The 56,727-nt window shown below is 71.6% G+C and carries 47 protein-coding genes and 3 rRNA genes (2 of these 50 running past the window's edge); 34 read left to right on the forward strand and 16 right to left on the reverse strand.

Going from position 1 to position 56,727, the window contains the following annotated elements; translation table 11 throughout:
• Together ACE1OA_RS19225 and ACE1OA_RS19230 are read left to right on the forward strand one after the other, a co-directional pair.
• Nucleotides 1-428, forward strand: the final stretch of a protein-coding gene (locus ACE1OA_RS19225) for a sensor histidine kinase (RefSeq protein WP_356603776.1). 778 nt of this gene lie to the left of the window's left edge; only the last 428 of its 1,206 coding nucleotides appear in the window; its start codon lies off the left edge, out of view; it ends in the stop codon at nt 426-428.
• 78 nt (nt 429-506) lie between these two features.
• Nucleotides 507-1,184, forward strand: a complete 678-nt coding sequence (locus tag ACE1OA_RS19230) for a response regulator transcription factor (protein WP_356603778.1) — start codon at nt 507-509, stop codon at nt 1,182-1,184.
• A 69-nt stretch (nt 1,185-1,253) separates the two neighbouring features.
• Here the strand turns inward: ACE1OA_RS19230 and ACE1OA_RS19235 are convergent, their stop codons facing one another.
• Nucleotides 1,254-2,435 carry a threonine aldolase family protein gene (locus ACE1OA_RS19235; protein WP_432753123.1) on the reverse strand — a complete coding sequence of 394 codons (1,182 nt, stop codon included), beginning with the start codon at nt 2,433-2,435 and terminating at the stop codon, nt 1,254-1,256.
• 125 nt (nt 2,436-2,560) lie between these two features.
• Between ACE1OA_RS19235 and ACE1OA_RS19240 the strand changes: the two genes are divergently transcribed.
• From ACE1OA_RS19240 to ACE1OA_RS19285, 10 genes are all read left to right on the forward strand, one after another.
• Entirely contained in the window at nt 2,561-3,472 is a 912-nt protein-coding gene (locus ACE1OA_RS19240) for a Rossmann-like and DUF2520 domain-containing protein (protein WP_386539978.1), read from the forward strand.
• A complete protein-coding gene (gene panC, locus ACE1OA_RS19245; protein ID WP_356603784.1) occupies nt 3,469-4,530 on the forward strand; it encodes a pantoate--beta-alanine ligase in 1,062 nt (353 codons plus the stop codon). Before ACE1OA_RS19240 ends, panC begins: the two co-directional genes overlap by 4 nt.
• A complete protein-coding gene (locus ACE1OA_RS19250; RefSeq protein WP_356603786.1) occupies nt 4,527-6,233 on the forward strand; it encodes an L-aspartate oxidase in 1,707 nt (568 codons plus the stop codon). Before panC ends, ACE1OA_RS19250 begins: the two co-directional genes overlap by 4 nt.
• A gap of 3 nt (nt 6,234-6,236) precedes the next feature.
• Nucleotides 6,237-7,280, forward strand: a complete 1,044-nt coding sequence (nadC, locus tag ACE1OA_RS19255) for a carboxylating nicotinate-nucleotide diphosphorylase (protein ID WP_356776350.1) — start codon at nt 6,237-6,239, stop codon at nt 7,278-7,280.
• Nucleotides 7,280-8,086 carry a type III pantothenate kinase gene (locus tag ACE1OA_RS19260; RefSeq protein WP_147979053.1) on the forward strand — a complete coding sequence of 269 codons (807 nt, stop codon included), beginning with the start codon at nt 7,280-7,282 and terminating at the stop codon, nt 8,084-8,086. The genes nadC and ACE1OA_RS19260 overlap by 1 nt, the downstream gene beginning before the upstream one ends.
• A gap of 202 nt (nt 8,087-8,288) precedes the next feature.
• A complete protein-coding gene (locus ACE1OA_RS19265; protein WP_356603858.1) occupies nt 8,289-8,870 on the forward strand; it encodes a hypothetical protein in 582 nt (193 codons plus the stop codon).
• Nucleotides 8,871-8,884: 14 nt separating this feature from the next.
• The gene (locus tag ACE1OA_RS19270) at nt 8,885-9,067 is read left to right on the forward strand and encodes a hypothetical protein (protein WP_147979055.1); all 183 of its coding nucleotides are present in this window, start codon (nt 8,885-8,887) and stop codon (nt 9,065-9,067) included.
• A gap of 121 nt (nt 9,068-9,188) precedes the next feature.
• Nucleotides 9,189-9,611, forward strand: coding sequence for a BlaI/MecI/CopY family transcriptional regulator (locus tag ACE1OA_RS19275; protein ID WP_356603791.1), 423 nt, complete (start codon nt 9,189-9,191; stop codon nt 9,609-9,611).
• A gap of 9 nt (nt 9,612-9,620) precedes the next feature.
• Nucleotides 9,621-10,160: an amino-acid N-acetyltransferase gene (locus ACE1OA_RS19280; RefSeq protein ID WP_147979057.1), complete on the forward strand. Its 540-nt coding sequence runs from the start codon at nt 9,621-9,623 to the stop codon at nt 10,158-10,160.
• 144 nt (nt 10,161-10,304) lie between these two features.
• Nucleotides 10,305-10,640 (forward strand): histone-like nucleoid-structuring protein Lsr2, encoded by a 336-nt coding sequence (locus ACE1OA_RS19285; protein WP_147979058.1) that lies wholly within the window; start codon nt 10,305-10,307, stop codon nt 10,638-10,640.
• Here the strand turns inward: ACE1OA_RS19285 and ACE1OA_RS19290 are convergent.
• Nucleotides 10,619-11,215 carry an SCO3374 family protein gene (locus ACE1OA_RS19290; RefSeq protein WP_384868730.1) on the reverse strand — a complete coding sequence of 199 codons (597 nt, stop codon included), beginning with the start codon at nt 11,213-11,215 and terminating at the stop codon, nt 10,619-10,621. The two genes, ACE1OA_RS19285 and ACE1OA_RS19290, sit on opposite strands and share 22 nt — an antisense overlap.
• A 462-nt stretch (nt 11,216-11,677) precedes the next feature.
• Here ACE1OA_RS19290 and ACE1OA_RS19295 point away from each other — a divergent pair, with 462 nt between their 5' ends.
• Nucleotides 11,678-14,203, forward strand: coding sequence for an ATP-dependent Clp protease ATP-binding subunit (locus tag ACE1OA_RS19295; protein WP_147979060.1), 2,526 nt, complete (start codon nt 11,678-11,680; stop codon nt 14,201-14,203).
• A gap of 117 nt (nt 14,204-14,320) precedes the next feature.
• On the opposite strand, the gene ACE1OA_RS19300 is transcribed toward ACE1OA_RS19295, so the two are convergent.
• Nucleotides 14,321-17,341: an NACHT domain-containing protein gene (locus tag ACE1OA_RS19300; protein WP_432753124.1), complete on the reverse strand. Its 3,021-nt coding sequence runs from the start codon at nt 17,339-17,341 to the stop codon at nt 14,321-14,323.
• A gap of 482 nt (nt 17,342-17,823) precedes the next feature.
• On the opposite strand from ACE1OA_RS19300, the gene ACE1OA_RS19305 reads away from it, so the two are divergent.
• Nucleotides 17,824-18,525, forward strand: a complete 702-nt coding sequence (locus ACE1OA_RS19305; RefSeq protein WP_356603798.1) for a M23 family metallopeptidase — start codon at nt 17,824-17,826, stop codon at nt 18,523-18,525.
• A gap of 37 nt (nt 18,526-18,562) precedes the next feature.
• Here the strand turns inward: ACE1OA_RS19305 and ACE1OA_RS19310 are convergent, their stop codons facing one another.
• Nucleotides 18,563-19,117, reverse strand: a complete 555-nt coding sequence (locus ACE1OA_RS19310) for a TetR/AcrR family transcriptional regulator (protein ID WP_356603800.1) — start codon at nt 19,115-19,117, stop codon at nt 18,563-18,565.
• Nucleotides 19,118-19,235: 118 nt separating this feature from the next.
• Here ACE1OA_RS19310 and ACE1OA_RS19315 point away from each other — a divergent pair, with 118 nt between their 5' ends.
• Complete coding sequence (locus ACE1OA_RS19315) at nt 19,236-20,813, forward strand: MDR family MFS transporter (RefSeq protein WP_356603802.1); 1,578 nt, start codon at nt 19,236-19,238, stop codon at nt 20,811-20,813.
• Between the two features lie 84 nt (nt 20,814-20,897).
• Here ACE1OA_RS19315 and cseC read toward each other — a convergent pair whose 3' ends face one another.
• The 4 genes from cseC to ACE1OA_RS19335 all read right to left on the reverse strand — a co-directional run bounded on the left by cseC (nt 20,898) and on the right by ACE1OA_RS19335 (nt 24,325).
• Entirely contained in the window at nt 20,898-22,223 is a 1,326-nt protein-coding gene (gene cseC, locus ACE1OA_RS19320; protein ID WP_384868723.1) for a two-component system sensor histidine kinase CseC, read from the reverse strand.
• 16 nt (nt 22,224-22,239) lie between these two features.
• Nucleotides 22,240-22,944 (reverse strand): two-component system response regulator CseB, encoded by a 705-nt coding sequence (gene cseB, locus ACE1OA_RS19325; RefSeq protein ID WP_147979066.1) that lies wholly within the window; start codon nt 22,942-22,944, stop codon nt 22,240-22,242.
• 92 nt (nt 22,945-23,036) lie between these two features.
• Entirely contained in the window at nt 23,037-23,774 is a 738-nt protein-coding gene (locus tag ACE1OA_RS19330; protein WP_384868719.1) for a hypothetical protein, read from the reverse strand.
• Nucleotides 23,762-24,325 (reverse strand): SigE family RNA polymerase sigma factor, encoded by a 564-nt coding sequence (locus tag ACE1OA_RS19335; protein ID WP_356603806.1) that lies wholly within the window; start codon nt 24,323-24,325, stop codon nt 23,762-23,764. The genes ACE1OA_RS19330 and ACE1OA_RS19335 overlap by 13 nt, the downstream gene beginning before the upstream one ends.
• A 222-nt stretch (nt 24,326-24,547) precedes the next feature.
• On the opposite strand from ACE1OA_RS19335, the gene ACE1OA_RS19340 reads away from it, so the two are divergent.
• Nucleotides 24,548-25,492, forward strand: a complete 945-nt coding sequence (locus ACE1OA_RS19340; RefSeq protein WP_432753125.1) for a sigma-70 family RNA polymerase sigma factor — start codon at nt 24,548-24,550, stop codon at nt 25,490-25,492.
• A gap of 141 nt (nt 25,493-25,633) precedes the next feature.
• Here ACE1OA_RS19340 and ACE1OA_RS19345 read toward each other — a convergent pair whose 3' ends face one another.
• Both ACE1OA_RS19345 and ACE1OA_RS19350 read right to left on the reverse strand, forming a co-directional pair.
• The gene (locus ACE1OA_RS19345; protein WP_356603808.1) at nt 25,634-26,584 is read right to left on the reverse strand and encodes an A/G-specific adenine glycosylase; all 951 of its coding nucleotides are present in this window, start codon (nt 26,582-26,584) and stop codon (nt 25,634-25,636) included.
• A gap of 22 nt (nt 26,585-26,606) precedes the next feature.
• Entirely contained in the window at nt 26,607-27,269 is a 663-nt protein-coding gene (locus ACE1OA_RS19350) for a phosphatase PAP2 family protein (protein WP_361317401.1), read from the reverse strand.
• 182 nt (nt 27,270-27,451) lie between these two features.
• Here ACE1OA_RS19350 and ACE1OA_RS19355 point away from each other — a divergent pair, with 182 nt between their 5' ends.
• A complete protein-coding gene (locus ACE1OA_RS19355) occupies nt 27,452-28,255 on the forward strand; it encodes a hypothetical protein (protein ID WP_384868713.1) in 804 nt (267 codons plus the stop codon).
• Between the two features lie 140 nt (nt 28,256-28,395).
• Here the strand turns inward: ACE1OA_RS19355 and disA are convergent, their stop codons facing one another.
• Both disA and radA read right to left on the reverse strand, forming a co-directional pair.
• A complete protein-coding gene (gene disA / locus ACE1OA_RS19360; RefSeq protein WP_147979071.1) occupies nt 28,396-29,520 on the reverse strand; it encodes a DNA integrity scanning diadenylate cyclase DisA in 1,125 nt (374 codons plus the stop codon).
• A gap of 335 nt (nt 29,521-29,855) precedes the next feature.
• Nucleotides 29,856-31,259 (reverse strand): DNA repair protein RadA, encoded by a 1,404-nt coding sequence (gene radA / locus ACE1OA_RS19365; protein WP_432753126.1) that lies wholly within the window; start codon nt 31,257-31,259, stop codon nt 29,856-29,858.
• 174 nt (nt 31,260-31,433) lie between these two features.
• On the opposite strand from radA, the gene ACE1OA_RS19370 reads away from it, so the two are divergent.
• Complete coding sequence (locus ACE1OA_RS19370) at nt 31,434-33,179, forward strand: BACON domain-containing protein (protein WP_432753127.1); 1,746 nt, start codon at nt 31,434-31,436, stop codon at nt 33,177-33,179.
• A 186-nt stretch (nt 33,180-33,365) separates the two neighbouring features.
• Here the strand turns inward: ACE1OA_RS19370 and ACE1OA_RS19375 are convergent, their stop codons facing one another.
• Nucleotides 33,366-34,232 carry a hypothetical protein gene (locus ACE1OA_RS19375; RefSeq protein ID WP_356603819.1) on the reverse strand — a complete coding sequence of 289 codons (867 nt, stop codon included), beginning with the start codon at nt 34,230-34,232 and terminating at the stop codon, nt 33,366-33,368.
• Nucleotides 34,233-34,272: 40 nt separating this feature from the next.
• Between ACE1OA_RS19375 and ACE1OA_RS19380 the strand changes: the two genes are divergently transcribed.
• The 4 genes from ACE1OA_RS19380 (at nt 34,273) to ilvD (ending at nt 38,806) form a co-directional block, all read left to right on the forward strand.
• The gene (locus ACE1OA_RS19380) at nt 34,273-35,205 is read left to right on the forward strand and encodes a Ppx/GppA phosphatase family protein (protein ID WP_356603821.1); all 933 of its coding nucleotides are present in this window, start codon (nt 34,273-34,275) and stop codon (nt 35,203-35,205) included.
• 157 nt (nt 35,206-35,362) lie between these two features.
• Nucleotides 35,363-36,199 (forward strand): sugar phosphate isomerase/epimerase family protein, encoded by an 837-nt coding sequence (locus ACE1OA_RS19385; RefSeq protein ID WP_356603823.1) that lies wholly within the window; start codon nt 35,363-35,365, stop codon nt 36,197-36,199.
• Nucleotides 36,196-36,807, forward strand: a complete 612-nt coding sequence (locus ACE1OA_RS19390) for a TetR family transcriptional regulator (protein ID WP_356603826.1) — start codon at nt 36,196-36,198, stop codon at nt 36,805-36,807. The genes ACE1OA_RS19385 and ACE1OA_RS19390 overlap by 4 nt, the downstream gene beginning before the upstream one ends.
• Nucleotides 36,808-36,952: 145 nt before the next feature.
• On the forward strand, nt 36,953-38,806 hold the full coding sequence (gene ilvD, locus ACE1OA_RS19395; RefSeq protein ID WP_356603828.1) for a dihydroxy-acid dehydratase: 1,854 nt from the start codon (nt 36,953-36,955) through the stop codon (nt 38,804-38,806).
• A gap of 141 nt (nt 38,807-38,947) precedes the next feature.
• Here ilvD and ACE1OA_RS19400 read toward each other — a convergent pair whose 3' ends face one another.
• Entirely contained in the window at nt 38,948-41,119 is a 2,172-nt protein-coding gene (locus ACE1OA_RS19400) for a serine/threonine-protein kinase (protein WP_432753128.1), read from the reverse strand.
• A gap of 157 nt (nt 41,120-41,276) precedes the next feature.
• On the opposite strand from ACE1OA_RS19400, the gene ACE1OA_RS19405 reads away from it, so the two are divergent.
• The 5 genes from ACE1OA_RS19405 (at nt 41,277) to proC (ending at nt 45,219) form a co-directional block, all read left to right on the forward strand.
• Nucleotides 41,277-41,582 carry an SH3 domain-containing protein gene (locus ACE1OA_RS19405; protein ID WP_384868704.1) on the forward strand — a complete coding sequence of 102 codons (306 nt, stop codon included), beginning with the start codon at nt 41,277-41,279 and terminating at the stop codon, nt 41,580-41,582.
• A gap of 114 nt (nt 41,583-41,696) precedes the next feature.
• Nucleotides 41,697-42,230 carry a hypothetical protein gene (locus ACE1OA_RS19410; RefSeq protein ID WP_386545260.1) on the forward strand — a complete coding sequence of 178 codons (534 nt, stop codon included), beginning with the start codon at nt 41,697-41,699 and terminating at the stop codon, nt 42,228-42,230.
• Nucleotides 42,231-42,760: 530 nt separating this feature from the next.
• Nucleotides 42,761-43,591 carry an ABC transporter ATP-binding protein gene (locus ACE1OA_RS19415; RefSeq protein WP_356603832.1) on the forward strand — a complete coding sequence of 277 codons (831 nt, stop codon included), beginning with the start codon at nt 42,761-42,763 and terminating at the stop codon, nt 43,589-43,591.
• Nucleotides 43,588-44,325: an ABC transporter permease gene (locus tag ACE1OA_RS19420; protein ID WP_147979081.1), complete on the forward strand. Its 738-nt coding sequence runs from the start codon at nt 43,588-43,590 to the stop codon at nt 44,323-44,325. Before ACE1OA_RS19415 ends, ACE1OA_RS19420 begins: the two co-directional genes overlap by 4 nt.
• An 84-nt stretch (nt 44,326-44,409) precedes the next feature.
• A complete protein-coding gene (gene proC / locus ACE1OA_RS19425) occupies nt 44,410-45,219 on the forward strand; it encodes a pyrroline-5-carboxylate reductase (RefSeq protein ID WP_356603836.1) in 810 nt (269 codons plus the stop codon).
• Between the two features lie 22 nt (nt 45,220-45,241).
• Here the strand turns inward: proC and ACE1OA_RS19430 are convergent, their stop codons facing one another.
• Complete coding sequence (locus ACE1OA_RS19430) at nt 45,242-45,838, reverse strand: cysteine hydrolase family protein (RefSeq protein ID WP_356603838.1); 597 nt, start codon at nt 45,836-45,838, stop codon at nt 45,242-45,244.
• 74 nt (nt 45,839-45,912) lie between these two features.
• On the opposite strand from ACE1OA_RS19430, the gene ACE1OA_RS19435 reads away from it, so the two are divergent.
• Nucleotides 45,913-46,914, forward strand: coding sequence for a GlxA family transcriptional regulator (locus tag ACE1OA_RS19435; RefSeq protein ID WP_432753129.1), 1,002 nt, complete (start codon nt 45,913-45,915; stop codon nt 46,912-46,914).
• Here ACE1OA_RS19435 and trpS read toward each other — a convergent pair.
• On the reverse strand, nt 46,881-47,879 hold the full coding sequence (gene trpS, locus ACE1OA_RS19440; protein WP_386545248.1) for a tryptophan--tRNA ligase: 999 nt from the start codon (nt 47,877-47,879) through the stop codon (nt 46,881-46,883). The genes ACE1OA_RS19435 and trpS overlap by 34 nt on opposite strands.
• Nucleotides 47,880-48,724: 845 nt before the next feature.
• On the opposite strand from trpS, the gene ACE1OA_RS19445 reads away from it, so the two are divergent.
• From ACE1OA_RS19445 to ACE1OA_RS19470, 6 genes are all read left to right on the forward strand, one after another.
• Nucleotides 48,725-50,250, forward strand: a 16S ribosomal RNA gene (locus tag ACE1OA_RS19445).
• Between the two features lie 286 nt (nt 50,251-50,536).
• Nucleotides 50,537-53,661, forward strand: a 23S ribosomal RNA gene (locus tag ACE1OA_RS19450).
• 79 nt (nt 53,662-53,740) lie between these two features.
• Nucleotides 53,741-53,857 (forward strand): 5S ribosomal RNA (gene rrf, locus ACE1OA_RS19455).
• Together the 16S, 23S and 5S rRNA genes form the textbook arrangement of a ribosomal RNA operon.
• A gap of 77 nt (nt 53,858-53,934) precedes the next feature.
• Nucleotides 53,935-54,579 carry an HAD family hydrolase gene (locus ACE1OA_RS19460; RefSeq protein ID WP_356774950.1) on the forward strand — a complete coding sequence of 215 codons (645 nt, stop codon included), beginning with the start codon at nt 53,935-53,937 and terminating at the stop codon, nt 54,577-54,579.
• Nucleotides 54,580-54,675: 96 nt separating this feature from the next.
• Nucleotides 54,676-55,887, forward strand: a complete 1,212-nt coding sequence (locus ACE1OA_RS19465) for an MFS transporter (protein WP_356602639.1) — start codon at nt 54,676-54,678, stop codon at nt 55,885-55,887.
• On the forward strand, nt 55,856-56,727 hold the 5' portion of the coding sequence (locus tag ACE1OA_RS19470; protein WP_356774946.1) for an acetoin utilization protein AcuC. It continues 307 nt past the right edge of the window; only the first 872 of its 1,179 coding nucleotides appear in the window; the start codon lies at nt 55,856-55,858; its stop codon lies beyond the right edge, outside the window. The genes ACE1OA_RS19465 and ACE1OA_RS19470 overlap by 32 nt, the downstream gene beginning before the upstream one ends.

Consider the following 56,727-nt stretch of genomic DNA (forward strand, 5'->3'; position numbering starts at 1 on the left):
CGGGGGAGTACGTGCCTCAGCCCGACGTCGAGCAGATCGAGGACCTCGTCGAGACGGTCCGCGGCGCGGGCCTCACGGTCGACTTCCGGGTCGAGGGGACCCCGCGCCCGCTGCCCAGCGGCGTGGAGCTCACCGCGTACCGGATCGTCCAGGAGGCGCTGACCAACACCCGGAAGCACGGCGGTCCGGACGCCGGCGCGAGTGTCCGCCTGGTGTACTTCGACGACGGTCTCGGGCTGCTCGTCGAGGACGACGGGCGGGGCGCGACCCACGAGATGTACGAGGACGGGGGCGCCGACGGCCGGGGCCACGGTCTGATCGGCATGCGCGAGCGGGTCGGCATGGTCGGCGGCACCCTGGACGCGGGGCCGCGTCCCGGCGGCGGCTTCCGCATCAGCGCCCTGCTCCCCCTCAAGCCCGCCCACTAAGGGGTGCCTCGACGATCGTGCCGGCCCCGACGCGATCGACGAGGCACCCTCCAGACCCGCCGCTCCTAAGGAACCCACATGTCCATCCGCGTGATGCTCGTCGACGACCAGGTGCTGCTGCGCACCGGCTTCCGCATGGTGCTCGCCGCCCAGCCGGACATGGAGGTCGTGGCCGAGGCCGGCGACGGCGTGGAGGCGCTGGCCGTGCTGCGCTCCACGGCTGTGGACGTGGTGCTGATGGACGTCCGGATGCCGAAGCTCGACGGGGTCGAGACGACGCGGCGGATCTGTGCGCAGCCCGACGCCCCCAAGGTGCTGATCCTGACCACCTTCGACCTGGACGAGTACGCCTTCTCCGGGCTGAAGGCGGGCGCGAGCGGCTTCATGCTGAAGGACGTGCCGCCGGCCGAGCTGCTCGGCGCGATCCGGTCCGTGCACAGCGGGGACGCGGTCGTGGCGCCCTCGACCACCCGCCGGCTGCTCGACCGTTTCTCGCCGATGCTGCCGACGACGGGCAAGGACCCCGAGCACAAGGAGATCGACCGGCTCACCGACCGGGAGCGCGAGGTGATGCTCCTGGTCGCGCAGGGACTGTCGAACGGGGAGATCGCGGCCCGGCTGGTGCTGTCGGAGGCCACGGTGAAGACCCACGTCGGCCGGATCCTCACCAAGCTGGACCTGCGCGACCGGGTTCAGGTCGTGGTCCTGGCGTACGAGACCGGCCTGGTGCGGGCGGGCGGCACCGGCCGGGCCTGAGGTGTGCGCCGGCCGGCGGTCCCGGCGGGTGGCGGCCCCCGGTGGGCGAGGCCCGGCGCCGCGAGCCGGTCAGGCGAGGTGGGAGAGGAAGGCCGCGACCGCCTGGCGGACGTCGGCCCCGGTCCAGTCGAGCGCCGGCCCGGCCACCGTCACCTCGGTCGCCGCCACGCCCGGCGGCCCGCCCGCGCCGGGGGAGAACCAGCGGCGGAACAGGACCGTGCCGGAGGTCTCGGCCAGCGCGACCGAGGCCGCCGTCAGGGTCTCGGGGTCGTAGGGGAGCCAGACCTGGAACTGGTGGGTGTGCGGGGTCCCGGGGTGGATCCGGAACCACGGCACCCCCGCCTCCTCGAAGCCCGCCCGCAGCCCGTCCGCGACCACCCGGGCGTGCGCCACGTACGAGGGGAGCCTCGGCAGCTCCACGGCCAGGCCGTGGAGCGCGGCCAGGGCCGTGGGGAACTGCTGGAAGACCAGGCCGCCGTAGCGGTGGAGCCACACCCGGGCCTCCTCGACCAGGTCCTCGGGGCCGGCGAGGGCGGCTCCCGAGATCCCGCCGAGGGACTTGTAGAAGGACACGTACACGCTGTCCGCGAGCCCCGCGATCTCGGGCAGTATGCGCCCGAAGTGAGGGGCGCACTCCCACAGACGCGCGCCGTCGACGTGCACCACTGCGTCACGTTCGCGGGCCGCGTCCACGACGTCGACCAGCTCGTCCCAGGTCGGCAGCACGAAGCCGGCGTCCCGCAGGGGCAGCTCCAGCATCAGCGTGCCGAACGGCTCCGGGTGGTCGCGGACCTCCTGCGCCGTGGGCAGCCGCGGCTCGCCCGTGGGGTGGACGGTGCGCAGTCCCGTGAGCGCGACCAGCGCCCCGTCCTCGTGGACCTCGGGATGGGCGAGCGGGTGCAGGGCGACCACGTCGCTGCCCGTGCGGCCGGCCCAGCAGCGCAGCGCGACCTGCTGGGCCATGGTGCCGGTCGGGAAGAAGACGGCCGAGGGGAAGCCAAGGAGCTCGGCCACCCGGCGCTCCACCTCGGCGACCGGACCGCCGCCGTAGGTGTCGACCAGTTCGTGCGGATCGGTGAAGGCGTGCCCCCGGCGGGCGAGTTCCGCCAGCTGGTCCAGGCGTTCGCCGACCGTCCGCTCCACCGGTGTGTCCCAGAGCCTGCGGCTCGCGCCGGACCACGCGGCGGCTCTGCGCCGACGCTCGTCCGGCTCCGGCTCGTTCATCTCGTCCGTCTCGCCCACCTCATCCATGAACCGATCATCACACCGTCGCCCACACCCTGTGGACAGGCCACGAGCACGCGCGAAACGCTGGCGTAGCATGACCAGAAATCGTCCGGTACCCACCGCGGACTGGAACGGAAGGCCGTAGCCGCGTGAACCAACCAGCAGAACCCCGAGCCGAGGACCGACCCGCACGACTCACCGTCGGAGTCGTGGGAGCGGGCCGGGTGGGGCCGGCACTGGCCGCCTCCCTCAAGCTGGCCGGGCACCGTCCCGTCGCCGTGTCCGCGGTGTCCGACGCCTCCCTGCGCAGGGCCGCTTCGCTGCTGCCGGACGTCCCGGTCGTCCCGCCCGCCCAGGTGCTCGCCCGCGCCGACCTCGTCCTGCTGACCGTTCCCGACGACGCCCTGCCGGGTCTCGTCGAGGGACTCGCCGAGACCGGGGCCGTCCGGCCAGGACAGCTCCTGGTGCACACCTCCGGGCGGTACGGGGTGCAGGTCCTGGGCCCGGCCCGCCGTGCCGGCGCGCTGCCGCTGGCCCTGCATCCGGCGATGACCTTCACCGGGACCTCCGTCGACATCCAGCGGCTGGCCGGCTGCTCGTTCGGCGTCACCGCGCCCGTGGAGCTGCGGCTGGCCGCCGAGGCCCTGGTCATCGAGATGGGCGGCGAGCCGGAATGGATCGAGGAGGAGGCCCGCCCGCTCTACCACGCGGCCCTCGCCCTGGGCGCGAACCACCTGGTCACGCTGGTCGCCCAGTCCATGGAGCTGCTGCGCACGGCCGGGGTCTCCGCCCCCGACCGGATGCTCGGCCCGCTCCTCGGCGCCGCCCTGGACAACGCCCTGCGGTCGGGTGACGCGGCGCTCACCGGCCCGGTCGCCCGCGGAGACGCCGGCACGGTCGCCGCGCACGTGGCCGAGCTGCGCAAGCACGCCCCCGGGACCGTCTCCGGCTATCTCGCGATGGCCCGCACCACCGCCGACCGGGCGCTCGCGCACGGCCTGCTCAAGCCCGAACTGGCCGAGGAACTGCTGGACGTGCTCGCCGAGGGGGAAGCCCGATGAAGACCACCCCGCCCACGGCGGCCCCGGCGCCGGGCGCCGTCGCGCCGGCCCCCGCGGCCCCGGCGCCGTTCGCTCCCGTGCGTACCACGGAGGCCCTGCACGCGCTGCCGGGCCCCGGCCGGCGTGCCGTCGTCATGACCATGGGCGCCCTCCACGAGGGGCACGCCACCCTCGTCCGGACGGCCCGCGAGCACGTCGGGCCCGACGGGTTCGTCGTCGTCACCGTCTTCGTCAACCCGCTCCAGTTCGGGGCCGGCGAGGACCTCGACCGGTATCCGCGGACCCTCGACGCCGATCTCGAGGTCGCCCGCGCGGCCGGGGCCGACGCCGTCTTCGCCCCCGCCGTCGACGAGGTCTACCCCGGTGGCGAGCCGCAGGTGCGGATCACCGCGGGCCCCATGGGCGAGCGCCTCGAAGGAGCCTCCCGGCCCGGTCACTTCGACGGGATGCTCACCGTCGTCGCCAAGCTGCTCCACCTCACGCGCCCCGACGTGGCCTTCTTCGGCCAGAAGGACGCCCAGCAGCTGGCCCTGATCCGCCGGATGGCCCGCGACCTGAACTTCCCGGTCGACATCGTCGGCGTCCCGACGGTCCGCGAGGCCGACGGCCTGGCCCTGTCCAGCCGCAACCGCTACCTCTCGGCCGCCGAGCGCCGCACGGCCCTGTCCCTCTCCCGCGCCCTGTTCGCCGCCGGCGACCGGCTCGCCGCCCAGCAGGCGCTGTGCGCCCGCGCCGCCTCGCTGCCCGCCTCGGAGACCCGTGCCGAGGCGCTGTCCAAGCTCGGCGAGGCGCGTGCCGCGGCCGACGCGCACGCCGTCGCCCAGGCGACCGAGGGCGGCGGCGCCGACGCCGTACGGGCCGCGGCCCGCGCCGTCCTCGACGACGCGGCCAAGACGGATCCCCCGCTGACCCTCGACTACCTCGCCCTCGTCGACCCGGCCGACTTCACCGACGTCGGCGCGGACCACGACGGCGAGGCGATCCTCGCCGTCGCCGCGCGCGTGGGCGCCACGCGGCTGATCGACAACATCCCGCTGACCTTCGGAGCCCCCAAGTGACCGGAATACGGCTGCACGCGCCCGCCCCGGGCTGGTCCATCGACGCCGACGTCGTCGTGGTCGGCTCCGGCGTCGCGGGCCTGACCGCCGCCCTGCGCTGCACCGCCGCCGGACTGCGCACGGTCGTCGTCACCAAGGCCCGCCTGGACGACGGTTCCACCCGCTGGGCCCAGGGCGGCATCGCCGCGGCGCTCGGCGAGGGCGACACCCCCGAGCAGCACCTCGAGGACACCCTCGTCGCCGGAGCCGGCCTGTGCGACGAGGACGCGGTCAGGCTCCTGGTCACCGAAGGCCCCGACGCCGTCCGCCGGCTGATCGCCACCGGCGCCGACTTCGACAAGACCGCCGACGGCACGATCGCGCTGACCCGCGAGGGCGGGCACCACCGGCGCCGGATCGCGCACGCGGGCGGCGACGCCACCGGCGCCGAGATCTCCCGGGCCCTCGTCGATGCGGTGCGCGCCGACGGCGTGCGCACCATCGAGAACGCCCTCGTCCTGGACCTCCTGACGGACGCCGAGGGCCGCACCGCCGGTGTCACCCTGCACGTCATGGGCGAGGGGCAGCACGACGGCGTCGGCGCCGTCCACGCCCCGGCCGTGGTCCTCGCCACCGGCGGCATGGGCCAGGTCTTCTCGGCGACCACCAACCCGGCCGTCTCCACCGGCGACGGCGTCGCGCTCGCGCTGCGCGCCGGCGCCGAGGTCTCCGACCTGGAGTTCGTCCAGTTCCACCCCACCGTGCTCTTCCTGGGCGCCGACTCCGAGGGCCAGCAGCCGCTGGTCTCCGAGGCGGTACGCGGCGAGGGCGCGCACCTCGTCGACGCCGACGGCGTCCGCTTCATGCTCGGGCAGCACGAGCTGGCCGAGCTCGCCCCCCGCGACATCGTCGCCAAGGCGATCATGCGCCGGATGCAGGAGCAGGGCGCCGAGCACATGTACCTCGACGCCCGCCACTTCGGCGCCGAGATGTGGGAGAACCGCTTCCCCACGATCCTGGCCGCCTGCCGCGCCCACGGCATCGACCCCGTCTCCGAGCCCATCCCGGTCGCCCCAGCGGCCCACTACGCCTCCGGCGGCGTGCGCACCGACCTGCGGGGCCGCACCACCGTCCCGGGCCTGTACGCGTGCGGCGAGGTCGCCTGCACGGGCGTCCACGGGGCCAACCGGCTCGCCTCGAACTCGCTCCTGGAGGGGCTGGTCTTCGCCGAGCGCATCGCCGACGAGGTCACGGCCCTGGCGGCGCGGACCGCGGGCGTCCCGGCGCCGCACCCCTCGCCGGTGACCCTCCCGCTGCCCGACCCGGGCGCCCGCATCAGGATCCAGCGGATCATGACGCACGGCGCCGGGGTGCTGCGGTCCGCCGAGAGCCTGGCGACCGCGGCCGAGGGCCTGGACGCGCTGCACGCCGAGGCGGTCGCCGCGGCCACCGGGGAGCACGACGAGCACAAGGCGTCCGAGCCGGGCGTCGAGTCCTGGGAGACGACCAACCTGCTGTGCGTCGCCCGGGTGCTGGTCGCCGCGGCCCGTCGACGCGAGGAGACCCGTGGCTGCCACTGGCGCGAGGACCACCCGGAGCGGGACGACGCGGCCTGGCGCCGCCACCTGGTCGTGCGCCTCGAACCGGACCGGACGCTGGACCTCCGCACCACCGAGACCCATGACTTTCCCCCCACCGCCGACGACGCCCCCAGGGAGCTGTAAACCGTGAGCACGCCCAGCACGCCCGAAGAAGCCCGCCCGCAGCCCGTGGACGTGCCCCTGATCCAGATCGGTGCCCCGGGCACGGCCTCGGCGGACGCCGGCGGCTGCGGTGACGGCTGCGGCTGCGCCGACGACGAGGTGTACGAGTGCGGCCTCGACCCGGCCCTCGCCCAGCTGCTCGCCGACGCCGGCCTCGACCCCGTGCAGGTCGAGGACATCGCTCACCTGGCGATCGAGGAGGACCTCGACGGCGGGGTGGACGTGACCACCGTCGCGACCGTGCCCGAGGACGCCGTGGCCACCGCCGACTTCACCGCGCGCGAGGCGGGCGTCGTGGCCGGCCTGCGGGTCGCCGAGGCGATCCTGTCCATCGTCTGCACGGAGACCTTCGAGGTCGAGCGGCACGTGGAGGACGGCGAGCGGGTCGAGGCGGGCCAGAAGCTGCTCTCGGTCACCACCCGCACCCGCGACCTGCTCACCGGCGAGCGCAGCGCGCTGAACCTCCTGTGCCGCCTGTCCGGCATCGCCACCGCGACCCGCGCGTGGGCGGACGTCCTGGAGGGCACCAGGGCCCGGGTCCGCGACACCCGCAAGACCACCCCGGGCCTGCGCGCCCTGGAGAAGTACGCCGTGCGCTGCGGCGGCGGCGTCAACCACCGCATGTCGCTCTCCGACGCCGCCCTGGTCAAGGACAACCACGTGGTGGCCGCCGGCGGCGTCGCCGAGGCGTTCAAGGCCGTGCGCGAGCTGTTCCCCGAGCTGCCGATCGAGGTCGAGGTCGACACCCTGCACCAGGTCCGCGAGGTCCTGGACGCCGGCGCCGACCTGATCCTGCTGGACAACTTCACCCCGCTGGAGACCGAGGAGGCCGTCGCGCTGGTCGCGGGTCGTGCCGCCCTGGAGTCCTCCGGCCGCCTCACGCTGGAGAACGCGGCGGCCTATGCGGCGACCGGCGTGGACTACCTCGCGGTGGGCGGGCTCACCCACTCGTCCCCGATCCTCGACATCGGCCTCGACCTGCGGGACGCCTCCGAGGCGGCTGTCTGATGCTCCTCACCATCGACGTCGGCAACACGCACACCGTCCTCGGCCTGTTCGACGGCGAGGAGATCGTCGAGCACTGGCGGATCTCGACGGATCCGAGCCGCACGGCCGACGAGATGGCGGTCCTGCTGCAGGGCCTGATGGGCATGCACCCGCTGCTCGGGATGGAGCTCGGCGACGGCATCGAGGGCATCTCGATCTGCGCGACCGTCCCCTCGGTGCTGCACGAGCTGCGTGAGGTGACGCGTCGCTACTACGGCGACGTGCCCGCCGTCCTGGTGGAGCCGGGCGTGAAGACCGGCGTCCCGATCCTCACGGACAACCCCAAGGAGGTCGGCGCGGACCGGATCATCAACGCCGTCGGCGCCGTCGAGCTCTACGGCGGCCCGGCGATCGTGGTCGACTTCGGCACGGCGACCACCTACGACGCGATCACGGCGCGCGGCGAGTACGCGGGCGGCGCCATCGCGCCGGGCATCGAGATCTCGGTCGAGGCGCTCGGCGTCCGGGGCGCGATGCTCCGCAAGATCGAGCTGGCCCGGCCGCGCAGCGTGATCGGGAAGAACACCGTCGAGGCGATGCAGTCGGGCATCGTCTACGGCTACGCGGGCCAGGTCGACGGCGTGGTGTCCCGGATGAAGCGCGAGCTGGTGGGCCGCGACGGCGACCCCTCGGACGTCACGGTGATCGCGACGGGCGGTCTGGCCCCGATGGTCCTGGCCGACGCCAAGGAGATCGACGAGCACGAGCCGTGGCTGACCCTGATCGGTCTGCGCCTGGTCTACGAGCGGAACGTCTCCCGCATGTAGGAGGCGGGGAGGGGCGGCGGCCGTCGGCCGCCGCCCCTCTCGCGTCCTCCCGGCCGCCGCCCGGTGGCGGGCCACGCGGGGCCGGCCGCCGCGTCCTCCCGGCCAGGCTCCGCGCCGCGCCCGAAGTGATCAATAAGTCAGAAATTGTCCGATTAGCGCGTATCGTCACCCCATGCCCACGCCATACGGATCCCGCGGCGGCATGGTGTTCAGTGCGGACGAGCTGCGTGTGCTCCGACGCGCCCTCGCCACCGCCCTCAACCCTGCCCCCCTCCAGGACGAGGACGTCCGGGACTGCCTGCGTCTCGCCGAATCCGTGGACGAGGCGGTCCGCGAGGCGGATCGGCTGCGCGCCTTCCTCCTCGCCGACCTGGCCCGCTACCGCGATGCCCTGCCCGGCTCCCTCGCCGGCTACCTGGAGCTGCTCCAGGACGCACTCGCGGCCGGTCACGAGCCCGGCGTCGACGACCTCGCCGCCCTGCGCGCCCTGCGCGGCAACCCGCGGGCCGCCGCGCTCCTGGCGCGCTGCCAGGTGATCGCGGAGCGCTCGGTGCGCGCCCGGCTGGCCCGCGTCTCCCAGGTGGGCGCGCGCACGGCCCCCGCGCCCCGCACCCGGCTGCTCGCGCTGCCCGGCGGGCGCGCCGCCGACCAGCCCAAGCCGACCCCGAGCGGCCCCAAGCCGCCGCCGCCCGGCGAGCGTCCGGTGCCCAAGCCCTCCGAGGTGTTCCCGCCGCGCCGACGGCCCGTACCCCCGCCCCCGCCCGAGGAACGCGTCGCCGGATAGCTACTCTGGACGGCATGGACTACGTATCCGCGCTCCTGCCCCCCGTCGTGATGGCCGCGTTCTTCATCGGCCTCGTCGTCACGATCGTCAAGAGCCAGGGCGGCCCCAACAAGGCCAAGGAGGACGCGGCCGTGGACGCCGCCCTCGCCCGTGCCGAGACCGCCCGCCAGGCGGACGGCGGCGCGACCGCCTCGTAGGACCCCGCTCGACCCCGGGACGTACGGCCGATTTCAGGCCGTACGTCCTTTTTGTTGCGTCTGTTGCGTTTCCGGTCGCAATAGGCGACCCATTCCCGGCATCGCGCACTAGGGTGGCCCTGTGCCCCGTCAATTGGGAGAGCTGGAAGACGCCGTCATGACGCGCGTCTGGCAATGGAACCGTCCGGTGACCGTCCGGGAAGTCCTGGAGGATCTCCAGCAGGAACGGTCCATCGCCTACACCACCGTCATGACCGTTATGGACAATCTCCATCAGAAGGGCTGGGTGCGCAGGGAAGTCGACGGGCGCGCCTATCGATATACCGCGGTCTCCACTCGCGCCGCCTACTCGGCCGCGCTGATGAACGAAGCCTGGTCGCAGAGCGACAACCCCGCCGCGGCCCTCGTCGCCTTCTTCGGCATGATGTCGCCCGAACAGCGCGAGGCGCTCGGCGACGCGATCCGCGTGGTCGGGTACAACGCCCCCGAGGCCGCCGCGCCACCGGCGGAGGGTGCCGGTGGGACGGGGTCCGAGGGGCGATAGCGTCCCTTCATGCAGTCCTCCGTGCCCGCTTCCGCGCCCGCCCCGAAAACCGTCACCGTACGCCGGGCCCGCACCGGCGACGTCGCCGCCGTTCGCCGGCTCGTCGACCCGTACGTGGGGCGCGGCATCCTGCTCGACAAAGCGACCGTGACGCTTTACGAGGACATCCAGGAGTTCTGGGTCGCCGAACGCGACGAGGACGGAGTCGTCGTCGGCTGCGGCGCACTCCACGTGATGTGGGAAGACCTTGCCGAAGTGCGTACTCTCGCGGTCGATCCCGAGTTCAAGGGCGCCGGAGTGGGTCATCTCGTGCTCGACAAGTTGCTGCACACCGCCCGATGGCTCGGGGTGCGGCGGGTATTCTGCCTGACCTTCGAAGTCGACTTCTTCGCGAAGCACGGGTTCGTCGAGATCGGGGAGACTCCGGTGGACGGAGATGTCTACAGCGAGCTCCTGCGTTCCTATGACGAGGGTGTCGCCGAGTTCCTGGGTCTCGAACGAGTGAAGCCGAACACCTTGGGTAACAGCCGGATGCTTCTGCACCTGTGACCGTGACGAACCTCCGGAACCCTATGTCCGAATCGCGCATGTTTCCCGCGTTGCCGGGCTTCTGAACCTCTGCCGGGGGTTTGTGTTTTTCCGGGAAAAGCGGTTTCCTTTCCGCGTACTGCATTTTCGATGAAAGGAAATCCGGTGGCACAGAAGGTTCAGGTCCTTCTTGTCGATGACCTCGACGGTGTCGAGGCGGACGAGACCGTGACGTTCGCGCTGGACGGCAAGACCTACGAGATCGACCTCACCACCGCCAACGCGGACAAGCTCCGTGGCCTGCTCGAGCCGTACACCAAGAGCGGTCGGCGCACCGGTGGCCGCAGCGCCGGTACGCGTGGAAAGGGCCGCGTCGCCGCCGGCGGCAGCCCGGACACCGCGAAGATCCGCGCGTGGGCCAAGGAGAACGGCTACAACGTGAACGACCGCGGTCGCGTGCCCGCCGAGATCAAGGCGGCCTACGAGGACGCGAACCGCTGAGGCGCCAGCTGCTGAGCGGCCGGTTCGCCGGTGGCCGCGCTCAGCAGCCGCACCCGATGGCACTCCGCCGCCGCGGCGGCCACGAGGCGCACGAGGCAGGGGGCGCCCGCACCGCCCCGTGCGACGGCCCGCAGGGCCGGCAGGGAGGACTCCACCTCACGCCCGGGCTCCGGGGCCCGCAGCCACACCGCGGCGCCCGGTGCGCCGGGACCGCCCCATCCCGGGGGGACGGGGGCGGTCATCCGGCCGCCCGCGCCCAGCGCGGCGAGATCCAGCGTGATCCCGCCCCACTCCAGCCAGTCGAGCAGCCCCGGCAGCTCCTCCGCGCTCCCCGCGGCCACCAGGAGCCGCATCCGCCGCCCCATGAGGGCCACCGGCCCGATGCCCGCTCCCGCCCTGCGCAGGACGGCACGGCCGGCCGTGGCGGGCAGCTCCAGGACGTCGAAGCGCAGCCCCGTCACGAGCTGCACGGGCTGTCCCGACCCGTATGAGGTGGCCCAGCCGAGCTCGTGCTCGTACCACCGCGCCACACCGCCGTCGCGCGGCGAGCCGGGAGGCGGAACGGTGGAGGCCATACCCGGGGAACGGTCGGGACGGCTTCCTGGTTACGCCCGCGGTGACCCAGCGTCCTTGATCCGGTTCGCAGAGTGTCCATGATGGGGGCGTACGGGTGCATTCGAGAGCGCAAGGATGTTCGCCCGTAGCGGAGGGAACCGGGGTGTGCTGCATGGAGTGTCAGTCCTGACGGGTAAGACATTCCTAGTGGGAAGGGGCAACCCGCGGGCTTGGGCGTCTCACGTTCGCCATCGGCGTACAGATGGCACGGGTAACTGCTTGGCCTGCGGGAACATCGTCTCGCACCATCGGGTTGGAGCATTTGTCGGTTGTTCGGCAGCAGGTCTCCCCGCTTGAGAGGGGGTGATCCGGACGGATGTCGGCAGTTGGAATGAGCGGTCCCCGCTTGCGGGACTAAGCTGCGGAAGGACAGGGAGGGGATCGACCCCTAACTGACTGACCGCTCTGAGGAGCGATTAACGATGTTCGAGAGGTTCACCGACCGCGCGCGGCGGGTTGTCGTCCTGGCTCAGGAAGAAGCCCGGATGCTCAACCACAACTACATCGGCACCGAGCACATCCTCCTGGGCCTTATCCATGAGGGTGAGGGTGTCGCCGCTAAGGCCCTGGAGAGCCTCGGGATTTCGCTCGAGGCGGTCCGACAGCAGGTGGAGGAGATCATCGGTCAGGGCCAGCAGGCCCCGTCCGGGCACATCCCCTTCACCCCTCGTGCCAAGAAGGTCCTGGAGCTGTCGCTCCGCGAGGCCCTCCAGCTCGGCCACAACTACATCGGCACCGAGCACATCCTGCTCGGCCTGATCCGCGAGGGCGAGGGCGTCGCCGCCCAGGTCCTCGTGAAGCTGGGCGCCGATCTCAACCGGGTGCGGCAGCAGGTCATCCAGCTGCTCTCCGGCTACCAGGGCAAGGAAGCCGCCACCGCCGGCGGTCCTGCGGAGGGCACCCCCTCGACGTCCCTGGTCCTCGACCAGTTCGGCCGGAACCTCACCCAGGCGGCTCGTGAGTCCAAGCTCGACCCGGTCATCGGGCGCGAGAAGGAGATCGAGCGGGTCATGCAGGTGCTGTCCCGCCGTACCAAGAACAACCCGGTCCTGATCGGCGAGCCCGGCGTCGGCAAGACCGCCGTCGTCGAGGGCCTGGCGCAGGCCATCGTCAAGGGCGAGGTGCCCGAGACCCTCAAGGACAAGCACCTCTACACCCTGGACCTCGGCGCGCTGGTCGCCGGCTCCCGCTACCGCGGTGACTTCGAGGAGCGCCTGAAGAAGGTCCTCAAGGAGATCCGCACCCGCGGCGACATCATCCTGTTCATCGACGAGCTCCACACCCTGGTGGGTGCGGGTGCCGCCGAGGGCGCGATCGACGCCGCCAGCATCCTCAAGCCGATGCTGGCCCGCGGTGAGCTCCAGACCATCGGTGCCACCACGCTCGACGAGTACCGCAAGTACCTGGAGAAGGACGCGGCCCTCGAGCGCCGCTTCCAGCCCATCCAGGTCGCGGAGCCGTCGCTGCCGCACACGATCGAGATCCTCAAGGGTCTGCGCGACCGCTACGAGGCCCACCACCGGGTCTCCATCACGGACGAGGCCCTCGTCCAGGCCGCGACCCTGGCCGACCGGTACATCTCGGACCGCTTCCTCCCGGACAAGGCGATCGACCTGATCGACGAGGCCGGCTCCCGGATGCGCATCCGCCGGATGACCGCGCCGCCGGACCTCCGCGAGTTCGACGAGAAGATCGCCGGCGTCCGCCGGGACAAGGAGTCCGCGATCGACTCCCAGGACTTCGAGAAGGCGGCGTCTCTCCGCGACAAGGAGAAGCAGCTGCTGGCGGCGAAGGCCAAGCGGGAGAAGGAGTGGAAGGCCGGCGACATGGACGTCGTCGCCGAGGTCGACGGCGAGCTGATCGCCGAGGTCCTCGCGACCGCCACCGGCATCCCGGTCTTCAAGCTGACCGAGGAGGAGTCCTCGCGTCTGCTCCGCATGGAGGACGAGCTCCACAAGCGCGTCATCGGCCAGAAGGACGCCGTCCGCGGTCTGTCGAAGGCGATCCGCCGTACGCGGGCCGGCCTGAAGGACCCGAAGCGCCCCGGTGGCTCGTTCATCTTCGCCGGCCCGTCCGGTGTCGGTAAGACCGAGCTGTCCAAGGCGCTCGCCGAATTCCTCTTCGGCGACGAGGACGCGATGATCTCCCTCGACATGTCGGAGTTCAGCGAGAAGCACACGGTCTCCCGTCTCTTCGGTTCGCCCCCCGGATACGTGGGCTACGAAGAGGGCGGCCAGCTCACCGAGAAGGTGCGCCGCAAGCCGTTCTCCGTCGTCCTCTTCGACGAGGTCGAGAAGGCCCACCCCGATATCTTCAATTCCCTTCTCCAGATCCTGGAGGACGGTCGCCTGACCGACTCCCAGGGCCGGGTCGTGGACTTCAAGAACACGGTCATCATCATGACGACCAACCTCGGGACCCGGGACATCTCGAAGGGCTTCAACCTGGGCTTCGCCGCCCAGGGCGACACGAAGTCCAACTACGAGCGGATGAAGGCCAAGGTCAGCGACGAGCTGAAGCAGCACTTCCGCCCGGAGTTCCTGAACCGTGTGGACGACATCATCGTCTTCCCGCAGCTCACCCAGGACGACATCCTGCAGATCGTCGACCTGATGATCGGCCGGGTCGACGAGCGCCTGAAGGACCGGGACATGGGCATCGAGCTCTCCCAGTCCGCGAAGGACCTGCTCGCCAAGAAGGGCTACGACCCCGTGCTGGGTGCCCGTCCGCTCCGTCGGACCATCCAGCGCGAGATCGAGGACTCGCTGTCGGAGAAGATCCTCTTCGGCGAACTGCGCCCCGGTCACATCGTGGTCGTGGACACCGAGGGCGAGGGTGAGGAGAAGAAGTTCACCTTCCGCGGCGAGGAGAAGTCGGCGCTGCCCGACGTTCCTCCGATCGAGCAGGCGACCGGCGGAGCCGGCCCCAACCTCTCGAAGGACGCGTGACGCCGCACTGAGCGGCTGACGGGGCTGCCCCGGCCCGTACGGAGACGTACGGACCGGGGCAGCCCCTTTTTCGCGTGGGTCGTCCGGCGGGACGGCCCCGGGGGCGGGGCGGGCCCGTCAGGTGGCGATGCGGACGGTGGGGGCGAGCTGCCCGGTGCCGGTGACCTCGGCGCCGGGCAGCTCGACGAGCGCGAGGTCCGGCAGGCCGGCCAGCGGGCTCAGGTCGTACGTCCGTCCCTCGCCGCGACCGGAGAGGACCAGCGCGCCCAGGCCCGGGAAGACCGCGCCGATCCGCTCGAACGGCGGATCGGCGCCGTCTCCCGCCAGCACCAGGTGCTCGACCTGCGGCAGGACGAGCCCGTCGGGGCACCCGTCGAGATGGCGGGGGTCGAGCGCGAGCTCGCGCAGGCCGGGTACGGCGGCGACGGCGTGCCAGTCCGCCGCCGTCGGGGACGCGGACCCGTAGAGGTCGAGATAGGCCAGCCGCGGGACACGGCACGCTCCGGTCCCGGCGTCGCCGGCGCACAGCAGGGCCGCCACGGAGGCTCCTGCCGCGGTCAGCGAGAGATGCAGGTACGTCGTCCGCTCCAGGAGCGGTGCGAGGGCGACGACGCCGCGGCGGGAGAGGCCGGCACGGATGTCGAGGGAACTGGGCCGGATCCCCCGGCGGACCAGCTCGTCGACCTGGTCGTCGGAGCGGAGGGTGAAGTAGAGGGAGCCGGGAGTGAGGTGGGCGAGGACCTCCCGCGCGTAGTCCCGGGTGTCGAAGCGCGACCAGGCCCACATCAGCTGTGACCGGACCTCGATCGACTCGTGGCGGGCGAACCGGGCCAGGTAGGGCAGCGCGGCGTCGTCGGCGACGTGGGTCGCGGTCGTCACCGCCATGAGCGCGTCCCGGGTGCCCAGACCCTCCGGGCCCGGCAGCAGGTGCAGGACCGCCCGTCCCGCGGACGCCAGTTCCCGCGCCTCCTCCGGGTCGCGCGGGGGGATCACCTCCGCCGTCCGCCGCAGGATCCGCTCCCGGATGTCCGGCGCGACCTCCGTCGCCTCCTCCAGGGCCGTCGCGGCCGTCACCAGCACGCGGAGCCGGGTGCGGCGGTCCGGCGCGGCGTCCGCGGCCGCCAGGAGTTCGCCGAGGATCTCCGCGCACTCGCGCGGGCGGGCGTGGCCGACCGCCATGCGGACGACGTCCTGCCACTGGTCGTCGGCCGCGTGGCCGACGAGGACGCCGATGTGCCACTCGTCGACGAGGGCCTTGGCGGCCAGGTGGTCCTGGAAGGTGCGGTGGACGAAGTCGACGGTGTCCGGGGTGGGTTCGCGCAGCAGGCCGCTGCGGTGCAGCAGGTGGGTGAAGACGGCGTCGGCGTCCTCGTGGGCGGCCGCCTCCGGCACGGCCGGGACGACCGCCCGCACCAGTGCCTCGGCCCGCGAACGGTCCATCTGGGTGCGGCCGTTGAGCGTGAGCCAGTGGGCGAGCCGCTGGATGAGCTGGATCTGCGGGGCCTCGCCGAGCGCGATCCCGTAGGGCGCCCCCATGTCCCGCTCACGGTCGCGGCGGGTCAGGAGCATCGACAGGGCCGCCTCGTAGAGCGCCTTCCGGCCGCGCGGCAGGAAGCCCCGGCGGTCGCGGTGCAGGGCGCAGATGAGCCCGCACATCAGGGGGTTGGTGGCGAGCTGGGCGACGTGCGCGGTGGTGCGCAGGGCGTCGAGGAGCGGCTGCTCGTACGGGGCGGCCTCGGGTCCGGCGGCGTCGTGCCAGCGCCGGACGAAGGCGGTGACCTCGGCCCGGGACATGGGGGAGAGGGTCAGCTCGGTGAACCCGTCCGGGGTGAGCCAGTCCTCGCGTACGGCGGTGGGGCGGGAGGTGACCAGCCAGCGGTTGCCCTCGTAGGCGTCGAGGAGGTCGCGGAGCCAGCCGCGGGCGCGCCCGCGTTCGGCCTCGGGGACCTCGTCGATGCCGTCGACGAGGATGAGGCCGCGGCCGGCGGCGAGGACGCGCTCGGCCCAGCCGTCGGGAGGAGTCAGGGGGCAGCCGGCGGCGGCCAGGAAGCGGTCGGGCGAGGGGAGCCGTTCGCCGTGGCGGGTCAGGGTGCGCAGGGGGAGGACGAAGGGGATCCGGTCGCGCAGGTACTCCATCCCCTCGTCGCGGCCTTCGTTCGCGGCGCAGACGGTCAGCCACTGGACGAGCGTCGTCTTGCCGGAGCCGGCCAGGCCGCGCAGGAGGACCTTGTCATGGCGGGCGAGGGCGAGCTCCGCGGGCAGGGAGTCGGCGGGGCGCAGGGGGACCACGGCGTCCCTGTCGTAGACGAGCGGGGTGTCCGGGACGCGCGTGTCCGGGGCGGCGGCGTACGGGGCCGCGGCCGTGGTGCCGTCGTCTTCCCCGGGTGCGGCGGGCGTCGTGAGCCGGCTGCCGTGGGCCGGGCCCGGGCCCGTCGCCTCCAGCGGCAGGTACGCCCGGTCCAGGGACCAGGTGTCCGGGGAGTGGTGGAGGTCGACCCCGTAGATCGTGAGGCGGCCGTGCTTCTTCGCCAGGTGGGCCCGGTAGCGCCGCTCGAACTCGGTGTCGCGGCCGTCGGGCCGCGGGGTGCGGGTGAGCAGCGCGTCGACCTTCGCGGTCAGCTCGCTCTGGCCGCGGGTCTGCTCGACCAGCGTCCGCGCGACGAAGGTGGAGCGCTGGGTGAAGAACTCCAGGATGTGCAGGCAGGCCCATTCGGTCAGGGTCCCCAGGAAGAGGACGGAGTCCGTGGTGAGCCCGTCCGGGGCCGGGGCGGCCGCGCGCAGGCGGCGGGCCAGGGCGGTGTGGCCCAGGGCCACCGCCTGGACGTCGTCCATGTCCAGGTCGCCGAGGGCGAGCAGCGTGGCGGCCAGGGTGTCGGTGACGGCCTCGGTCTCGTCGGCCGGGAAGGGCGGTTCTCCGGGCCCGGCCAGGGCGCGTCCGACGAGGGTGGCGGCCAGGGCGCGGACGTCCCGGTCGGTCAGAGTGCGCCGCTCGCCGCGGAAGGAGACGAGCCGGGAGAGCCGGACGCGGCGGCCCTCGCCGGGGAGACCGGCCCCGGGACCGTCGGTGACCAGCAGTTTCCTGAGCAGCGGGCCGATCGCGCCGGAGACCAGGCGGGTGCCGATGAGCGCTGGATCCACGTACGTCCCCCGAAGCATCCGTGTCCTGTCCGGCCGTGCCGCCGACATAGTCGGGGACGGCTTCCGGGGGCCTCCGGTTGCGTGACCCAGGTCGCAATGGTGGGGGGTGCGCCGTGACAAGGCGCACAGGCGTTTCGAGGGGTACTAGCCGGAATAGTGGTGGCGTTCGGGGTCGATTCGGGACGTTCCGGTCCCTCGCGTCGGGACCTTGGTCCCGGGGGGTCCCGAACCGGGCGAGAGGCCGCCTCTCGGGCCCATCAGGACAGAGGCGACATGCGGATAAACCGATTCGCTTGTGCCGGTTTGTCCGATTTCAAGGACGGGGTCCGGGGGTCGTCAAGAGCTGAACTTTCCAGGAGATCGCTACGACGCAATGTCGTAGATGGGGGGTTTGAGCCGAGATGGGGTGGCGGGTTACCAAGGGATGGCCAGCCCGGCGCAGCACAGCGTCGGTCCCGTACTTCCCGGAGGTTTTCCCCCGTATGTCGAAGCGCGTCATGAACCCCACCCGTACCACCGTCGTCGCTCTCGCCGCCGCCGGCCTGGGAGCGTCGTTGGTGGCCGGAGCGGGCTCCGCCTTCGCCGCCGAGGGCAAGGCCATCGCGTCCGCCCCTGTCGGTGTTTCCGCCGCCGTCGCCGCCCAGGCCGACGCCCAGGCGAAGGTCGCCGCCCAGGTCAAGGCCGCTCAGGTCAAGGCCGCCGCGGCGAAGACCGCCGCCGTGAAGGCAGCGGCGAAGAAGGCCCCGGTCGCCGCCAAGAAGGCTCCGTCCTGGGTCAAGCCGGTCGCCGGCTACTCGCTGAGCGCCAGCTTCAACCAGGGCGGCGCCATGTGGGCCCACAAGCACTCCGGCCAGGACTTCGCCGTCCCGGTCGGCACCCCCGTCAAGGCCGCCGGCGCGGGCACCGTCGTGAAGGCCGGCCCGTACGGCGGCGGCGACGGCCCGGCGTACGGCAACGCCATCGTCGTCAAGCACGCCAACGGCAAGTACTCGCAGTACGCGCACCTGTCGAAGATCAACGTGCACATCGGCCAGAAGGTCGGCGCCGGCCAGAAGATCGCGCTGTCGGGCAACACCGGCAACTCCTCCGGCCCCCACCTGCACTTCGAGATCCGTACGACCCCGAACTACGGCTCCGCGCTCAACCCGGCCGCGTTCCTGCGCTCCGTCGGCGTCACCATCTGACCCGACGCGACCGGACCCGGCCCCGCCGGGAGTGGTCTCAGGCGTGGTGCGCCTGGGTGATCAGATCGAGGGCGACCTCGAGGACGGCTTCGTGCTTCTCCTCGGGGTCGCCCTCGATCGTCTGCATGAAGAACATGCCGGCGTGCATGGTGAACAGCGCGCTGATGCAGCGGACCCGGTCGGCCATCGCGAACTCCGGCTCCTGGATGAGCCCGCTCAGCGTGACCATGCGCTCCTTGAAGGTCAGGCCGATGCTCAGTTCGCGCACGGTGGCCTGGTTCTCCTGCATGAAGCGGAACAGCGGGGCCGCGTCGGCCAGTGCCGCCTGGTAGCGGCGCAGCGTCTCCTGCTTGGTCTCCAGGGTGCGCGGCTGCTCCTGGGCCCAGGCGATCAGCTCGTCGATCGGCCGGGTCAGGTCCTGGAAGATCCCGATGAGGATGTCTTCCTTGGTCTTGAAGTGGTAGTAGAGGGCGGCCTTGGTGACGTCCAGCCGTTCGGCGATCTCGCGCAGTGAGGTCTTCTCGTAGCCCTGCTCGGCGAAGAGTTCCAGGGCCACGTCCTGGATGCGTTGGCGGGTGTTGCCTCTGGCCATGCTCTTCTCCCCACACCCTTTTACTTACTTGACGCCCGGCTAGTTTGCCTTCTACCTTCCTAGTCTAGTAACTAGCCGGGCGGCAAGTAAGCGTCCGAAGGTGTGGGGAGCAGGGGACATGGCGACGACCGAGTCAGTGAAGGCAGCCGAGGAGGGCGGAGCGGAGGTGCGGCAGCGCAGCGTGCGCGTGGTGCTGCTCGCCCTGATGATCGCGATGTTGCTCGCGATGCTGGACAACATGATCATCGGCACGGCCATGCCGACCATCGTCGGCGAGCTGGGCGGCCTGGAGCACCTCTCCTGGGTCGTCACCGCCTACACGCTGGCCACCGCCGCCTCCACTCCCATCTGGGGCAAGCTCGGCGACATGTACGGCCGCAAGGGCGTCTTCCTCACCTCGATCGTGGTCTTCCTGATCGGTTCGGTGCTCAGCGGCATGGCGCAGGACATGGGCCAGCTCATCGGCTTCCGCGCCGTCCAGGGCCTGGGCGCCGGCGGTCTGATGGTCGGCGTCATGGCGATCATCGGCGACCTGATCCCGCCCCGGGAGCGCGGCAAGTACCAGGGCATGATGGCCGGCGTCATGGCGCTCGCCATGATCGGCGGACCCCTCGTCGGCGGCTCCATCACCGACCACTGGGGCTGGCGCTGGTCCTTCTACATCAACCTGCCGCTCGGCGTGGTCGCGCTGGCGATGGTCACCGCCGTGCTGCACCTGCCCCGCAAGGAGCGGACCGCCGGCACCCGGATCGACTTCCTCGGCGCCGCGCTGCTGACCGTCGGCATCACCACGATCGTGCTCGTCACCACCTGGGGCGGCACCGAGTACGCCTGGGGTTCGGCGACCATCGTGGGCCTCGCGGTCACCGGCGTCGTCGCGCTCGCCGCGTTCCTGCTGGTCGAGACCCGCGCGAGCGACCCGATCATGCCGCTGCACATCTTCCGCAGCCGCAACTTCACCCTCATGTCGGTGATCGGCTTCCTCACCGGCTTCGTGATGTTCGGCGCGGTGCTCTTCCTGCCGCTCTTCCAGCAGTCCGTGCAGGGCGCCTCGGCCACCAACTCCGGCCTGCTCCTCCTGCCGATGCTGCTGTCGATGATGGTCGTCTCGCTGATCTCGGGCCGGGTGACCACGAACAGCGGCAAGTACAAGATCTTCCCCATCATCGGCACCGCGCTGATGGTCGTCGGCCTGTTCCTGCTGGCCCAGATGGACACCGGCACCTCCCGGCTCACCTCCGGGATCTACATGGCGGTCCTCGGCGCCGGTATGGGCTTCCTGATGCAGATCACGATGCTCGTGGCCCAGAACAGCGTCGAGCTCAAGGACATGGGCGTCGCCTCCTCGTCGACCACCCTCTTCCGGACCCTCGGTTCGTCCTTCGGCGTCGCGATCATGGGCGCGCTCTTCACCAGCCGCGTCCAGGACGAGATGGCGACCCGCGGCGGCTCCGGGCTGACCCAGCAGTCGGCCCAGCTCGACGCCGCCAGCCTGGCCAAGCTGCCCGCCGCGCTGCGCGAGGCGTACCAGTACGCCGTGGCGTCCGGCACCCACTCCGCCTTCCTGGTGGGCTCCGCGGTCGCGGTGATCGGCTTCGTCCTGGCGTTCTTCGTCAAGGAGGTGGCCCTGCGCGGGACCGGACCGGCCCCGAAGCCGGCCGACGGAGAGACCGTGAAGGTCGCCGAGACGGTCTGACCCCGCCGCCCCCGGGCACCCACGGCCGAAGGCCCCCGGCGCGACAGCTCGCGCCGGGGGCCTTCGGCCGTCTGCGGAGAGCCCTTAGGTCCTGTCCGGGAACCTGATCATCGGGAAGCTGCCCGTGTTCGTGGGCGCGTGGTCGGGGAGCCAGAGCACCGCGATTGCGCCGCCCTGCGTCCCGGCGGGCGCCCCCGAGGGAGCCGCGTTGCGGAACGTCAGCCGGGCGCCCAGGACCCGCGCCTGCCCTGCCGCGATCGTCAGGCCGAGCCCGTGGCCCTGACCGGCCCGGTCGCTCGCCCCGGTACGGAAGCGGCTCGGGCCCTCGCGCAGCAGGGCCTCGGGGAAGCCGGGGCCGTGGTCCCGTACGCGGAGCACCCGGCCCTCGACCGTGACCTCCACCGGCTTGCTGCCGTGCTTGGCCGCGTTCGCCAGGAGGTTGCCCAGGATCCGCTCCAGCCGGCGCGGATCGGTGTTCACCCACGACTCGTGGACCACCCGGACGACCACGTCCGGGTCGAGCGTCCGCACCCGCCGCTCGACGAACTCGCCGAGCGCGATCTCCTGCAGCTCGGCCCGCTCCGAGGCGCTGTCCAGCCGGGCCACCTCCAGCACGTCCTCGACCAGCGTCCGCATGGCCTGCGCCCGGTCCCGTACGAGCTCGGTGGGCCGCCCGGGCGGCAGCAGCTCGGCCGCCGTCAGCAGGCCCGTCACCGGCGTGCGCAGCTCGTGCGCGATGTCCGCGGTGACCCGGCGCTCGGCCTCGATCCGTTCGTTGAGGGCGTCGGTCAGGCCGTCGACCGCGCGGGCCAGCTCGTCGGTCTCGTCGCGGACGACCCCGCCGATCGCGTCCCTGACCCGGACGTCCGTGTTGCCCTGGGCCACCTTCCCGGCGGCCGCGGCGGCCTTCCGCAGTCGCCGGGAGAGCTGGCCGCCGATGAGCACGCCGAGCGCGCAGCCGCCGAAGACCACCGAGACGGAGCCGATGATCAGCGCCCGGTCGAGGTCCTTCATGATGGCCGCGCTGCGGTCGGCGAAGGGGATGTGCAGCGACAGCACGTCGCCGTTGGCCAGCGGCACGGCCGCCCAGACGTCCGGCGGACCGCCGTGGCTGTGCTCCTGGACGTACGTGCCCCGCCGGTTGTCCCGCATCAGCTGGTCGAGCTGGCGCGGCAGCATCGGGTCGTTGATCTTGGTGCCGAAGCGGGGCTCCTTGGGCTTGGAGCCCTCGTACATCCGCTGGGCGAAGAGCAGCCGCTCCATCTGGACCTCGCGCGCGTTGTCCAGCATCGAGACGCGCGCGGAGTTGTGGACGACCAGGCTGAGCGTGACCGCGATGAGCGCGCCGACCGCGGCGATCGCGACGGAGATCTTCCAGCGGACGCCCGTGCGCAGGGGGAGCCGCTTCATCCGTTCATCCCCCGGGTCATCCCTTGAGCTTGTAGCCGAAGCCGCGGACCGTCTCGATCCGGTCCTGTCCGATCTTGGTGCGCAGGCGCTGCACGTGGACGTCCACGACCCGGGTGTCGCCGCCCCAGCCGTAGTCCCAGACCCGTTCCAGCAGCTTGTCGCGCGACAGGACCGTGCCGGGTGCGGAGGAGAACTCCAGCAGCAGACGCATCTCCGTCGGTGTCAGCGCCACCGGCGCCCCGCCCCTGCGGACCTCCATGCCGTCGGTGTCGACCTCCAGCTCGCCGAAGACCAGCACCCCGCCGTCGGGGCCTTCGTCCCGCCCGGCGTCCCCGCCGGCCGCGCCGCCCGCGTGCCCGAAGCGGCGCAGCACCGCCCGGATCCGGGCGACCAGGACGGATCCGTCGAAGGGCTTGGTGACGTAGTCGTCGGCCCCGGCCTCCAGGCCCAGCACGACGTCGATGGAGTCGGCGCGCGCCGACAGCATGATCACCGGCACGGTCGACTCGTCGCGGATCCGGCGGCACAGGCTGACGCCGTCCATGCCCGGCAGCATCACGTCGAGCAGCGCGATGTCCGGGCGGTCGGCCCGGAACGCCTCCAGACCGGAGAGCCCGTCGGGCATCGCGGTCACCGCGAAGCCGTCCCGCTCCAGAGCGAGCTGGGTGGCTTCGCGGATCACGTCGTCGTCCTCGACGAACAGCACATGGGTCTCGGCCATCGGGCGCCCTTTCCGTTTCTCTCCCGCCGGCGTCGCACGCCGGCGTCGGTGTTCGCGCCGGCCCCGTCACCGGAGCCGGCATCGCGCCGCGGTCAGCCGTCGCCGGGTGCCGGCGCGGAGCCGTCGATGCCGCCGTCACCGACCGCGCGGCTGTAGTCGTTGTGCACCCAGTCGTGCTGGGTGAACCTGTTGCCCGACCACCGGTACGTGATCACGTCCTCGCCCGAGGGGTACGCCACCGGGTCGCCCTTGGCGTACACCTGCCGGGTCACGATCAGATCACCGCGGTCGATCGTCGCGTAGACGGCGGCGTCCTCGGTCATGAAGACGTTCTTGTACTCCTTGTTCTCCTCGCGGTACACGTACGTCCCGATGCCGACGGCGTCGCCGCAGGTCATCACGTTGACGACGACGTCCGGCGACGCCCCGCCGGTGAGGTTCCCGTAGGAGGTGTCCACCGGGTACGCGTCCGCGACGCAGGGCTTCAGGTCGCCCTTCAGGCGCTCGCCGATCTTCGGGTCGGACTTCAGCAGCGCGATCGGGTCGACCCGCTTGGCCGACTGCTTGCCCGTGGAGGAGGACGGGGAGGCGGCCGGGGCCGCCGAGGTCACGTCGTCTGCGCGGGCCGCGCCCTCGTCACGGGAACCCGTGCCGCCGGTCGAGCAGCCGGCCATGAGCATGCCGACGGCGACGAGCCCGGCCAGTGCCGTGGTCCTCGCCGCCGCGTGGGTGCCGCACGGGCCGTCCTCCCCGCCGTCGTGTCCGCTCCCCGGGGAGCGTCCAGCCGATCTTGCCGGGTTGATCGACAAGACACCCCCTAGGCCGCGCACCGGTCCCGCCCCCGTTCCTCACGTCGTTCGGTCGACCGCTCCAGAGCTCGGGCGTCGTCGATGCCCCGGCTCTCCAGTTCCTGGCGCAGTCGGGCCAGTGCACGGTGGAGCGTGCTCTTCACCGTACCGGTCGACATGCCGAGCGCCGCCGCGGTCTCCTCGGTGCTCATCTGCTCCCAGTGCCGCAGGACGACGACGCTGCGCTGCTTGGGCGCGAGGACCTTGAGGATGTCCATGAGCAGGGCCCGGTCGGCGTGCTGCTCGGTGGCGTCGTCGACGGACGCGTCGGGCAGCTGCTCGGTGGGCACCTCGTCGAGCTTGCGGGCACGCCACCACTCGGTGCGGGTGTTGATCATCACGCGGCGCAGGTAGGCGTCGGCCAGGGACTTGTCGGCGATGCCGTCCCAGCGGCCGTACGTGCGGGCCAGCGCGGTCTGCAGCAGGTCCTGCGCGTCGACCGGGTCGGGCACGAGACGGCGGGCACTGCGCAGCAGGGCGTCCTGCCGTGTACGGACGTACTCCTCGAAGTCGAGCACCTCGCCGTGCGCCATTCCCAACCGCCTCCGATCCCCGTGACCAGCACTGTTTCCGTGTACGTCGACGACGCTACGGAGCGGTTGTCACGAGGCTGTGCGCGGCAGCCGTCGGCGGACGCACGGCTGCCCATCGGTTGTGTAACGGCCGGGGACGGGCCGGGCGTCCGGCCCCTGTCGGACGGTCGGTAGGTTCGCGGTGTCCGCGCGCGGGCAGCGGCGGGGAGGACGGGGGGAACCATGGACGACGACGCGGGGCCGAGCGGCGTGGGGCAGGGCGACGCGGGGCTGGACGACGTGGGGCTGGCGGCCCGCTTCGAGGAGGAGCGCGGCCGGCTGCGGGCGGTGGCCTACCGGATGCTCGGCTCGGTCGCCGAGGCCGACGACGCGCTCCAGGAGGCATGGCTGCGTGCGAGCGCCGCCGGCACCGACGGGGTCGCGAACCTGAGCGGCTGGCTGACCACCGTGGTGTCCCGGGTCTGCCTGAACACGCTGCGCACCCGCCGGACGCGGCGCGAGGACCTCTTCGACGAGCCGCCCGGGTCGTTCGCGCCCGGGCGGGCGGCGGGCGGCGACGAGGCACGCGATCCCGAGGAGGAGGCGCTGCTGGCCGACTCGGTCAGCGTCGCCCTGCTGGTGGTGCTGGACCGGCTGTCGCCCGCGGAGCGGCTCGCCTTCGTCCTGCACGACATGTTCGCCGTGCCCTTCGAGGACATCGGGCCGATGCTGGAGCGGACCCCCGTGTCCGCGCGGCAGCTCGCGAGCCGGGCCCGCCGTCGGGTCAAGGGGGCCGGGACGCCGCCCGGACCGGATCCGGTCCGGCGCCGCCGGGTCGTCGACGCCTTCCTGTCCGCCACGCGCCGCGGGGACTTCGAGGCGCTGGTCGGGCTGCTGCACCCCGACGTGGTGCTGCGGGCCGACGCGGCGGTCGTGCCCACGCCCGAGCCGGTCGTCGTCCTCGGGGCCCACACCGTCGCCAGGGGCGCGATGGCGGCGGTGGGCCGGGCCCGGTTCACCGGGCCCGTACGGATCGACGGGGCGATCGGGCTGGCGATGGCCCGGCACGGGCGGCTGGCCGTGGCGCTCGCCTTCACGATCGTCGAGGGCCTGATCACCGAGATCGACGTCGTCGCGGAGCCGGAGCGGCTCCGCGCGCTCGGCCTCGCCGTGCCCGACGGCCACTGAGCGGCGGCGCCGGGTCGCCGGGTGGTCCCGGCCACCCGGCGTGACCGGGACCCGGCCGCCGCGAACCGGCCGGCGGCCGCCCGGCGGCACCGGCCCGGGCGCCGCCGGGGGCACCGCCCCGCGGTCGGGGAACAGCGGCCGTCAGGACTGCGGCAGGCGGTAGAGCCCGCCCTCCAGGGGTTCGACCAGGCCGTCGGCGACCAGGCCGTCCAGGGCCCGGTCGCGCTGGACCGGGTCGTGCCAGACGGCGTCCAGGGACGGCTGCGGCACCGCGTCCGTGGCCTCCCGCAGGACGGCCAGCAGCTTGCCGCGGACCTGGCGGTCCGTGCCGGCGTAGGTCTGGCCGCGCCGCGGCGGGCCGTCGTGGGCCGGCTTCCCCGACTGCCGCCACACGCACTCGGCGGAGATCGGGCACCGCCCGCAGTCCTCGTTCTTCGCGGTGCACACCAGCGCGCCCAGCTCCATGGAGGCCGCCGCCCAGCGGGCGGCCGTGGCGTCGTCCTCCGGCAGCAGTTCGCGCGCCAGCCTGCGCTCGGCCGCCGTCGTGGCGTTCGGCGGGTACTGGACACCGGTGGCCGCCCGGGCGAAGACCCGGCGCACGTTGGTGTCGAGCACCGCGTGCCGCTGCCCGTACGCGAAGGAGGCCACCGCCGCCGCGGTGTACTCCCCGATGCCCGGCAGGGCGAGCAACTGCCCGTGCTCGCTGGGGACGTCGCCGCCGTGCCGCTCCGTTATGGCCACGGCCGCGCCGTGCAGCCGCAGGGCGCGCCGCGGATAGCCGAGCCGGCCCCAGGCGCGGACCGCCTCGCCCGGTGCCTCGGCGGCCAGGTCGGCCGGCCGCGGCCAGCGCGCGAGCCACTGCTCGTACACCGGCAGGACCCGGACGACCGGGGTCTGCTGGAGCATGAACTCGCTCACCATCACGCCCCACGCGCCCGCCTCGGGGCGGCGCCAGGGCAGATCGCGGGCGTGCCGGTCGAACCAGGCGAGGACGGGCCCGTGCAGCCGGTCGGGTGCGGGCGCCGGGGCGGGCCCGGCCGCGGGGCCGTCGGAGGGGACGGGGGACGTGGTGGAGGCATCGATGGAAGTCATGGCACCTCCGATCCTGGCACGTTCAGTACGCGCCGTGCCGCACGCCCTCACGGCGCGTGGAGGCGTGCTGGCGCGGGCCGCGCCCCACGCACCACACCACCGCGCCGTTGCCGCTGGTGCGGGCCGTGTCCACCAGGGTCCGGACGGGCCGCGTCGCCGCCTTGACGACGAGGAACGCGACCGCCCCTCCCAGCAGCAGGCCGACCGTCACGTCGTGCGGGTAGTGCACGCCGACGAAGACCCGGGAGAAGGCCATGAGGAGCGCCATCGGCACGGTCAGCCAGGCCATGCCGCGCCAGGACAGCGCGAGGGCGACGGCCGCGGCTCCCGCGATCGCCGAGTGGTTGCTCGGGAACGACCAGTCTCCGTAGGGCGGGCAGGGGACGAGCGAGGCGGCGGCCCCGGCCACCGCCCGGCACGGACGCTCCTCGTCCACCAGCGACTTGAGCGCCTCGCTCACCACGTATCCGAAACCGGTCGCGAGCGGGGCCAGCAGCGCGAGCGCCATGGCGCCGCTCGGCGCCGTCCTGGTCCGCCACCAGCCGGCCAGGAACAGCACGCCGAACAGCAGCAGTCCGGCCTCGGTCCACACCTCGGCGAGTTGCTGGAACCAGTGCGGGGTGGAGTGGGCGACGTCGGTGACGTCGCGGTAGAGGTCGCCCGAGAGATCGGAAAGGTTGTCCATGAGGGGAGACGCTAACCGGAGTCCGGCACCCGGCGCCCGGGCCGAAGGTCCGCACCCCGCCCGGCCGAAGTAGGGGCGGAACGGATGAGTCCGGCGCTCGGGGTGTGATCATCGGCAAAACTTGATGTCTGGGGCGGCGGGTGGGGCGGGAGTTGGCCTCGATCTCTCGTAAGGTTCGTGGCGTGGGATCACTGCGCAATCCGGTCGGGCCGCTTCCCTCCTCCATCTACTGGCGACGGAGGGCGGTCGCGCTGTGCCTGATCGCGCTTCTCGCGCTGCTCACGCTCTGGGCCGTCACCTCCGGTGGCGGCGGCGGGAAGAAGCCGAACGACGGTGCCAACGGGGCTTCCCCCGCGCCCTCGATCACTCCCGGACCCTCTGGCTCCGGTCCGGCGATCAGTGAACAGCCCGGCGGACGCGACGAGTCGGGCGACTCCGGAGAGACCACGGGAGGCGAGGGCGGCACCGGCGAAGACGCCTCCACCGGCACCGAGGGCGGCGGCAAGAACGGCGATACGGACGGCGGGGGCGGCGACGGCGGTGCGGGCTCGACCGCCGGGCAGCAGGTGCCGGCCGGCTCCCCGCTCCCGAACTGCGCCCCGGGGTCACTCCAGTTGACGCTGAAGAGCGACAAGCTCTCCTACGCGCCGGGGGACAAGCCGCGGTTCCGGCTCATCGCCCGGAACGCCTCGGGCACCGACTGCAAGGCCGACTTCGGCCCGAAGAGCGCGGTCCTGAAGATCAGCAACGACAAGGGCGACCAGATCTGGTCCTCGCAGGACTGCCCCCGCCCCGGCACCCCGATCCTGCTGCGCGTCCCCGCCCGCACCGCGATCACGCACACCGTGGACTGGGACCGCGGGCAGAGCGCCCCGCAGTGCGCCACCGCGCCGGCGGGCCCGGTCGGCCCGGGCACGTACCTGGTGGAGGCGGCGCTGCCCGGCACGAAGGTCTCGCCGGCCTCGTTCACGTTGGCGAAGGACTGACCGCACGGCGGCACGGCACGCGGAAGGGGCGGTACGGGAATCCCGTACCGCCCCTTCCGCGTGCCGTGGTCACGGGCCGTCCCGTCGTCCGCGGTGGGCCGTAGCGCGTCCTGCGCCCGCCGGGGACTACGGGACAGCCCTCACACGTACCGCTCGAGGATCGAGGACTCCGCGAGCCGGGAGAGGCCCTCACGGACGCTGCGGGCCCGGGCCTCGCCGACGCCGTCCACGGTCTGGAGGTCGTCGACGCTCGCCGCGAGCAGCTTCTGCAGGCCGCCGAAGTGCTCGACGAGCCGCTCGATGATCGCCCCCGGCAGGCGCGGGACCTTGGCCAGGAGCCGGTACCCGCGTGGGGAGACGGCGGAGTCGAGCGTCTCGGGCGAGCCGCTGTAACCGAGGGCGCGCGCCACGATGGGCAGTTCGAGCAGCTCGGCGTGGCTGAGCGCGTCGAGCTCGGTGAGCGCCTCGGCGACCGTGCGGGACCGCTTGGCCGTCGGCTCCGGCACGTAGTCGCGGATGACGAGCTCGCGCTCGGGCTCGACACCCGCGATCAACTCGTCCAGCTGGAGCGAGAGGAGGCGGCCGTCGGTGCCGAGCTCGACGACGTACTCGGCGATCTCGGTGGCGATCCGGCGGACCATCTCCAGGCGCTGGGCGACGGCGGTGACGTCCCGGACCGTGACCAGGTCCTCGATCTCCAGCGCGGACAGCGTGCCGGCGACCTCGTCGAGACGGAGCTTGTACCGCTCCAGGGTCGCGAGGGCCTGGTTGGCGCGGGAGAGGATCGCGGCCGACTCCTCCAGGACCCGGCGCTCGCCGTTCACGTACAGCGCGATCAGGCGCATGGACTGCGAGACGGAGACGACCGGGAAGTTGCACTGCTTGGAGACGCGGTCCGCGGTGCGGTGGCGGGTGCCGGTCTCCTCGGTGGGGATGGACGCGTCCGGGACCAGCTGCACGCCGGCCCGCAGGATCTTGGTGATGTCCTTGTCGAGGATCAGTGCGCCGTCGAGCTTGCACAGCTCGCGCAGCCGGGTCGCGGTGAACTCCACGTCCAGCACGAAGCCGCCGGTGCACATGGATTCGACCGTTTTGTCCATACCGAGGACGAGGAGTCCTCCGGTGTTGCCCCGAAGGATCCGCTCCAGGCCGTCCCGCAGGGCGGTGCCGGGGGCGACGGCGCTGAGCGAGGCGCGCATGAGCGCCTCGTTGCCGGAGCCCGCGCCGGACTTTCCGGGAGCTGCTGCCCCGTCCTTGGCTGCCACTGCACTCCTCCGGCTCGTACGGTTGGGCGAGACCAGGGCAAAGTCTAGCGACACCGTTGCGCGCCGAGTTTGCATACCGGTGGTGGGCAACTCCTCCCGACGACCGCGCCTGCCGGGTGGCGCGGCCCGGCGGTGGGTGCCGGGAGGCCGCGCGGGCCGCCCGCCGGAGCCCTCTCCCGGCCTGGCGCAAGGGCTCCGGGGCCGGGCCGCGAAGCCGGTCCGGCCGCCCTCGCGCAGGCCCGTGCCCGTGTCCGCCGCGCCCCGCGCCGCCCGCCCAGCCCGGCCCGAGTCCGGCCCGTCGTACAGCCGCCGGGGCGGCTCGCCCGCCCGGCGGCCTATTCCTCGGCGTTCTTCGGGGCCGCCGGCCGGCGGCTGCGCGGCAGGACCTGGAGGGCCTCGCCGATGTTCGCCACTTCCGTCACCTTCATGCCCGCGGGGATCTTGCCGGGATCGGTCGGGACCAGGGCGTGGGTGAAGCCCAGGCGGTGGGCCTCGGCGAGCCGGCGCTGGACGCCCGTGACCCGGCGGACCTCGCCCGCGAGCCCGACCTCGCCGATCGCGACCAGGTTCTTGGGCAGCGGGGTGTCGCTGGCCGCGGAGGCCAGCGCCAGGGCGACCGCCAGGTCGGCGGCCGGCTCGGAGAGCTTCACGCCGCCGACGGTCGCGCTGTAGATGTCGCGCTTCCCCAGCGCGCTGATCCGGCCGCGCTGCTCCAGCACGGCCAGCATCATCGACACCCGGGAGGTCTCCAGGCCCGAGGTCGTCCGCCGGGGCGAGGGGATCTGCGAGTCGACCGTCAGGGCCTGCACCTCGGCCACGAGCGGCCGGCGGCCCTCCAGGGTCACCGTCAGGCAGGTGCCGGGCACGGCCACGTCGCGTCGGGTCAGGAACAGCCCCGACGGGTCCGCCAGGCCCGTGATGCCCTCGTCGTGCAGTTCGAAGCAGCCGACCTCGTCCGTCGCCCCGTAGCGGTTCTTCACACCGCGGACCAGGCGCAGCCGCGCGTGCCGGTCGCCCTCGAAGCTCAGCACCACGTCGACCAGGTGCTCCAGGAGGCGGGGGCCGGCGATGGCTCCGTCCTTGGTGACGTGGCCCACGAGGAGCGTGGACATCCCCCGCTCCTTCGAGGCGCGGATGAGGGCCCCGGCGACCTCGCGGACCTGGGCCATGCCGCCCGGGGCGCCGTCGATCTCGGGAGAGGCCACGGTCTGCACCGAGTCCATGATCAGCAGTGAGGGCTTGACGGCGTCGAGGTGGCCGAGCACCGCGGAAAGGTCGGTCTCGGCGGCCAGGTAGAGGTGGTCGCTCAGTGCGTTGATGCGGTCGGCGCGCAGCCGGACCTGGCTCGCGGACTCCTCGCCCGTGACGTACAGCGTGCGGTGCTCGTCGCTCGCGGCCTTCGCGGCCACGTCGAGCAGCAGCGTCGACTTGCCGACGCCCGGCTCGCCGGCCAGCAGGACCACCGCGCCGGGGACCAGCCCGCCGCCGAGGACCCGGTCGAGTTCGTCGACGCCCGTGGAGCGCGCGGTGGCCTGCCGGCCGTCGACCTGGCCGATGGGCAGCGCGGCGGTGGAGACCCGGCCCGCGGCGGTCGTGCGGACGGCGGGCGCGCCGTACTCCTCGACCGTCCCCCAGGCCTGGCACTCGGGGCAACGGCCGAGCCATTTGGCGGTCGTCCAACCGCACTCGGTGCAGCGGTAGGACGGCCTGTCCTTGGCGGATTTCGTACGGGCAGCCATGCACCGAACCGTAGCGGGCCCCACCGACAACGCCGTCCGGCCCGGGCCCGGCGGCCTCCCGCACCGGTCGTCATGACATATTCCTGTCCCCTTTTGAGGGATACGTTCACCCGTAAGAATTAAAAGTGTTCAAGTGGTACGAAGAGACCTGCCCGGCCTGCCTACGGTCGGCCCGTGACGAGCAGCAGGCTGGATCCCCCCACCCACACCACCGGCGCACACCGGGCGCACCGCCGCGCGCCGTCCTCCACCGCCGCGGGCTCCGGCACCCGCTCCGGGCCGCGCACCCTCGGCCACCACCCGCCCGCACGCTACGAGGCGTATCTGGACGGCCTGTTCACCTACTGCCTGTCCGTGCTCTGCGACCACGACGACGCGACCGCCGCCCTCGGCGACGTCCTCGCCATCGCCGAACGCCAGCGGGGCCGCTGCCCGGCCGACGAGGCCGGCCGCCTCGCCTGGCTCTACGCCCTGGCCCGCTGGGCCTGTCTGCGCACCCTCGGCGAGCAGCGACGCAAGCGTCCCGGCGCCCACACCGGCCGCCCCGGCGCCGCGCCGGCGCCGTCCCGCGTCTCCGAGGAGACCGCCGAGCGCCGCCGGGCCGAACTCGCCCGGCTCGCCTGGCCCGAGGCCGCCGGCACCACCCCCGAGCAGCGCGAGGCCCTGGAGCTCGCCGTGCGCCACGGCCTCGGCCCCCGCGAGGTGGCGGCCGTCCTGACCCTGGACCCGCTCGCCGCCCGCGAGCTGCTCTCCTCCGCCGCCTGCGAGGTCGAACGGACCCGCGCGGCCCTCGCGGTCGTCGAGACCGGCACCTGCCCCATGGTGGCCCGGCTCACCGGCGACCACCAGGTGCTGCTCTCCGCGACCCTGCGCGCCGAACTCGTCCGCCACGTCGACGACTGCCCGCTGTGCCGGCGGGCCGCCGAGCGGGCGGGCGCCGGCGGGCCCTGGCCGGGCGCACCGGTGGCCTCCCCGGCCCGGCTCCCGCTGGTCGAGGCGCCCCGGGCGGCGGCGTACGTCGCGATGATGCACGTCCCCCGTGCCCGGTCCGGCGCCCCGCGCTTCGGCGCGACCGGATTCCCGATGGACCCCAAGGACCACGCGGCACGCCGCGACCGGATGCGCGCCCGGGCGGTGACCACCACCGTCGTGGCCGCCGTCGTCGCCGCCCCGGTCCTCGCCCTGTGGGCGTCGTACCGCGGCGGGCCAGCGGAGGGCGAGACCGCGGGGGGCGCCCCGGTCACCGCGCGCGAGTCGGACGAGCGCACGGGCCCGGACGGCACCCCGAACGATCGCTACGAGAACGCCGGCAACGCCCGGATCACCCCCGACCCGCGCTTCACCCGGGGCAGCCGGTCACCGGACGTCTCGGTCGAGGTGATCAGCCCCGGCGGGCCGGTGGAAGGGGCGTCGCCCGGGCAGCCCGGGGCCGGCCGGATCACCGTCGCCGCGCAGGGCGACGGGACCACGACGCTGCTGACCCTCACCAACTCCGGCGGAGCGCCCGCCGGCTGGTCGCTGTGGACCGACGCGCCCTGGCTGTACGTGAGCCGTGCCTCCGGCACTCTGGCGCCGGGCGAGTCCGTGACGGTCCGGATCACCGTCGACCACGGGCGCGAGCCCGCCGGCGCCTGGGCGGCGCGGGTGGGGGTGAAGCCCTCCGGCGCCATGCTGCGGATCACCGGTCACGGGGCGCCGCCTCCGGCGACGGAGGAGCCGCCGTCCACGGACCCGACGACCCCGCCTCCCACGACGGAGGAGCCGCCGCCGTCGACCGACCCGACGACCCCGCCGCCCTCCACGGACCCGACCACGCCGCCTCCGGCGACGGAGGAGCCGCCGTCCACGGACCCGGCGACCCCGCCGTCGTCGACGGACCCGGGCACCCCGGGCGAGCCGGGGTCCCCTTCGTCCTCGTGAGGGCTGTCCCGTGTCCCCGGCGGGCGCCCGACGCCGGCCGCGGCGCTCCCCCAGCCCGCCGAGAGCGCGTGCCGGACCCGGCGGGGCGTGGCCGCAGGGGCGCCGGACCGGTGCCCTGGACCGGGGCCCGCCGTGAGCCGTCCGGTGCGGGGCGCCGGACCGCACGCCCCGCACGACGGCGGTGCGTCAGGACTTCTCGCGCGGAGGGTCCGCCGGGTGCGGGGCCACCAGCGGCAGCTGCGCCGCGAGCCGCGCCTCGCACAGCTCCGCGAGGACGTCGTAGGCCTCCTTGCCCATCATCTCGGTGAGCTCGGGCCGGTACGTGACGTACACCGGCTCCCCGGCCCCGTGCGCCGAGGTCGCCGAGGTGCACCACCAGTGCAGGTCGTGCCCGCCCGGGCCCCAGCCGCGGCGGTCGTACTCGCCGATCGACACCTGGAGGACCCGGGTGTCGTCCGGCCGGTCGATCCACTCGTACGTCCGGCGCACCGGCAGCTGCCAGCACACGTCCGGCTTGGTCTCCAGCGGCTCCTTGCCCTCACGGAGGGCCAGGATGTGCAGCGAGCAGCCGGCGCCGCCCGCGAAACCGGGACGGTTCTGGAAGATGCAGGACCCCTCCCAGCGGCGGGTCTGGCGGTCGCCGTCCTCGTCGAGCTGGGTCCAGCCCGTCTGCGTACCGACGTCGTGGAACTGCCACAGTTCGGGCGTCAGCCGGGCCACGTGCGAGGCGACCCGCTTCTCGTCGTCCTCGTCGGAGAAGTGCGCGCCCAGCGTGCAGCAGCCGTCGTCCGCACGGCCCGCCTGGATGCCCTGGCAGCCGCTGCCGAAGATGCAGGTCCAGCGAGAGGTGAGCCAGGTCAGGTCGCAGCGGTAGACCTGTTCGTCGTCGGAAGGGTCCGGGAACTCGACCCAGGCGCGCGGGAAATCGAGCCCCTTCTCGTCGGGCTCGGCCGCCTTGCCCTGCTTCCCGGAGGTCCTGGGAGCCTTGGGAGCCTTCGTGGCGCCGGGGCCGCCACTGTCTTTGCCCGGCTTACCCTTTTTCGTCTTTGGCACACGACAAGCGTATGCGCGCCGGAGCAGTAGCGTTCCGTCCATGAGACTCGGAGTCCTGGACGTCGGTTCGAACACGGTGCACCTGCTGGTGGTGGACGCGCACCCCGGCGCCCGCCCGCTGCCCGCCCATTCCCACAAGGCGGAGCTGCGTCTGGCCGAGCTCCTGGACGAGCGGGGCGCCATCGCCCCCGCCGGGATCGAGCGGCTCATCGCGACCGTCGGGGACGCGCTCCATGCCGCCGAGGACAAGGGCTGCGAGGAGGTCCTGCCGTTCGCGACCTCGGCCATTCGGGAGGCGACCAACGCGGACGCCGTCCTGGCCCGGATCAAGGAGCGCACCGGGATCGACCTCCAGGTCCTCACCGGCGGGGAGGAGGCACGGCTCACCTTCCTCGCGGCCCGTCGCTGGTTCGGCTGGTCCGCCGGCAAGCTGTTCCTCCTCGACATCGGCGGCGGCTCGCTGGAGATCGCGTACGGCATCGACGAGGAGCCGGACGCGGCTGTCTCGCTGCCGCTGGGCGCGGGCCGGCTCACGTCCGGCTGGCTGCCGGGCGATCCGGCCGACGCGGCGGACGTACGGGCGCTGCGCCGCCACGTGCGCGCCCAGATCGCCCGTACCGTCGGCGAGTTCAGCCGCTTCGGGAAGCCGGACCACGTCGTCGCCACGTCCAAGACCTTCAAGCAGCTCGCCCGGATCGCCGGGGCGCCCGGCTCGGGCGACGGGCTCTACGTCCAGCGCAACCTCACCCGGAAGTCCCTGGAGGAGTGGGTCCCCAAACTCGCGGTGATGACGGCCGACCAGCGCACCGGTCTCCCCGGGGTGTCGGAGGGGCGCGCCCCGCAGCTCCTGGCGGGCGCGATGGTCGCCGAGGGCGCGATGGACCTGTTCGGCATCGACGAGCTGGAGATCTGCCCCTGGGCGCTGCGCGAGGGCGTCATCCTGCGCCGCCTGGACCACCTGCCGGCGGAATAGCCCGGACCGCCGGGCCGCGGGCCGGGCACGGCCCGCATGTCGTCCGGCCCGCACCCGGTGGCCGGCGGCGCACGCTGCTCCGCGCGCGCCCGGAGTGCGCGCGGCGTGACGGGAACCACTCCCCCCGGCCCCCTGCCCGCCCCGTACGCTGTCCTTCGTGGCAGAACCAGTGGTGCGCATCCCGGATGCGAAGGTCGCCCTGTCGACGGCCTCGGTCTATCCGGAGTCGACGGCGACGGCCTTCGAGACCGCCGCGCGCCTCGGCTACGACGGCGTCGAGGTCATGGTGTGGACCGACCCCGTCAGTCAGGACATCGAGGCCCTGCGCCGGCTCTCGGACTACCACCAGGTACCGATCCTCGCCGTCCACGCCCCCTGCCTGCTCATCACCCAGCGCGTCTGGTCCACCGATCCGTGGACGAAGCTGCGGCGTGCCCAGGCGGCGGCCGAGAAGCTCGGTGCCTCCACGGTCGTCGTGCACCCGCCGTTCCGCTGGCAGCGCCAGTACGCCCGGGACTTCGTCTCCGGAATCTGGCGGATGGCGCACGAGACCGACGTCCGGTTCGCCGTCGAGAACATGTACCCCTGGCGGTACAAGGACCGCGAGATGCTCGCCTACGCGCCCGAGTGGGACGTCACCAAGGACGACTACCGGCACTTCACCGTGGACCTCTCGCACACCGCGACCGCCCGCACCGACGCCCTCGCCATGATCGACCGCATGGGCGACCGCCTGGGCCACGTCCACCTCGCCGACGGCCGGGGTTCCGCGAAGGACGAGCACCTGGTCCCCGGCCGCGGCACGCAGCCGTGCGCCGAACTGCTGGAGCGGCTCGCCCTCGGCGGCTTCGACGGCCACGTCGTCATCGAGGTCAACACCCGCCGGGCCATGTCGTCCGCCGAACGCGAGGCCGACCTCGCGGAGGCCCTGGCCTTCACCCGGCTGCACCTGGCCTCGGCGTCCGCCCGCCCGCCCCGGATCCCCCGCTCATGACCGGAGAGGCCCCGCGCCGCCGCGGCCGGCCCTCCCGCGCGGCCGAGGAGAGCGGCCCGGGTGCCCGGGAGCGGATCCTGGAGGCGGCCCGCGCGCAGTTCGCCGAGCGCGGCTACGACAAGACCTCGGTCCGGGGCATCGCGAAGGCGGCCGGGGTGGACGCGGCGCTCGTGCACCACTACTTCGGTACGAAGGACGAGGTCTTCGCCGCCGCGATCGAGGTCTCCATGGAGCCCGCGACGGTGGTCCCGGCCGTCCTGGGCGAGGGGACCGAGGGCATCGGGGAGCGTCTCGCGCGCTACTTCCTCGGCGTCTGGGAGAACCCCGCGACCCGGGCCCCGCTCCTGGCGATCATCCGCTCCGCGCTGACGCACGAGGCGGCGGCCAAGGTGCTGCGCGGCTTCGTCCTGCGCCGGGTCCTGGAGCGGGTGGCCGCCGATCTCGACGTGCCGAACCCGAAGTTCCGGGCCGAGCTGGCCGCCTCGCACATGATCGGCATCGCGATGATGCGGTACGTGCTCCAGGTCGAGCCGCTCGCCTCGGCGGACCCGGAGGAGATCGTGGAACTGGTCGCCCCGACGCTCCAGCGGTACCTGACCGAGGCGTGAGCGCGCCGGCCGGCGCCCCTCCGCGGCCCCCGGCCGACTGACCGAAAGCTGAACAGCCGGTCCGGCATACGGACACGCTGTCCAGATCTTGGAGGGGCGGCGTACGCTCGAATGCAAGCACATCCATCACGAGGAGCGAGCGACGATGCCCGAGCTGAGGTCCCGCACTGTCACCCACGGCCGCAACATGGCGGGCGCACGCGCCCTTATGCGCGCCTCCGGTGTACCGGGTGCGGACATCGGGCGGAAGCCGATCATCGCCGTGGCCAACTCCTTCACGGAGTTCGTGCCCGGCCACACGCACCTCCAGCCGGTCGGCCGGATCGTCTCCGAGGCGATCGTCGCGGCGGGTGCCATCCCGCGCGAGTTCAACACGATCGCCGTCGACGACGGCATCGCCATGGGCCACGGCGGCATGCTCTACAGCCTGCCGTCCCGCGACCTGATCGCGGACAGCGTGGAGTACATGGTCGAGGCGCACTGCGCCGACGCCCTGATCTGCATCTCCAACTGCGACAAGATCACCCCGGGCATGCTGATGGCCGCCCTGCGCCTGAACATCCCGACGGTCTTCGTCTCCGGCGGCCCGATGGAGTCCGGCAAGGCCACGCTCGTCGACGGCACGGTCCGGACGCTCGACCTGGTCGACGCGATCTCCGACGCGGTGAACGACAAGGTCTCGGACGAGGACATCCTCCGCATCGAGGAGAACGCCTGCCCGACCTGCGGGTCCTGTTCCGGCATGTTCACCGCGAACTCGATGAACTGCCTGACCGAGGCCATCGGCCTCTCCCTGCCCGGCAACGGCTCGGTCCTCGCCACCCACACCGCCCGCAGGGCGCTCTACGAGAACGCGGCCCGCACGGTCGTCGACATCACCCGTCGTTACTACGACGAGGACGACGCGTCGGTCCTGCCGCGCAACATCGCCACCCGCGCGGCCTTCGAGAACGCCATGGCGCTCGACATCGCCATGGGCGGTTCGACCAACACGATCCTGCACCTCCTCGCCGCCGCCCAGGAGGCCGAGCTGGACTACGGCCTGTCCGACATGGACGAGGTCTCGCGGCGCGTGCCGTGCCTGGCCAAGGTCGCGCCGAACGTGGCGCCCGGCGGCACGTACTACATGGAGGACGTGCACCGCGCCGGCGGCATCCCCGCCATCCTCGGCGAGCTGTACCGCGCCGGCCTGCTGAACGAGGACGTCCACACCGTCCACTCCCGCTCCATCAAGGAGTGGCTGGAGACCTGGGACGTGCGGGGCGGCTCCCCGTCGGAGGAGGCCGTCGAGCTGTGGCACGCGGCGCCCGGCTGCGTCCGCTCCGCCACCGCCTTCTCGCAGTCCGAGCGCTGGGACACCCTCGACACGGACGCGGCCGGCGGCTGCATCCGCGACGCGGCCCACGCGTACTCGAAGGACGGCGGCCTGGCGGTCCTGCGGGGCAACCTCGCCGTCGACGGCTGCGTGGTGAAGACCGCCGGCGTCGACGAGTCGATCTGGACCTTCGAGGGCCCCGCGGTCGTCTGCGAGTCGCAGGACGAGGCCGTCGAGAAGATCCTCAACAAGCAGGTGAAGGACGGCGACGTGGTCGTCATCCGCTACGAGGGCCCGCGCGGCGGCCCCGGCATGCAGGAGATGCTCTACCCGACCTCCTTCCTCAAGGGCCGGGGCCTGGGCAAGACCTGCGCGCTGGTCACGGACGGACGCTTCTCGGGCGGCACCTCGGGCCTGTCCATCGGCCACGCCTCCCCGGAGGCGGCCTCGGGCGGCACGATCGCGCTCGTCGAGGACGGCGACCGGATCCGCATCGACATCCCGAGCCGTTCGATCGAACTCCTGGTGACCGACGACGTCCTGGCCGCCCGCCGCGAGGCGCTCGGCGGGGTCTACGCGCCGAAGAACCGCGAGCGCAAGGTCTCGGCCGCGCTGCGGGCGTACGCCGCGATGGCGACCAGCGCCGACAAGGGCGCGGTCCGGGACGTGACCCGGCTCGGCTGAGACGGGAAGGGCCCCGGGCGGACCGGGGCCGTCCCGCGCGTTTCGTCGCGACCCCGCCGGACCGCCTTCGCGGTGGTCCGGCGGGGTCGAGGTCTCTCCGGGGCCGGGCGCGACGTCACCGGCGCCCGTCCGCCGTGCCCGTCACCAGGCGGCCGGGTCCCCCCCGTCCACGGCGAACACCGAACCGTCGGGCGCGGTCCCGAACACCCGCGTGCCGGCCACGACCGGGGCCGGCACGCTCGTCGCGTAGCCGAGCCGGCCGTCCCGCAGCCGGGTGCCGGTCTGCCCGAGCAACGCGCCGCGCGCGGTGTCGACGGCGAGCAGCCGGCCGTCCGAGGCGGAGAGGTAGAGGCGGTCGTCCGGGCCCACGACGGGGGCGGAGACGTTCTTGGCCGAGGTCTCCAGCTCCCACACCGTCCGGTCGGCGCCGTCCGCGGCCCCGCCGCCCCCGGGGTTCCCGGTGTCGAGGGCCAGCAGCCGGCCGGAGGCGTCCACGAGGTAGACCGTGTCGCCGCGCAGCGCGGCGCTGGGCGCGTCCATCGGGTAGGGCAGCGGGACGCGACGCACGGAGCGCCCGGCCGGGTCGTAGCGGACCACGGCGTCGGTGCGCGACTGGCGGTCGGCGGACCGCAGGTGGACCACACCGTCCGGTCCCGTGCCCAGCGGCACGAGGTCCCCGTCGAACCGTTGCTGCCAGACGATCTCGCCGCTGCGCGGGCGCACCATGCTGACCAGCGTCCGCTTGCCGCCGGCCGAGTTCTCGAAGACGGGCAGCAGACCGGTCTCCGGGGAGTACGGGCCGAAGCGCGGAGTCGAGTGGCCGCGCAGCCGGTGGCTCCAGCGCTGCTTTCCGGTGGTGGGATCGACGCCCTTCACCGTGCCGCCTCCGCCGAGCAGGAGGACCGTGTCGCCCGCCGGCCGCAGTCCGGCGCCGCCAGGGGCCGCGGCCGTCGTGCGGCCGGGGGCGCCGTCTGCCGTGTAGGTGCGCAGGTCGCGGCCGTCCGCGACGACGCCGAGGAGTCCGGCGGAGAGCGCCTCGGGTGCCGAGAGGTCCCCGTCGCCGGCGGCGGCCGGCCGTGACCACAGCACCCGGCCGGTGGTGGGATCGACCCGGGCGAGGCCGATGCCCCGGCCGGAGCAGTAGAGCGCCCCGGCGGCGTGTCCGCAGGCGGGCGCGGTGGTGTCGGCGTCCTTGTCCAGCGGGGTCTGCCAGCCGGCGAAGGCCGTGGCCGCCTCGGCCGGGTGCGGCTCGCGGGCGGGTGTGGCCGTGCCGCCGGGGACGAGCGTGAGCGCGGCGGCGGTGACGACGCCGGCCAGGACGAGCAGTGCGGCGGACGTGAGCGCCCAGCGCGGGATCCGGCGCCGGCGGCGTCCGGTGGCCGTGACGCGGACGGGCGTGTCCGCGACCCAGGAGCCCTCGGCCGCGGGCCCGGGCTCCGGCAGGGTCAGCGGTCGCCGCTGGGCCGGTATGAAGGCCGCCGCCTCGTACGAGGGCGGGAGCAGTGCCGCCATGATCTCGGCGGGGCCGGGCCGGTCCGCGGGCTCCTTGGCGAGACAGCGGGCGACGAGCGGTGCGAGGTCGGCCGGCACCCCGGTCAGATCGGGCTCGTCGTGCACGACCTGGTACGCGACGATGTACGGGCTGTCCGAGTCGAAGGGGCCGTGGCCGGTCGCCGCGTGCACGAGCACGGAGCCGAGCGCGAACACGTCCGCCGCCGGCCCCACCTCGCGCGGGCGCTGGAACTGCTCGGGCGCCATGAAGGGCGGCGAACCGATCAGCTTGCCCGTCTCGGTGCGCAGATCGCTGTCCACCGGCCGGGAGATGCCGAAGTCGATCACCTTCGGCCCGGTGTCGGTGAGCAGCACGTTGCTCGGCTTGAGGTCGCGGTGGACCACGCCCGCCCGGTGGATGTCGCGCAGCGCCTCGGCGAGCCCCGCCGTCAGCCGGCGCAGCTCGGCGGGGGAGAGCGGGCCGTTGCGCCGCACCTGGTCGGCCAGGGTGGGGCCGGGGACGTACAGGGTCGCCATCCAGGGGCGCACGGCGTCGGGGTCGGCGTCCACGACGGGCGCGGTGAAGGCGCCGCTCACCTTGCGCGCGGCGGCGACCTCCTGCCGGAACCTGGCCCTGAACTCCGGGTCCTCGGCGTACTGCCCGTGCACGACCTTGACCGCGAGCCGCAGGCCGGAGGCGGAGGTGGCCAGATGGACGACGCCCATGCCCCCCGCGCCGAGACAGGCCTGGAGGCGGTACTCGCCCGCGTACTCAGGTCCTTCCGCGTCCCGGTCGGCGCCGGTACTGCGCAACGGCGGCATCGCCCACCCCCGTGTGGTTCCGCGTTGAGTTCGCGCGCGTGCGCGACGCACGGAGCCTAGTCGATGGTGGGGGCGATGACGGTGGGGCTTGCTAGCCTGCGCGTCGCAGAGAGTGAATTTCAGCGGAGCGCTCGCGCTCCCAACGGGGGAGGAAACCATGACTGTCGAGGAGACGAACACCGCCGCGAGAGCCGAGCAGATGGCGGCGACGGAGGTGGCGCGCTACCCGATCGCCCCCGGCTACCGGGTCAACGTGCGCTCCGGCCCGGGGACGAAGTACTCGATCGTGCGGACGCTGGCGCTCGGCGTGAGCGTGCCGATCTACTGCCAGAAGGCGGGCGAGTGGATCACCGGCCCCTACGGCACCACGAACCTCTGGGACAACATCGCCCCCGGCGAGTTCGTCTCGGACGCGTACGTGAGGACCGGGAGCGACGGCTACGTCGCCCCGCGTTGCGGCTGACGGAACCGTAGGACCCGGCCGGACCCGGCCGGGAAGGGGAACGGGGAGCGACCGGCGGGTCACGTGCCGCGGCGGCCGCCCCGTTCCCCCCACCGCCCGGGGATAATCGATCCCGTGAGCGACGACGACCAGATCGAGAACCCCGGCACTCCCCAGGGCGGGACCGCGGCCACGCCCGCCGGACCGCAGCCCGAGGAGATCCGTTTCTTCGGCACGACCTGGGTCGACCACGACGGTGGCTACGGGCTGCGCCGTGCCGGCGTCGCCGTCGGCTCCCTCGCCGCCGCGGCGGCCGGCTGCTTCGTGCTGCGCTTCGCGTACGAGGGCCTGGAGATCGCCGACATCGGCGGTTTCGTCAACCTGCTGGTCGTCGTCATGTTCGCGATCTGCAGCGCCATCGCCTTCCGCAAGACCTGGGAGGGCTTCGGCTCGCGGCCCGCCGACCCGGCCCGCGAGGAGGCCCTGCGCGGCCTGAAGGCCATCGGCTTCATCGGCTCGCTCCTCGCCTACTTCTTCCGCAGCCTGGTCGAGGCGCCCGGCGAGCGGCTGCGCCGCGCCGAGTACGAGACCGCCCGCGCGCGGTACGAGAAGCGCCGCGACGCCCGCACGGGCAACCCGTCCGCGCGCCGGAAGCCCAAGCGCCGCTGACCCGCGGGGCGGCCCGTGCCCGAAGCGGACGGCGCCGGGATGCCGCCGCCCCCGGGACGAGGCTCGCTGATCCGGCCTGAGACGAGACGCCCGGGCCCCGCACGCGCGCGTCGCGCTCGTCGACCGGACCGACCGGTCCACGCGAGCGCGTCCGCCTCCACGCGCGCCGCCGGGCCCCCCGTCGTCGCGTACGCGCTGACGACCTTCCCGCGCGGCACCGGCGTCGAGCACGTCACCGCCCGGGCGCCCCGCCCTCGCCCCGCCCCGCTCGACCAGCGCGTCCAGGACCGCCGCCCTCACCGAGGAGCGGGTGGTCCGCTCGACCGGCGGTCCGCTCCGTACGGCCTCCCGCCGTCCCGCCCCGATGCCGCTGGTCCCCGGCTTCGGCCGACCGCGGCCCTCCGCGGCATGCCCCGGTGTTCCCGCCGACCGCTGCCGCCGGCGCGACCTCCGCGCCCGCCCGCCGCCCGCTGTTCCGGGTCCGTTCCGGATGCTTGACGGCCGGGACCCCCGCGCGCATTATTCATCACATGATGAATTACTCCGAGGGGGCTCCGCCGCCCGCGATCGCCGCCCGCGGCCTCACCGTCGTACGAGGTGACCGCACGGTCCTGCGCGGCATCGACTTCACCGTGCCGCCCGGCCAGATCACCGGCCTCCTGGGCCCCTCCGGCTGCGGCAAGTCCACCCTGATGCGCGCCGTCGTCGGCACCCAGGCCAAGGTCGGCGGCACCCTCGACGTCCTCGGGCGCCCGGCCGGGGACGCCGCCCTGCGCTCCCGCATCGGCTACGTCACCCAGGCGCCGTCCGTCTACGACGACCTGACCGTGCGCCAGAACCTCGACTACTTCGCCGCCGTCCTCCTCCCGGGCCGCGCCCACCGCGAGGACCGGCGGACCGCCGTCGACCGCGCCGTCCACGACGTCGACCTGGGCTCGCACGCGGGCTCCCTCGCCGGCCGGCTCTCCGGCGGCCAGCGCAGCCGCGTCTCCCTCGCCGTCGCCCTGCTCGGCACACCGGAACTGCTCGTCCTCGACGAACCGACCGTGGGCCTCGACCCGGTCCTGCGGCGCGACCTCTGGAACCTCTTCCACCGCATCGCCGCCGACCGCGGCACCGCGATCCTCGTCTCCTCCCACGTGATGGACGAGGCCGAACGCTGCCACCGGCTGCTGCTCATGCGCGAGGGCGACATCCTCGCCGACGACACCCCCGAGGCACTGCGCCGCCGCAACGACACCGCCACCGTCGAGGACGCCTTCCTCCGCCTGGTCGACGCGGCCGACGCCCGCGCCCTGGCTCACCAGGAAGACCGGCACCCGGACCGCACCACCCAGCCCGCCGAGGAGATCCAGCGATGAACGGTGCCCGCACCCTCGCCACCGCCGCCCGCGTCCTGCGCCAGCTGCGCCACGACCCGCGCTCGATCGCCCTGATGCTCCTCGTGCCGTGCGTGATGCTCTTCCTGCTCCGCTACGTCTTCGACGGCAGCCCGCGGACCTTCGACGACATCGGGGCCTCGCTGCTCGGCATCTTCCCGCTGATCACCATGTTCCTCGTGACCTCGATCGCCACCCTGCGCGAACGCACCTCCGGCACCCTGGAGCGCCTGCTCGCCATGCCGCTCGGCAAGGGCGACCTGATCGCCGGCTACGCGCTCGCCTTCGGGCTCCTCGCCGTCGTGCAGTCCGCCCTCGCCACCGGCCTCGCCGTGTGGTTCCTGGGCCTCGACGTCGTCGGCTCGCCCTGGCTCCTCCTCCTGGTGGCCCTGCTCGACGCCCTGCTCGGCACCGCCCTCGGCCTCTTCGTCTCGGCCTTCGCCGCCTCCGAGTTCCAGGCCGTCCAGTTCATGCCGGCCGTGATCTTCCCCCAGCTGCTGCTGTGCGGGCTCTTCATCCCGCGCGACCGCATGCAGCCCGTGCTGGAGGGGATCTCCGACGCGCTGCCCATGTCCTACGCCGTCGACGGCATGAACGAGGTGCTGCGGAACACCGACGTCACCGGGGACTTCGTCCGGGACGTCCTCGTCGTCGCCGGCTGCGCCGTCCTCGTCCTCGGTCTCGGCGCGGCCACCCTGCGCCGCCGGACCGCGTGACCGCCCCTCGGACAACCGGACCGCGGGAACCGGCACGGTGCGAGGATGGCGACACGTACCCCCTCCGGCGAGGTGAACAGAGCCATGACCCAGACCGTCGCAGTCCTCGGCACCGGCAAGATCGGTGAAGCGCTCCTCAGCGGCATGATCCGAGGCGGCTGGAGCCCGGCCAGCCTGCTGGTCACCGCGCGCCGCACCGAGCGCGCCGAGGAGCTGCGCGCCCGCTACGGCGTCGAGACCGTCACCAACGCCGAGGCCGCCAAGCGCGCCGACACCCTCATCCTCGCCGTGAAGCCCCAGGACATGGGCCGCCTCCTCGACGAACTCGGCCCCCACGTCGCCACCGACCGGCTCGTCATCAGCGCCGCCGCCGGCATCCCCACCGCCTTCATCGAGGAGCGCCTGGCCGCCGGCACCCCGGTCGTCCGCGTCATGCCCAACACCCCCGTCCTCGTCGACGAGGGCATGTCGGTCATCTCCGGTGGCAGCCACGCCACGCCCGACCACCTCCTGCACACCGAGGAGATCTTCGGCGGCGTCGGCAAGACCCTGCGGGTCCCGGAGTCCCAGCAGGACGCCGCCACCGCCCTCTCCGGATCCGGCCCCGCCTACTTCTACTTCCTGGTCGAGGCCATGACCGACGCCGGCATCCTCCTCGGCCTGCCCCGCTCCCAGGCCCACGACCTGATCGTCCAGGCCGCCATCGGCGCCGCGGTGATGCTCCGCGACAGCGGCGAGCACCCGGTCAAGCTCCGCGAGGCCGTCACCTCCCCGGCCGGCACCACCATCAGCGCCATCCGCGAGCTGGAGAACCACGGCGTACGGGCCGCCCTGATCGCCGCCCTGGAGGCCGCCCGCGACCGCAGCCGCGAGCTCGCCTCCGGCAACGGCTGACCGAGACCGTCCTCCGCCGGGGTCACCGCGCCCCGGCGGACGCCGCCTCCACGACGTCCCGCGTCGACACCACCCGGGCGAACCGTCCCCCGTGCAGCGAGACCGCCGTCGCCCGCGTCAGCTCCTCGGCGCCGGCCGTCCATCCGAACGGGCCCGCCAGGTCGAAGGTGTGCATCGCGTCGAGCGGGAACAGCACGTCGTACCCGAGGTTCCCGCCCATCCGGGCCGTCGTCTCGTTGCACATGTTGGTCTGGATCCCCACGATCACGATCTGGCCGATCCCCGCGCCCTTCAGCCAGGCGTCCAGGTCCGGCTCCCCGTAGAACGCCGAGTTCACCGACTTCGTCACCAGCAGCTCCGGCCCCCGGCCCGTCCCCCGCCGCTCCTGCACGAAGTCCTTGAAGTCGTTGCCCACGTGCCCGCGCCGCAGCGGCGAGCGCGACCCGGCCGGCGAGTCGTGCCGTACGAAAACGACCGGCCTGCCCGTCTCCTGCCACAGGTCGATCAGCGTCGCGATGTTCCCCTCGGCGTCGACGTTGTCGCGCTTCCCCCAGTACTCCTCCTCGAAGCCCTTCTGCACATCGACGACGACCAGCGCTGCGTTCTCCGAAATCTCCATGACCACGATGCTGCCGCCCGCGCGCGTCCCCTCCCAGAGGAGGAAAAGTCAGCGATCGATGGTTTACTGCCAGCATGCCGACGGACCCCGCGGAACCCCAGCGCATCGCCCTCGTGGCCTTCCCCGGCGTCCGGGCCTTCGACGTCTCCGTCATCATCGAGGTGTGGGGCAGCGACCGCCGCCTGCCGACCGTCCCTTCCTTCGAGCTCCGCCGCGTCGCGGCCGACCCGAACGCGGCCATCCCGCTGCGCGGCGGCCTCACCCTCACCCCCGACCGCCCGCTCGCCTGGCTCACCGGCGCCGACCTCGTCCTCGTCCCCGGCATCGAGGACCCGGACGCGGACGTCCCCGCCCCCGTGCTCGAAGCCCTCCGTCGCGCCCACGCCGCCGGCACCCCGGTCGCCTCCCTGTGCGCCGGCGCCTTCGTCCTCGCCCGGGCCGGTCTCCTCGACGGCCGCCGCGCGGTCACCCACTGGCACCTGGCCCCGACCCTCGCCGCCCGTCACCCGAAGATCGCCGTCGAACCCGACGCCCTCTTCGTCGAGGACTCCGGCATCTGGACCTCGGCCGGCACCGCCGCCGGCATCGACCTCTGCCTCCATCTGGTCCGCACCGCCCACGGCGCCGAGGCCGCGGCCGCCATCGCCCGTGCCATGGTCACCGCGCCGTTCCGCACGGGCACCCAGGCCCAGTTCATCGAGCACCCGACGCCCCGCGCCGACCGCGACGCCGACGCCCTCGCCGGGATCCGCGCCTACGCCCTCGCGCACCTCGACGAGCCGCACACCGTCGCGAGCCTCGCGGCCCGGGCCGGCATGTCCCCGCGCAGCTTCGCCCGCCACTTCCAGGCGACCACCGGAACGACCCCGCTCCACTGGCTCATCGGCCGACGGGTGGCCGCCGCCCAGAAGCTCCTCGAACGCACCGACCACCCGCTCCCCGAGGTCGCCCGCCGCGCGGGCTTCGGCAGCGAGGTCACGATGCGCCAGCACTTCGCCTCGCACCTCGGCACCAGCCCGCGCGACTACCGCCACGCGTTCCGTCATCCGGCAGGCAGCAACCCGACCGCCCGATAGGCCCGGTCGACCAGCGGCCGCGCCAGCTCCCGGGCCCGCGCGGCCCCCTCGCGCAGCACCCGGTCGACCTCGCCGGGATCGGCCGCCAGCTCCGCGTGCCGCTCCCGCACCGGCCTCAGCAGTTCGATCACCGCCTCCGCCGTGTCCTTCTTCAGTGCGCCGTACGACGCGTATGCGCCGGCCAGGGTCTCCGGGTCCCCACCCGTGGCCGCGGCCAGCAGGTCGAGCAGGTTGGCGACGCCCGGCCGGGCCTCCCGGTCGTAGGCGACCTCCTGGCCGCTGTCCGTCACCGCCCGCATGATCTTGCGCCGGACGGTGTCCGCCTCGTCGAGCAGATAGACGATGCCGGTCCCGTTCTCGTGGGACTTCCCCATCTTCGACCGCGGGTCCTGCAGATCCATCACCCGCGCGGCCACCTCGGGGTGCGTCGCCCGGGGCACGGTGAAGGTGTGCCCGTACCGCTGGTTGAACCGCACGGCCAGATCCCGCGTCAGCTCCACGTGCTGCGTCTGGTCGTCGCCCACGGGCACCTCGTCGGTGCCGTACGCCAGGATGTCCGCCGCCATCAGGACGGGATACGTGAGCAACGAGAGCCGCACGCTCTGCCCCGCCTCGCGCGCCCTGACGCTCTTCTCCTTGTACTGGATCATCCGCCGCAGCTCGCCGTCCGTGGCCGTGCATTCCAGCAGATAGGAGAGCCGCGCGTGCTCGTCCACGTGGCTCTGCACGAAGACGGTGCACCGCTTCGGGTCCAGTCCGGCGGCCAGCAGCAGCGTCGCCGCCTGCCGGCTGAGCCGCAGCACCCGCGCCGGGTCGTGCTCCACCGTCAGGGCGTGCAGGTCCACGACGCTGAAGAGCGCGTCCGACCGGAGCTGGTCGACCTCGACCCACCGGCGCACGGCCCCGAGGTAGTTGCCCAGCGTCAGATGCCCGGTCGGCTTGACCCCGCTGAAGATCCGCGTCATCGCGTCCGTACTCCCTGTCTCCTGTATGCCGACCCGACGGCCGGCATCCGGAGGGGGATACGCGAACGGCCGCCGAGGCGGCGGCCGTGTGCGCATGCGCTACGAAGGGGCCGCCGTCAGGCGGCCCACCACTGAAGGGTGCGCGCATGCGTAGTCATACGGAGAGACTACGCCCGAGGCCCGGGGTTGACACGGGATTGCCCGATCCGTAATGTTCTCCGAGCTGTCCGACGTGAGTACCGACTCCGGTCGGCCCCGGACGGCCATCTCGCAAGAACCACTTCAAGCAGACGGCGCTTCGTCGCGTCGTTCTTCTTTCCGTGCGCTTTTGCGAAATGAGGAATCCGCGTTCGAAAGTCGGGACGCGAGCCGCCGATTAGCGTCGGAGGCAGGGAATCCGCTAAAGTCTCACTCGTCGGAACGGCCCAACAGCCGCAAAGACAAAACCCGCTGACTGGGAATCAGGCCCGAAAGGATCTGATAGAGTCGGAACCGCCGGAAGGGCCCGGAGCGAAAGCGAATGGGACCGGAAAGCACCGAGGAAATCGGATCGGAAAGATCTGATAGAGTCGGAAACGCAAGACCGAAGGGAAAAGCCCGGAGGAAAGCCCGAGAGGGTGAGTACGAAGGAAGCGTCCGTTCCTTGAGAACTCAACAGCGTGCCAAAAATCAACGCCAGATTAGTTGATACCCCGTCCATCTTCGGATGGTCGAGGTTCCTTTGAAGTCCTACTGGCCCTTGTGGCAGGTAGGCGAAAAACACAGCGAGGACGCTGTGAACGACCGGTCCTATTCCGACTGGTCGTTCCGCTCTCGTGATGTGTGCACCCGATTACGGGTAAACATTCACGGAGAGTTTGATCCTGGCTCAGGACGAACGCTGGCGGCGTGCTTAACACATGCAAGTCGAACGATGAAGCCCTTCGGGGTGGATTAGTGGCGAACGGGTGAGTAACACGTGGGCAATCTGCCCTTCACTCTGGGACAAGCCCTGGAAACGGGGTCTAATACCGGATAACACCGGCTTCCGCATGGAAGCTGGTTGAAAGCTCCGGCGGTGAAGGATGAGCCCGCGGCCTATCAGCTTGTTGGTGGGGTAATGGCCCACCAAGGCGACGACGGGTAGCCGGCCTGAGAGGGCGACCGGCCACACTGGGACTGAGACACGGCCCAGACTCCTACGGGAGGCAGCAGTGGGGAATATTGCACAATGGGCGAAAGCCTGATGCAGCGACGCCGCGTGAGGGATGACGGCCTTCGGGTTGTAAACCTCTTTCAGCAGGGAAGAAGCGAAAGTGACGGTACCTGCAGAAGAAGCGCCGGCTAACTACGTGCCAGCAGCCGCGGTAATACGTAGGGCGCAAGCGTTGTCCGGAATTATTGGGCGTAAAGAGCTCGTAGGCGGCTTGTCACGTCGGGTGTGAAAGCCCGGGGCTTAACCCCGGGTCTGCATCCGATACGGGCAGGCTAGAGTGTGGTAGGGGAGATCGGAATTCCTGGTGTAGCGGTGAAATGCGCAGATATCAGGAGGAACACCGGTGGCGAAGGCGGATCTCTGGGCCATTACTGACGCTGAGGAGCGAAAGCGTGGGGAGCGAACAGGATTAGATACCCTGGTAGTCCACGCCGTAAACGTTGGGAACTAGGTGTTGGCGACATTCCACGTCGTCGGTGCCGCAGCTAACGCATTAAGTTCCCCGCCTGGGGAGTACGGCCGCAAGGCTAAAACTCAAAGGAATTGACGGGGGCCCGCACAAGCAGCGGAGCATGTGGCTTAATTCGACGCAACGCGAAGAACCTTACCAAGGCTTGACATATACCGGAAAGCATTAGAGATAGTGCCCCCCTTGTGGTCGGTATACAGGTGGTGCATGGCTGTCGTCAGCTCGTGTCGTGAGATGTTGGGTTAAGTCCCGCAACGAGCGCAACCCTTGTCCTGTGTTGCCAGCATGCCCTTCGGGGTGATGGGGACTCACAGGAGACCGCCGGGGTCAACTCGGAGGAAGGTGGGGACGACGTCAAGTCATCATGCCCCTTATGTCTTGGGCTGCACACGTGCTACAATGGCCGGTACAAAGAGCTGCGATGCCGTGAGGCGGAGCGAATCTCAAAAAGCCGGTCTCAGTTCGGATTGGGGTCTGCAACTCGACCCCATGAAGTCGGAGTTGCTAGTAATCGCAGATCAGCATTGCTGCGGTGAATACGTTCCCGGGCCTTGTACACACCGCCCGTCACGTCACGAAAGTCGGTAACACCCGAAGCCGGTGGCCCAACCCCTTGTGGGAGGGAGCTGTCGAAGGTGGGACTGGCGATTGGGACGAAGTCGTAACAAGGTAGCCGTACCGGAAGGTGCGGCTGGATCACCTCCTTTCTAAGGAGCACAGTACCGATTGCAGGCAAACGTTCTGCACGGTCAGCTCATGGGTGGAACGTTGATTAGTTGGCGTGAGTGACCTGAAGGTCTTCCTAGTACTGCTTCGGCGTGGAACGGAAGGGACGGACGGTGGCTCACGCTTGGCACGTTGTTGGGTGTCTGAGGGTACGGCCGTAAGGTTTGTATCTTCGCGATGCCGGCCCCAGTGAACTCGCCACGTTGTGGTGGGGTGATGGGTGGCTGGTCGTTGCTTGAGAACTACACAGTGGACGCGAGCATCTGTGGCCAAGTTTTTAAGGGCGCACGGTGGATGCCTTGGCACCAGGAACCGATGAAGGACGTGGGAGGCCACGATAGTCCCCGGGGAGCCGTCAACCAGGCTTTGATCCGGGGGTTTCCGAATGGGGAAACCCGGCAGTCGTCATGGGCTGTCACCCATGCCTGAACACATAGGGCATGTGGAGGGAACGAGGGGAAGTGAAACATCTCAGTACCCTCAGGAAGAGAAAACAACCGTGATTCCGGGAGTAGTGGCGAGCGAAACCGGATGAGGCCAAACCGTATGCGTGTGATACCCGGCAGGGGTTGCGCATACGGGGTTGTGGGATCTCTCTTTCACAGTCTGCCGGCTGTGAGGCGAGTCAGAAACCGTATGGATAGGCGAAGGACATGCGAAAGGTCCGGCGTAGAGGGTAAGACCCCCGTAGCTGAAATTCATACGGCTTGCTTGAGAGACACCCAAGTAGCACGGGGCCCGAGAAATCCCGTGTGAATCTGGCGGGACCACCCGCTAAGCCTAAATATTCCCTGGTGACCGATAGCGGATAGTACCGTGAGGGAATGGTGAAAAGTACCGCGGGAGCGGAGTGAAATAGTACCTGAAACCGTGTGCCTACAAGCCGTGGGAGCGTCGCTCATTGGGTTTACCCAATGGGTCGTGACTGCGTGCCTTTTGAAGAATGAGCCTGCGAGTTAGCGGTGTGTAGCGAGGTTAACCCGTGTGGGGAAGCCGTAGCGAAAGCGAGTCCGAATAGGGCGATTGAGTTGCACGCTCTAGACCCGAAGCGGAGTGATCTAGCCATGGGCAGGTTGAAGCGGAGGTAAGACTTCGTGGAGGACCGAACCCACCAGGGTTGAAAACCTGGGGGATGACCTGTGGTTAGGGGTGAAAGGCCAATCAAACTCCGTGATAGCTGGTTCTCCCCGAAATGCATTTAGGTGCAGCGTCGTGTGTTTCTTGCCGGAGGTAGAGCACTGGATAGGCGATGGGCCCTACCGGGTTACTGACCTTAGCCAAACTCCGAATGCCGGTAAGTGAGAGCACGGCAGTGAGACTGTGGGGGATAAGCTCCATGGTCGAGAGGGAAACAGCCCAGAGCATCGACTAAGGCCCCTAAGCGTACGCTAAGTGGGAAAGGATGTGGAGTCGCAGAGACAACCAGGAGGTTGGCTTAGAAGCAGCCACCCTTGAAAGAGTGCGTAATAGCTCACTGGTCAAGTGATTCCGCGCCGACAATGTAGCGGGGCTCAAGCGTACCGCCGAAGTCGTGTCATTGCAGCAATTAAGCCCCAACGGGTGCTGTGATGGGTAGGGGAGCGTCGTGTGCCGGGTGAAGCAGCCGCGGAAGCGAGTTGTGGACGGTTCACGAGTGAGAATGCAGGCATGAGTAGCGATACACACGTGAGAAACGTGTGCGCCGATTGACTAAGGGTTCCTGGGTCAAGCTGATCTGCCCAGGGTAAGTCGGGACCTAAGGCGAGGCCGACAGGCGTAGTCGATGGACAACCGGTTGATATTCCGGTACCCGCTTTGAAACGCCCAATATCGAGCCCATTAATGCTAAGGCCGTGAAGCCGCCCTGGAGCCTTCGGGCAAAGGGGAGTGGTGGAGCCGCTGACCCAAGGTGGTAGTAGGTAAGCGATGGGGTGACGCAGGAAGGTAGTCCAGCCCGGGCGGTGGTTGTCCCGGGGTAAGGGTGTAGGCCGTGTGATAGGCAAATCCGTCACACATTAAGGCTGAGACCTGATGCCGAGCCGATTGTGGTGAAGTGGATGATCCTATGCTGTCGAGAAAAGCCTCTAGCGAGTTTCATGGCGGCCCGTACCCTAAACCGACTCAGGTGGTCAGGTAGAGAATACCGAGGCGTTCGGGTGAACTATGGTTAAGGAACTCGGCAAAATGCCCCCGTAACTTCGGGAGAAGGGGGGCCATCACTGGTGATCGGATTTACTCCGTGAGCTGGGGGTGGCCGCAGAGACCAGCGAGAAGCGACTGTTTACTAAAAACACAGGTCCGTGCGAAGCCGTAAGGCGATGTATACGGACTGACGCCTGCCCGGTGCTGGAACGTTAAGGGGACCGGTTAGTGACCTTTCGGGGTTGCGAAGCTGAGAACTTAAGCGCCAGTAAACGGCGGTGGTAACTATAACCATCCTAAGGTAGCGAAATTCCTTGTCGGGTAAGTTCCGACCTGCACGAATGGCGTAACGACTTCTCGACTGTCTCAACCATAGGCCCGGTGAAATTGCACTACGAGTAAAGATGCTCGTTTCGCGCAGCAGGACGGAAAGACCCCGGGACCTTTACTACAGTTTGATATTGGTGTTCGGTTCGGCTTGTGTAGGATAGGTGGGAGACTTTGAAGCCGTGACGCCAGTCATGGTGGAGTCGCCGTTGAAATACCACTCTGGTCGTGCTGGATGTCTAACCTCGGTCCGTGATCCGGATCAGGGACAGTGTCTGATGGGTAGTTTAACTGGGGCGGTTGCCTCCCAAAGGGTAACGGAGGCGCCCAAAGGTTCCCTCAGCCTGGTTGGCAATCAGGTGTTGAGTGTAAGTGCACAAGGGAGCTTGACTGTGAGACCGACGGGTCGAGCAGGGACGAAAGTCGGGACTAGTGATCCGGCGGTGGCTTGTGGAAGCGCCGTCGCTCAACGGATAAAAGGTACCCCGGGGATAACAGGCTGATCTTCCCCAAGAGTCCATATCGACGGGATGGTTTGGCACCTCGATGTCGGCTCGTCGCATCCTGGGGCTGGAGTCGGTCCCAAGGGTTGGGCTGTTCGCCCATTAAAGCGGTACGCGAGCTGGGTTTAGAACGTCGTGAGACAGTTCGGTCCCTATCCGCTGTGCGCGTAGGAATATTGAGAAGGGCTGTCCCTAGTACGAGAGGACCGGGACGGACGAACCTCTGGTGTGCCAGTTGTCCTGCCAAGGGCATGGCTGGTTGGCTACGTTCGGGAGGGATAACCGCTGAAAGCATCTAAGCGGGAAGCCTGCTTCGAGATGAGTATTCCCACCTCCTTGAGAGGGTAAGGCTCCCAGTAGACGACTGGGTTGATAGGCCGGATGTGGAAGCCCAGTAATGGGTGGAGCTGACCGGTACTAATAGGCCGAGGGCTTGTCCTCAGTTGCTCGCGTCCACTGTGTTAGTTCTGAAGTAACGAACTCGCCCCTTGTCGGCTGGAGTTTGTTTATTTCATAGAGTTTCGGTGGTCATAGCGTTAGGGAAACGCCCGGTTACATTCCGAACCCGGAAGCTAAGCCTTTCAGCGCCGATGGTACTGCAGGGGGGACCCTGTGGGAGAGTAGGACGCCGCCGAACAATTTTTAGCCTCAACCCCCGGACCATGTCCGGGGGTTGAGGCATTTTTGCGTTCAGGGCTCTTCTACGCTGAGGCCATGCGCTATGAACTGGTCATCTTCGACAACGACGGCGTCCTCGTCGACAGCGAACCGATCTCCAACACCCTCCTGGCCGCCCACCTCACCGAGGCGGGACACCCCACCTCGTACGAGGACTCGCTGCGCGACTACATGGGATCCGCGATGCACCGCATCCACGACATCGTCCGGGAACGGACCGGGCGGTCGCTGCCGGAGGACTTCGACGAGACCTTCCACGCGCGGGTGTTCGCCGCCTTCGAGCGGGAGCTGGAGGCCGTGGCCGGCGCCGCGGACGTGGTCAAGCAGCTTGTCGCGGACGGCGTTCCGTACTGCGTCGCGTCCTCGGGAAGCCACGAGCGGATCCGGGTCGGGCACCGGAAGACCGGGCTCGACACGTGGTTCCGGGACGAGAACGTGTTCAGCGCCGAGGACGTGGGCCGCGGGAAGCCGGCCCCCGACCTGTTCCTGCACGCCGCCGCGCGGATGGGCGTCGCACCCGAACGCTGCGTCGTCGTCGAGGACAGCCCCCTCGGCGTCCAGGCCGCCCGGGCCGCCGGGATGGACGTGTACGGCTTCACGGCCATGACCTCGCGGGAGAAGCTCGCCGACGCCACCGGGTGCTTCGACGACATGACCGCACTCCTCGGACTCCTCCGCTGAACTCCCCGCCCGCCAGGATCCGGCCGAGCGCCGTGGCGAATTTGGGTACGTGATCCATCTACCCATGGGTAAGCCCGGGACCTACGCTGTGCCGCCATGACGGATGCGCGGTTGAGGCGTGGGCGGGGAGCTCTGGCGGTCAGCTTCTTCGTGCAGGGGGTGACCTTTGCGCTGCTGGTGACCCGGATACCGGCGATCCAGGACCGGTACGGGATATCGGACGCACTGCTGCCGGCGTTCCTGGCCGCCGTGCCGATCCTGGCCGGAGTGGCCAGCGTGCTCACCGAGAAGGTCGTGGCCCGGGTCGGGCCCGGGGTGGTCCTGCGGTGGGCTCAGCCGGTCGTCCTCCTGGCCCTGCTGGCCGTCGGCGCCGGCTCCGAGTTGTGGCAGGCGGCCGTCGCGCTGGGAGCGTTCGGGCTGGCGGTCGGCGCGCTGGACGCGTCGATGAACATGCTCGGGGTGAGCCTCCAGCGGGCGTACGGGCGGAGCATCATGCTCGGCTTCCACGCCGCGTACAGCCTGGGCGGGATCGCCGGTGCCTCGCTCGCCTGGGTGGGGGCGCACTACGACCTGGCGCTGTTCGTCTCGTACCTCCCGGTGGTGGCCGTGGTGCTGCCGGCCGCGCTGATCGGCAGCCGCTGGTACGTGGCGGGGCACGCGGGGAAGGCCGCGGCGGAGTCCCCCGCCGAGGGCACCGGGGCGGCCGGCGGTGTCGCCTTCAAGCTCCTGCTGCCGCTGTGTCTGGTCATGACCTTCGCCTACATCGGCGACTCGACCGTCTCCAACTGGAGCGCCAAGTACCTCCAGGACGTGCTGGGCGGCTCGGAGGAGCTCGCGACGGTGCCGTACAACGCCTACATGGTCACCACGCTCCTCGGGCGGGCCGTGGGGGACTTCGGGGTGCGGCGGCTCGGTGCGGTGACCGTGGTGCGCTGTGGGGCCGTTCTGGCGGCACTCGGCTTCGCCGCCGTCGCGGCGGCGCCGGGGCCGTGGGCCGGGATGGCCGGGTTCACCGTCCTCGGGCTCGGGCTGAGCGTGATCGTGCCGCAGACGTTCGCGGCGGCGGGCCGGCTCTTCCCGGGGGCGAGCGACGCGGCCGTCGCCCGGCTCAACGTCTTCAACTACGTGGGCTTCCTGATCGGATCGCCGTTGGTCGGTGCGCTCGGCGACGCGTGGAGCTACCGGGGGGCGATGATCGTGCCGATGGTCCTGGTGCTGGTCACGGTGGCGTACGCCACGTCGTTCGGTTCTCAACCGGCCCGATACGGTGGCGGGCATGAGCGGCCGCGCACTGTTGATGTGGGATGAAGCTGTCACGGGGTACGACTTCGGGTCCGAGCATCCGATGGATCCGGTCCGGCTCGCGCTGACCATGGGGTTGGTGCGGGCGTACGGGCTGGACCGCGCCGTGGACGTGGTGGCGGCCAAGCCGGCCGGCGCCTCGACGCTGCGGCTGGTGCACCGCGAGGACTACGTGGCCGCGGTGCGGGCCGCCTCGGCCGATCCGAGGACGGCCGACCTCTCGTACGGCCTGGGGACCGTGGACGACCCTGCCTTCGCCGGGATGCACGAGGTGTCGGCGCTGATCGCCGGTCAGTCGGTGGGTGCCGCGGAGGCCCTGTGGCGCGGCGACGCGGCCCACGCGGTGAACTTCGCGGGCGGGCTGCACCACGCGATGCCGGGAAGCGCCTCCGGGTTCTGCATCTACAACGACGCGTCGCTGGCGATCGCCCGGCTGCTGGAGCTCGGCGCGGAGCGGGTGGCGTACGTGGACGTGGACGTCCACCACGGGGACGGGGTCCAGGCGGCGTTCTGGGAGGACCCGCGGGTCCTGACCATCTCGCTGCACGAGCACCCGCGGACGCTGTTCCCGCAGACGGGCTGGCCCGAGGAGACGGGGGCGTCGGGCGCCGGTGAGGGTTCCGCGGTGAACGTGGCGCTGCCGGCGGGCACGGGCGACGCGGGCTGGCTGCGGGCCTTCCACGCCGTGGTGCCGGAGCTGCTGGCGGACTTCCGGCCGCAGGTGCTGGTGACACAGCACGGTGCCGACACGCACGTCGAGGATCCGCTGGCGCACCTGGCGGTGTCGCTGGACGCCCAGCGGGAGGTGCAGGAGGCGTGTCACGAGCTGGCGCACGCCCATGTGGA

This window comes from Streptomyces sp. JL2001, from assembly GCF_050917515.1.
In the GTDB taxonomy this organism is placed as follows: domain Bacteria; phylum Actinomycetota; class Actinomycetes; order Streptomycetales; family Streptomycetaceae; genus Streptomyces.

Excerpts from the sequence above, each read along its gene's own strand:
- ACE1OA_RS19230 (WP_356603778.1), top strand. The coding sequence starts at position 507 with ATGTCCATCCGCGTGATGCTCGTCGACGACCAGGTGCTGCTGCGCACC.
- ACE1OA_RS19235 (WP_432753123.1), bottom strand. The coding sequence starts at position 2,435 with ATGGATGAGGTGGGCGAGACGGACGAGATGAACGAGCCGGAGCCGGAC.
- panC (WP_356603784.1), top strand. The coding sequence starts at position 3,469 with ATGAAGACCACCCCGCCCACGGCGGCCCCGGCGCCGGGCGCCGTCGCG.
- ACE1OA_RS19260 (WP_147979053.1), top strand. The coding sequence starts at position 7,280 with ATGCTCCTCACCATCGACGTCGGCAACACGCACACCGTCCTCGGCCTG.
- ACE1OA_RS19265 (WP_356603858.1), top strand. The coding sequence starts at position 8,289 with ATGGTGTTCAGTGCGGACGAGCTGCGTGTGCTCCGACGCGCCCTCGCC.
- ACE1OA_RS19270 (WP_147979055.1), top strand. The coding sequence starts at position 8,885 with ATGGACTACGTATCCGCGCTCCTGCCCCCCGTCGTGATGGCCGCGTTC.
- ACE1OA_RS19280 (WP_147979057.1), top strand. The coding sequence starts at position 9,621 with ATGCAGTCCTCCGTGCCCGCTTCCGCGCCCGCCCCGAAAACCGTCACC.
- ACE1OA_RS19290 (WP_384868730.1), bottom strand. The coding sequence starts at position 11,215 with ATGGCCTCCACCGTTCCGCCTCCCGGCTCGCCGCGCGACGGCGGTGTG.
- ACE1OA_RS19295 (WP_147979060.1), top strand. The coding sequence starts at position 11,678 with ATGTTCGAGAGGTTCACCGACCGCGCGCGGCGGGTTGTCGTCCTGGCT.
- ACE1OA_RS19305 (WP_356603798.1), top strand. The coding sequence starts at position 17,824 with ATGTCGAAGCGCGTCATGAACCCCACCCGTACCACCGTCGTCGCTCTC.
- ACE1OA_RS19310 (WP_356603800.1), bottom strand. The coding sequence starts at position 19,117 with ATGGCCAGAGGCAACACCCGCCAACGCATCCAGGACGTGGCCCTGGAA.
- ACE1OA_RS19315 (WP_356603802.1), top strand. The coding sequence starts at position 19,236 with ATGGCGACGACCGAGTCAGTGAAGGCAGCCGAGGAGGGCGGAGCGGAG.
- cseC (WP_384868723.1), bottom strand. The coding sequence starts at position 22,223 with ATGAAGCGGCTCCCCCTGCGCACGGGCGTCCGCTGGAAGATCTCCGTC.
- cseB (WP_147979066.1), bottom strand. The coding sequence starts at position 22,944 with ATGGCCGAGACCCATGTGCTGTTCGTCGAGGACGACGACGTGATCCGC.
- ACE1OA_RS19335 (WP_356603806.1), bottom strand. The coding sequence starts at position 24,325 with ATGGCGCACGGCGAGGTGCTCGACTTCGAGGAGTACGTCCGTACACGG.
- ACE1OA_RS19340 (WP_432753125.1), top strand. The coding sequence starts at position 24,548 with ATGGACGACGACGCGGGGCCGAGCGGCGTGGGGCAGGGCGACGCGGGG.
- ACE1OA_RS19345 (WP_356603808.1), bottom strand. The coding sequence starts at position 26,584 with ATGACTTCCATCGATGCCTCCACCACGTCCCCCGTCCCCTCCGACGGC.
- ACE1OA_RS19350 (WP_361317401.1), bottom strand. The coding sequence starts at position 27,269 with ATGGACAACCTTTCCGATCTCTCGGGCGACCTCTACCGCGACGTCACC.
- radA (WP_432753126.1), bottom strand. The coding sequence starts at position 31,259 with ATGGCTGCCCGTACGAAATCCGCCAAGGACAGGCCGTCCTACCGCTGC.
- ACE1OA_RS19380 (WP_356603821.1), top strand. The coding sequence starts at position 34,273 with ATGAGACTCGGAGTCCTGGACGTCGGTTCGAACACGGTGCACCTGCTG.
- ACE1OA_RS19390 (WP_356603826.1), top strand. The coding sequence starts at position 36,196 with ATGACCGGAGAGGCCCCGCGCCGCCGCGGCCGGCCCTCCCGCGCGGCC.
- ilvD (WP_356603828.1), top strand. The coding sequence starts at position 36,953 with ATGCCCGAGCTGAGGTCCCGCACTGTCACCCACGGCCGCAACATGGCG.
- ACE1OA_RS19400 (WP_432753128.1), bottom strand. The coding sequence starts at position 41,119 with ATGCCGCCGTTGCGCAGTACCGGCGCCGACCGGGACGCGGAAGGACCT.
- ACE1OA_RS19405 (WP_384868704.1), top strand. The coding sequence starts at position 41,277 with ATGACTGTCGAGGAGACGAACACCGCCGCGAGAGCCGAGCAGATGGCG.
- ACE1OA_RS19415 (WP_356603832.1), top strand. The coding sequence starts at position 42,761 with ATGATGAATTACTCCGAGGGGGCTCCGCCGCCCGCGATCGCCGCCCGC.
- ACE1OA_RS19420 (WP_147979081.1), top strand. The coding sequence starts at position 43,588 with ATGAACGGTGCCCGCACCCTCGCCACCGCCGCCCGCGTCCTGCGCCAG.
- proC (WP_356603836.1), top strand. The coding sequence starts at position 44,410 with ATGACCCAGACCGTCGCAGTCCTCGGCACCGGCAAGATCGGTGAAGCG.
- ACE1OA_RS19430 (WP_356603838.1), bottom strand. The coding sequence starts at position 45,838 with ATGGAGATTTCGGAGAACGCAGCGCTGGTCGTCGTCGATGTGCAGAAG.
- ACE1OA_RS19435 (WP_432753129.1), top strand. The coding sequence starts at position 45,913 with ATGCCGACGGACCCCGCGGAACCCCAGCGCATCGCCCTCGTGGCCTTC.
- trpS (WP_386545248.1), bottom strand. The coding sequence starts at position 47,879 with ATGACGCGGATCTTCAGCGGGGTCAAGCCGACCGGGCATCTGACGCTG.
- ACE1OA_RS19460 (WP_356774950.1), top strand. The coding sequence starts at position 53,935 with ATGCGCTATGAACTGGTCATCTTCGACAACGACGGCGTCCTCGTCGAC.
- ACE1OA_RS19465 (WP_356602639.1), top strand. The coding sequence starts at position 54,676 with ATGACGGATGCGCGGTTGAGGCGTGGGCGGGGAGCTCTGGCGGTCAGC.